The 57,237-nt window shown below is 75.8% G+C and carries 53 protein-coding genes and 3 tRNA genes (1 of these 56 only partly in view); 41 read left to right on the top strand and 15 right to left on the bottom strand.

From position 1 onward, the window contains the following. The 5 genes from ACK586_RS07255 to ilvC form a co-directional block, all read left to right on the top strand. Window positions 1-118, top strand: the end of a protein-coding gene (locus ACK586_RS07255; RefSeq protein ID WP_409329787.1) for a putative bifunctional diguanylate cyclase/phosphodiesterase. Its footprint begins 2,522 nt before the window's first position; only the last 118 of its 2,640 coding nucleotides appear in the window; its start codon lies beyond the left edge, outside the window; it ends in the stop codon at window positions 116-118. Further along, a complete protein-coding gene (locus ACK586_RS07250) occupies window positions 115-2,874 on the top strand; it encodes a putative bifunctional diguanylate cyclase/phosphodiesterase (RefSeq protein ID WP_409329786.1) in 2,760 nt (919 codons plus the stop codon). Before ACK586_RS07255 ends, ACK586_RS07250 begins: the two co-directional genes overlap by 4 nt. A 213-nt stretch (window positions 2,875-3,087) precedes the next feature. Further along, on the top strand, window positions 3,088-4,959 hold the full coding sequence (locus ACK586_RS07245) for an acetolactate synthase large subunit (protein WP_409329785.1): 1,872 nt from the start codon (window positions 3,088-3,090) through the stop codon (window positions 4,957-4,959). Window positions 4,960-4,971: 12 nt separating this feature from the next. Next, window positions 4,972-5,499, top strand: a complete 528-nt coding sequence (ilvN, locus tag ACK586_RS07240) for an acetolactate synthase small subunit (protein WP_409329784.1) — start codon at window positions 4,972-4,974, stop codon at window positions 5,497-5,499. A 12-nt stretch (window positions 5,500-5,511) separates the two neighbouring features. Then, window positions 5,512-6,600 carry a ketol-acid reductoisomerase gene (ilvC, locus tag ACK586_RS07235; protein ID WP_425330372.1) on the top strand — a complete coding sequence of 363 codons (1,089 nt, stop codon included), beginning with the start codon at window positions 5,512-5,514 and terminating at the stop codon, window positions 6,598-6,600. Between the two features lie 64 nt (window positions 6,601-6,664). Here ilvC and ACK586_RS07230 read toward each other — a convergent pair whose 3' ends face one another. Then, window positions 6,665-7,210 carry a hypothetical protein gene (locus ACK586_RS07230; RefSeq protein ID WP_409329782.1) on the bottom strand — a complete coding sequence of 182 codons (546 nt, stop codon included), beginning with the start codon at window positions 7,208-7,210 and terminating at the stop codon, window positions 6,665-6,667. A 94-nt stretch (window positions 7,211-7,304) separates the two neighbouring features. Beyond that, the gene (locus tag ACK586_RS07225) at window positions 7,305-8,183 is read right to left on the bottom strand and encodes a hypothetical protein (protein WP_409329781.1); all 879 of its coding nucleotides are present in this window, start codon (window positions 8,181-8,183) and stop codon (window positions 7,305-7,307) included. Between the two features lie 113 nt (window positions 8,184-8,296). On the opposite strand from ACK586_RS07225, the gene serA reads away from it, so the two are divergent. From serA to ACK586_RS07205, 4 genes are all read left to right on the top strand, one after another. Then, a complete protein-coding gene (gene serA / locus ACK586_RS07220) occupies window positions 8,297-9,898 on the top strand; it encodes a phosphoglycerate dehydrogenase (protein ID WP_409329780.1) in 1,602 nt (533 codons plus the stop codon). A gap of 38 nt (window positions 9,899-9,936) precedes the next feature. Next, window positions 9,937-10,959, top strand: coding sequence for a 3-isopropylmalate dehydrogenase (locus ACK586_RS07215; RefSeq protein WP_409329779.1), 1,023 nt, complete (start codon window positions 9,937-9,939; stop codon window positions 10,957-10,959). A 275-nt stretch (window positions 10,960-11,234) separates the two neighbouring features. Further along, window positions 11,235-12,824, top strand: a complete 1,590-nt coding sequence (cimA, locus tag ACK586_RS07210) for a citramalate synthase (RefSeq protein ID WP_409329778.1) — start codon at window positions 11,235-11,237, stop codon at window positions 12,822-12,824. 135 nt (window positions 12,825-12,959) lie between these two features. After that, window positions 12,960-13,874: a DUF559 domain-containing protein gene (locus ACK586_RS07205; RefSeq protein ID WP_409329777.1), complete on the top strand. Its 915-nt coding sequence runs from the start codon at window positions 12,960-12,962 to the stop codon at window positions 13,872-13,874. 63 nt (window positions 13,875-13,937) lie between these two features. Here the strand turns inward: ACK586_RS07205 and ACK586_RS07200 are convergent, their stop codons facing one another. Then, entirely contained in the window at window positions 13,938-14,267 is a 330-nt protein-coding gene (locus ACK586_RS07200) for a putative quinol monooxygenase (protein ID WP_409329776.1), read from the bottom strand. After that, complete coding sequence (locus tag ACK586_RS07195; RefSeq protein ID WP_409329775.1) at window positions 14,264-14,647, bottom strand: VOC family protein; 384 nt, start codon at window positions 14,645-14,647, stop codon at window positions 14,264-14,266. The genes ACK586_RS07200 and ACK586_RS07195 overlap by 4 nt, the downstream gene beginning before the upstream one ends. A gap of 63 nt (window positions 14,648-14,710) precedes the next feature. Between ACK586_RS07195 and ACK586_RS07190 the strand changes: the two genes are divergently transcribed. The 8 genes from ACK586_RS07190 (at window position 14,711) to galK (ending at window position 21,180) form a co-directional block, all read left to right on the top strand. Beyond that, window positions 14,711-15,523: a fumarylacetoacetate hydrolase family protein gene (locus ACK586_RS07190; RefSeq protein WP_409329774.1), complete on the top strand. Its 813-nt coding sequence runs from the start codon at window positions 14,711-14,713 to the stop codon at window positions 15,521-15,523. A 5-nt stretch (window positions 15,524-15,528) separates the two neighbouring features. After that, window positions 15,529-16,992 (top strand): glutamate--tRNA ligase, encoded by a 1,464-nt coding sequence (gltX, locus tag ACK586_RS07185; protein ID WP_409329773.1) that lies wholly within the window; start codon window positions 15,529-15,531, stop codon window positions 16,990-16,992. A gap of 9 nt (window positions 16,993-17,001) precedes the next feature. Then, entirely contained in the window at window positions 17,002-18,330 is a 1,329-nt protein-coding gene (locus tag ACK586_RS07180) for a CPBP family intramembrane glutamic endopeptidase (protein WP_409329772.1), read from the top strand. A gap of 69 nt (window positions 18,331-18,399) precedes the next feature. Beyond that, window positions 18,400-18,471 (top strand) — tRNA-Gln (locus ACK586_RS07175). A 45-nt stretch (window positions 18,472-18,516) separates the two neighbouring features. After that, window positions 18,517-18,589: transfer RNA gene (locus tag ACK586_RS07170), tRNA-Glu, on the top strand. A 106-nt stretch (window positions 18,590-18,695) separates the two neighbouring features. Continuing rightward, window positions 18,696-18,768, top strand: a tRNA-Glu gene (locus ACK586_RS07165). Window positions 18,769-18,916: 148 nt separating this feature from the next. After that, a complete protein-coding gene (galT, locus tag ACK586_RS07160; protein ID WP_409329771.1) occupies window positions 18,917-20,014 on the top strand; it encodes a galactose-1-phosphate uridylyltransferase in 1,098 nt (365 codons plus the stop codon). Beyond that, the gene (gene galK, locus ACK586_RS07155) at window positions 20,011-21,180 is read left to right on the top strand and encodes a galactokinase (protein ID WP_409329770.1); all 1,170 of its coding nucleotides are present in this window, start codon (window positions 20,011-20,013) and stop codon (window positions 21,178-21,180) included. Before galT ends, galK begins: the two co-directional genes overlap by 4 nt. Window positions 21,181-21,328: 148 nt before the next feature. Here the strand turns inward: galK and ACK586_RS07150 are convergent, their stop codons facing one another. Further along, window positions 21,329-22,462, bottom strand: coding sequence for a sulfite oxidase (locus tag ACK586_RS07150; RefSeq protein WP_409329769.1), 1,134 nt, complete (start codon window positions 22,460-22,462; stop codon window positions 21,329-21,331). 59 nt (window positions 22,463-22,521) lie between these two features. Continuing rightward, window positions 22,522-23,223 (bottom strand): IclR family transcriptional regulator, encoded by a 702-nt coding sequence (locus tag ACK586_RS07145; protein ID WP_409329768.1) that lies wholly within the window; start codon window positions 23,221-23,223, stop codon window positions 22,522-22,524. Window positions 23,224-23,288: 65 nt separating this feature from the next. Between ACK586_RS07145 and leuC the strand changes: the two genes are divergently transcribed. After that, window positions 23,289-24,701 (top strand): 3-isopropylmalate dehydratase large subunit, encoded by a 1,413-nt coding sequence (gene leuC, locus ACK586_RS07140; protein ID WP_409329767.1) that lies wholly within the window; start codon window positions 23,289-23,291, stop codon window positions 24,699-24,701. Between the two features lie 17 nt (window positions 24,702-24,718). Then, window positions 24,719-25,333, top strand: coding sequence for a 3-isopropylmalate dehydratase small subunit (gene leuD, locus ACK586_RS07135; protein ID WP_409329766.1), 615 nt, complete (start codon window positions 24,719-24,721; stop codon window positions 25,331-25,333). Between the two features lie 22 nt (window positions 25,334-25,355). Here leuD and ACK586_RS07130 read toward each other — a convergent pair whose 3' ends face one another. Genes ACK586_RS07130 through cofC form a run of 3 tightly spaced genes read right to left on the bottom strand, consistent with a single transcriptional unit; the run spans window position 25,356 to window position 29,181 of the window. Further along, entirely contained in the window at window positions 25,356-26,381 is a 1,026-nt protein-coding gene (locus ACK586_RS07130) for an NUDIX hydrolase (RefSeq protein WP_409329765.1), read from the bottom strand. A 7-nt stretch (window positions 26,382-26,388) separates the two neighbouring features. After that, window positions 26,389-28,473 carry an RNA degradosome polyphosphate kinase gene (locus ACK586_RS07125; protein WP_409329764.1) on the bottom strand — a complete coding sequence of 695 codons (2,085 nt, stop codon included), beginning with the start codon at window positions 28,471-28,473 and terminating at the stop codon, window positions 26,389-26,391. A gap of 57 nt (window positions 28,474-28,530) precedes the next feature. Then, window positions 28,531-29,181, bottom strand: coding sequence for a 2-phospho-L-lactate guanylyltransferase (cofC, locus tag ACK586_RS07120; RefSeq protein ID WP_409329763.1), 651 nt, complete (start codon window positions 29,179-29,181; stop codon window positions 28,531-28,533). A 140-nt stretch (window positions 29,182-29,321) separates the two neighbouring features. On the opposite strand from cofC, the gene ACK586_RS07115 reads away from it, so the two are divergent. From ACK586_RS07115 to ACK586_RS07100, 4 genes are all read left to right on the top strand, one after another. Further along, a complete protein-coding gene (locus ACK586_RS07115; protein WP_409329762.1) occupies window positions 29,322-30,131 on the top strand; it encodes a lysophospholipid acyltransferase family protein in 810 nt (269 codons plus the stop codon). After that, complete coding sequence (locus ACK586_RS07110; protein ID WP_409329761.1) at window positions 30,128-31,138, top strand: NAD(P)H-dependent glycerol-3-phosphate dehydrogenase; 1,011 nt, start codon at window positions 30,128-30,130, stop codon at window positions 31,136-31,138. Before ACK586_RS07115 ends, ACK586_RS07110 begins: the two co-directional genes overlap by 4 nt. Window positions 31,139-31,208: 70 nt before the next feature. Next, on the top strand, window positions 31,209-32,423 hold the full coding sequence (locus ACK586_RS07105) for a cystathionine gamma-lyase (RefSeq protein WP_409329760.1): 1,215 nt from the start codon (window positions 31,209-31,211) through the stop codon (window positions 32,421-32,423). A 38-nt stretch (window positions 32,424-32,461) separates the two neighbouring features. After that, a complete protein-coding gene (locus ACK586_RS07100) occupies window positions 32,462-34,075 on the top strand; it encodes a TIGR03767 family metallophosphoesterase (RefSeq protein ID WP_409329759.1) in 1,614 nt (537 codons plus the stop codon). 7 nt (window positions 34,076-34,082) lie between these two features. Here the strand turns inward: ACK586_RS07100 and ACK586_RS07095 are convergent, their stop codons facing one another. Beyond that, window positions 34,083-34,889: a CDP-alcohol phosphatidyltransferase family protein gene (locus ACK586_RS07095; protein ID WP_409329758.1), complete on the bottom strand. Its 807-nt coding sequence runs from the start codon at window positions 34,887-34,889 to the stop codon at window positions 34,083-34,085. A gap of 76 nt (window positions 34,890-34,965) precedes the next feature. Here ACK586_RS07095 and ACK586_RS07090 point away from each other — a divergent pair, with 76 nt between their 5' ends. After that, on the top strand, window positions 34,966-36,126 hold the full coding sequence (locus tag ACK586_RS07090) for a D-alanine--D-alanine ligase family protein (protein WP_409329757.1): 1,161 nt from the start codon (window positions 34,966-34,968) through the stop codon (window positions 36,124-36,126). Beyond that, window positions 36,123-36,812, top strand: a complete 690-nt coding sequence (locus ACK586_RS07085; RefSeq protein WP_409329756.1) for a hypothetical protein — start codon at window positions 36,123-36,125, stop codon at window positions 36,810-36,812. Before ACK586_RS07090 ends, ACK586_RS07085 begins: the two co-directional genes overlap by 4 nt. Before the next feature lie 3 nt (window positions 36,813-36,815). Here ACK586_RS07085 and ACK586_RS07080 read toward each other — a convergent pair whose 3' ends face one another. Both ACK586_RS07080 and ACK586_RS07075 read right to left on the bottom strand, forming a co-directional pair. Then, the gene (locus tag ACK586_RS07080; protein ID WP_409329755.1) at window positions 36,816-37,343 is read right to left on the bottom strand and encodes a DUF3515 domain-containing protein; all 528 of its coding nucleotides are present in this window, start codon (window positions 37,341-37,343) and stop codon (window positions 36,816-36,818) included. 151 nt (window positions 37,344-37,494) lie between these two features. Beyond that, the gene (locus ACK586_RS07075; protein WP_409329754.1) at window positions 37,495-37,728 is read right to left on the bottom strand and encodes an Lrp/AsnC ligand binding domain-containing protein; all 234 of its coding nucleotides are present in this window, start codon (window positions 37,726-37,728) and stop codon (window positions 37,495-37,497) included. A 92-nt stretch (window positions 37,729-37,820) separates the two neighbouring features. Here ACK586_RS07075 and ACK586_RS07070 point away from each other — a divergent pair, with 92 nt between their 5' ends. The 3 genes from ACK586_RS07070 to ACK586_RS07060 are packed head-to-tail and all read left to right on the top strand — an operon-like array spanning window position 37,821 to window position 40,055. Next, a complete protein-coding gene (locus ACK586_RS07070; RefSeq protein WP_409329753.1) occupies window positions 37,821-38,861 on the top strand; it encodes a thiamine-phosphate kinase in 1,041 nt (346 codons plus the stop codon). Further along, complete coding sequence (locus ACK586_RS07065; protein WP_409329752.1) at window positions 38,845-39,438, top strand: GNAT family N-acetyltransferase; 594 nt, start codon at window positions 38,845-38,847, stop codon at window positions 39,436-39,438. Before ACK586_RS07070 ends, ACK586_RS07065 begins: the two co-directional genes overlap by 17 nt. Beyond that, entirely contained in the window at window positions 39,426-40,055 is a 630-nt protein-coding gene (locus ACK586_RS07060) for a cytidylate kinase-like family protein (protein WP_409329751.1), read from the top strand. Before ACK586_RS07065 ends, ACK586_RS07060 begins: the two co-directional genes overlap by 13 nt. 96 nt (window positions 40,056-40,151) lie before the next feature. On the opposite strand, the gene rpmB is transcribed toward ACK586_RS07060, so the two are convergent. Beyond that, window positions 40,152-40,334 carry a 50S ribosomal protein L28 gene (rpmB, locus tag ACK586_RS07055; RefSeq protein WP_425283681.1) on the bottom strand — a complete coding sequence of 61 codons (183 nt, stop codon included), beginning with the start codon at window positions 40,332-40,334 and terminating at the stop codon, window positions 40,152-40,154. A 149-nt stretch (window positions 40,335-40,483) separates the two neighbouring features. Between rpmB and ACK586_RS07050 the strand changes: the two genes are divergently transcribed. The 12 genes from ACK586_RS07050 (at window position 40,484) to smc (ending at window position 53,140) form a co-directional block, all read left to right on the top strand. After that, window positions 40,484-42,106, top strand: a complete 1,623-nt coding sequence (locus ACK586_RS07050) for a DAK2 domain-containing protein (RefSeq protein ID WP_409329750.1) — start codon at window positions 40,484-40,486, stop codon at window positions 42,104-42,106. Further along, window positions 42,107-44,296: an ATP-dependent DNA helicase RecG gene (recG, locus tag ACK586_RS07045; protein ID WP_409329749.1), complete on the top strand. Its 2,190-nt coding sequence runs from the start codon at window positions 42,107-42,109 to the stop codon at window positions 44,294-44,296. A gap of 87 nt (window positions 44,297-44,383) precedes the next feature. Beyond that, a complete protein-coding gene (gene rsmD, locus ACK586_RS07040) occupies window positions 44,384-44,938 on the top strand; it encodes a 16S rRNA (guanine(966)-N(2))-methyltransferase RsmD (RefSeq protein ID WP_409329748.1) in 555 nt (184 codons plus the stop codon). Further along, window positions 44,935-45,417, top strand: coding sequence for a pantetheine-phosphate adenylyltransferase (coaD, locus tag ACK586_RS07035; protein ID WP_409329747.1), 483 nt, complete (start codon window positions 44,935-44,937; stop codon window positions 45,415-45,417). The genes rsmD and coaD overlap by 4 nt, the downstream gene beginning before the upstream one ends. After that, window positions 45,414-46,100 carry a hypothetical protein gene (locus ACK586_RS07030; protein ID WP_409329746.1) on the top strand — a complete coding sequence of 229 codons (687 nt, stop codon included), beginning with the start codon at window positions 45,414-45,416 and terminating at the stop codon, window positions 46,098-46,100. Before coaD ends, ACK586_RS07030 begins: the two co-directional genes overlap by 4 nt. Before the next feature lie 163 nt (window positions 46,101-46,263). After that, window positions 46,264-46,884, top strand: a complete 621-nt coding sequence (locus ACK586_RS07025; protein WP_409329745.1) for a YceD family protein — start codon at window positions 46,264-46,266, stop codon at window positions 46,882-46,884. A 1-nt stretch (window position 46,885) separates the two neighbouring features. Beyond that, on the top strand, window positions 46,886-47,065 hold the full coding sequence (gene rpmF, locus ACK586_RS07020; protein WP_222174117.1) for a 50S ribosomal protein L32: 180 nt from the start codon (window positions 46,886-46,888) through the stop codon (window positions 47,063-47,065). A 7-nt stretch (window positions 47,066-47,072) separates the two neighbouring features. Further along, on the top strand, window positions 47,073-47,888 hold the full coding sequence (rnc, locus tag ACK586_RS07015) for a ribonuclease III (protein ID WP_409329744.1): 816 nt from the start codon (window positions 47,073-47,075) through the stop codon (window positions 47,886-47,888). 6 nt (window positions 47,889-47,894) lie between these two features. After that, window positions 47,895-48,797: a bifunctional DNA-formamidopyrimidine glycosylase/DNA-(apurinic or apyrimidinic site) lyase gene (gene mutM, locus ACK586_RS07010; RefSeq protein WP_409329743.1), complete on the top strand. Its 903-nt coding sequence runs from the start codon at window positions 47,895-47,897 to the stop codon at window positions 48,795-48,797. Beyond that, window positions 48,794-49,069 carry an acylphosphatase gene (locus ACK586_RS07005; RefSeq protein ID WP_409329742.1) on the top strand — a complete coding sequence of 92 codons (276 nt, stop codon included), beginning with the start codon at window positions 48,794-48,796 and terminating at the stop codon, window positions 49,067-49,069. Before mutM ends, ACK586_RS07005 begins: the two co-directional genes overlap by 4 nt. A 148-nt stretch (window positions 49,070-49,217) precedes the next feature. Beyond that, window positions 49,218-49,418: a hypothetical protein gene (locus tag ACK586_RS07000; protein WP_409329741.1), complete on the top strand. Its 201-nt coding sequence runs from the start codon at window positions 49,218-49,220 to the stop codon at window positions 49,416-49,418. A 155-nt stretch (window positions 49,419-49,573) separates the two neighbouring features. Beyond that, window positions 49,574-53,140, top strand: a complete 3,567-nt coding sequence (smc, locus tag ACK586_RS06995; RefSeq protein ID WP_409329740.1) for a chromosome segregation protein SMC — start codon at window positions 49,574-49,576, stop codon at window positions 53,138-53,140. Window positions 53,141-53,199: 59 nt separating this feature from the next. On the opposite strand, the gene ACK586_RS06990 is transcribed toward smc, so the two are convergent. Together ACK586_RS06990 and ACK586_RS06985 are read right to left on the bottom strand one after the other, a co-directional pair. Further along, on the bottom strand, window positions 53,200-54,027 hold the full coding sequence (locus ACK586_RS06990) for an endonuclease/exonuclease/phosphatase family protein (protein ID WP_409329739.1): 828 nt from the start codon (window positions 54,025-54,027) through the stop codon (window positions 53,200-53,202). Beyond that, window positions 54,024-55,721 carry an alkaline phosphatase D family protein gene (locus ACK586_RS06985; protein WP_409329738.1) on the bottom strand — a complete coding sequence of 566 codons (1,698 nt, stop codon included), beginning with the start codon at window positions 55,719-55,721 and terminating at the stop codon, window positions 54,024-54,026. The genes ACK586_RS06990 and ACK586_RS06985 overlap by 4 nt, the downstream gene beginning before the upstream one ends. A gap of 206 nt (window positions 55,722-55,927) precedes the next feature. Between ACK586_RS06985 and ftsY the strand changes: the two genes are divergently transcribed. Beyond that, window positions 55,928-57,145 (top strand): signal recognition particle-docking protein FtsY, encoded by a 1,218-nt coding sequence (gene ftsY / locus ACK586_RS06980; protein WP_409329737.1) that lies wholly within the window; start codon window positions 55,928-55,930, stop codon window positions 57,143-57,145. The last annotated feature ends 92 nt before the right edge of the window (window positions 57,146-57,237 follow it).

Here is a 57,237-nt window from a genome sequence, read left to right as displayed (position 1 = left end):
CGGCTGCGGGTTCGCCCAGGGCTTCCTGCTCAGCCGCCCGCTGCGGCTGACACAGCTCACCGCGCTCCTCGAGTCCGGCGCGGGCACGCTCTGGCCGGGACTGGTCGGCACGCGATGACTCTCTCCCGTCCGCACCCCAGCCCGCGCGCCGCCGCCTTCGGCGTCCTGCTGCTCCTGCTCGGCGCCGTGTGCACCGCAGCCGAGCTCACGGGGTCCTCGCTGGACTCCTGGGTGGTCCCGGCCTGCCTGGCGACCGGATCGCTGGCCGCCGTCGCCCTGGTGACCCGCCTCACCACCGGGCTCCGTGGCCGCTCGGGCCGGCCCTGGCGCGCGCTCGTCGTGGCCGGCGCCCTGCTCGCGAGTGGCCAGCTGGTCGCCGGGTTCCGGGGGGTCACGGCGGACCGGTCCACCGGGGGCATCGAGGACCTGGCGATGCTCTCGGCCGCCCCCGTCGCGCTCGCCGGCGCCCTCTGGCTGATGCCGACGCGGGCCGGACGGCGGATCGGCTCCCGCGCGCTGCTGGACGGGTCGATCCTCACGGCGTCCCTCGCGCTGCTCGGCCACATCGCCCTCGGCGGTGTCCTCCCCGCGGGCGGTGCGGCCGCGGACGAGCTGCTCGCCACCGCCTACCCGCTGGTCGCCGTCGCGCTCTGCGGCATCGGCCTGCTCCCCGTGACCGCCGTCGCCGAGAGCCGCCGGCGCGCGGCGACCTGGATGCTGGTGACCTTCTTGGGCATGGCGGTCGTCGCCGTCAGCGGGGCGGTGGGGCGGGCCACCGGCGCCCCCCTGCCGCTGCTGCTCGCCGACCTCGTCTGGCTCGGCACGCTGGCCACGGCGGCACGGGGCGCGGCGACCGACCCCGGTGAGCCGGCCGGGCCGCCCGAGCACCACACCCTCCCTCTGCGGGGCGGGCTGACCGCGCTGGCCTCGGCCGGTGTCCTGCTCGCCGTGCTCACCGGCGCCGCCGCGCTGGGCCGCTCCGTCTCCACGGCCGAGGCCGTCGGCGGACTGGTCGTGGTCGGCCTCATGTCGGTGCGCACCCTCCTCTGGGCGCTGGACGCCCACCGGCTGACCCGGCGGCTGCAGAACGCCGAGCGGCGCTTCCGGTCCCTGGTGCACAGCGGCGACGCCGTCACCCTGGTCCTGGACGCGGCCGGACGGGTCACCTGGGCCTCCGGCGCCGTGGCCGCCCAGCTCGGCTGGCGCGCCGACGAGCTGGCCGGCCGCGGGCTCGCCGCACTCCTGCACGTCGCCTCCCGGGCGGTGCTCGCCCGGCTGGTCGCGGCCGTCCGCTCCGGATCGGCGGTCGAGCTGCCGGTGACCTTCCGGCTGGGCGCCCGCTCCGGGGCGTGGCACGACGTCGAGGTCCTGGGCGCCGCGCCGGACCGGGAGGCGGGCAGCCTGGTGCTGCACCTGCGCGACGTCACCGAGCGCAGCACCACCCAGCGCGAGCTCGAGCGGCTCGCCTACACCGACTTCCTGACCGGCCTGCCCAACCGGGCCCGGCTCATGGCCGCCCTGGACGACGCCATCTCGCGCGCCCCGGCCGGCGCGCGCTCGTGCCTGCTGCTGCTGGACCTCGACGGCTTCAAGTCGGTCAACGACGTGGCCGGGCACGACGCCGGCGACGCGCTGCTGCGCGAGGTCGCCGCACACCTGTCCGGTGCGGCCCGGGAGCGCGACCTCGTGGCCCGCCTGGGCGGTGACGAGTTCGCCCTGGTGGTCGACTCCGGGCCTGAGGAGGCCCTCGCACTGGCCGAGCGCCTCGTCCGGGGCCTGGACCGCACCCACCGGTTCCCCGCCGGCGCGAGCGGGCCCGGCGGGGCGCCCGCCGTCGGACCGCCGCTGCACGTCTCGGCCAGCATCGGCGTCGCCGAGATCGGCCGGCACGGGGACGCCTCGGCGACCATGCGCGAGGCGGACCTGGCGCTGCGCACCGCGAAGGCCGACGGCAAGAACGGCGTCCGGGCCTGCGGTCAGGCGCTGGTGGAGGAGACCGGCCGGCGCAGCCGGCTGGCCCGTGACCTGCCGCAGGCCCTGGAGCGCGGTGAGCTGCGGGTCGTGTACCAGCCCGTGGCGAGCCTCGACGAGCGCCGCGTCCTCGGGCTGGAGGCCCTGGCGCGCTGGGACCACCCCGAACTCGGGGCGGTCTCGCCGGAGGAGTTCGTCGCCCTCGCCGAGGAGGACGGGCTCATCGTGCCGCTGCAGCGCTGGGTCATCCGCACGGCCACGGCCGAGCACGCCCGCCTGATCGCCGGCGGTCGAGACCTGCGCCTGGGCGTGAACATCTCCGCGCTGCACGTGCAGGCGCGCTGCCTGGTGGAGGACGTGACGACGGCGCTGGAGGCCGCCGGCCTGCCGGCCGACCGGCTGATCCTGGAGCTCACCGAGTCGGTGTTCACCGACGACGCGGACCTGCTGCGCAGCACGCTGGCCGAGCTGTCCGACCTGGGCTGCATCGTCTCGCTGGACGACTTCGGCCGCGGCGCCTCCTCGCTCACCCAGCTGGCCCGCCTGCCCGTCGACGTCCTCAAGATGGACCGCGGCTTCGTGACCGGCCTCGAGTCCGACCCGCGCCGCGCCGCCCTCGTCGCCGGCGTCGTCGACCTCGGACGCACCCTGGGCATGGACGTCGTCGCCGAGGGCGTCGAGACGCCGGCGCAGCTGGCCGTGCTCCGCTCGCTGGGCTGCCGCCTCCTGCAGGGCTGGCTGATCGGCCGCCCGGTCCCGGCCGCCGAGCTCGCCGCCGCCGTCGACGGCTTCGACGCCGGGGTCCTGGACGTCCCGGCCGGCCTGCCCGGGAACGCGCCCGGCGGTGCGACCGTGTCCCACGCCACGCACGACACCGTCCACCTGGCGGGACGGCTCGGTTGACGGGGAGGGCGGCGGAGGCGCACAGTTGTCCCGTGCCCTCCGCCTGCCCGCAGCTCGTAGTCGCCTAGCGCGCCGGTCGTCCGACCGACGCGCTCACCCCTCCGTGCCCGCGGCACGAGGGGTTTTTTTGCGCCCCGAGCAGGTGGCGCGCCCGTTCCCGGCCACCCACCGACCCACCCGCCGCACCCAGGCCCCCGCCAGGAGATCGCCGTCATGAGCAGCACCACCCCGAGCGAGCAACCGACCCGCGACGCCGCCGCAGCGCTGGCCGGCGTGGAGACCGGCGCGCGCTCGGTCGCCGAGGCGGCCCACGCCCCCCTCCAGGGCATCACCGGCGCGCAGAGCCTGGTCCGCTCGCTCGAGGCCGTCGGTGTCGAGGTCGCGTTCGGCATCCCCGGCGGGGCGATCCTGCCGCTGTACGACCCGTTGTTCGACTCGCGCATCCGCCACGTGCTGGTCCGCCACGAGCAGGGCGCCGGCCACGCCGCGACCGGGTACGCGCAGGCCACCGGCCGGGTCGGGGTGTGCATGGCGACCTCCGGCCCCGGCGCGACCAACCTGGTGACGCCGCTGGCCGACGCGTACATGGACTCGGTCCCGGTCGTGGCCATCACCGGGCAGGTGCCCAGCGGCGCCATCGGCACCGACGCCTTCCAGGAGGCCGACATCCGCGGCATCACGATGCCGGTCACCAAGCACAACTTCCTCGTCACCTCGGCCGACGAGATCCCGCAGCGGATCGCCGAGGCCTTCCACCTGGCCTCGACCGGGCGGCCGGGCCCCGTGCTGGTCGACGTCCCCAAGGACGTCCTCCAGGCGACCACCGACTTCTCCTGGCCGCCGCGGCTGGACCTGCCCGGCTACAAGCCGACCACCCGGCCGCACGGCAAGCAGGTCCGAGAGGCGGCCGGGATGATCTCCGCGGCCCGCCGGCCGGTGCTCTACGTCGGCGGCGGCGTCATCAAGGCCGACGCCACCGTGGAGCTCGCCGAGCTCGCCCACCTGTGCGGCGCGCCGGTGGTCACCACCCTGATGGCCCGCGGCGCCTTCCCGGACAGCGACCCCCAGCACCTGGGCATGCCCGGCATGCACGGCACCGTCGCCGCCGTCACGGCGCTGCAGAAGGCCGACCTCATCGTCGCCCTCGGGGCGCGCTTCGACGACCGGGTCACCGGCAACCTCGCGTCCTTCGCGCCCGAGGCGAAGATCGTCCACGCCGACATCGACCCGGCCGAGATCGGCAAGAACCGCAAGGCCGACGTGCCGATCGTCGGGGACGCCAAGGAGACGATCACCGAACTGGTCGCCGCCGTCCGCGCCGAGCACGAGGCCGGCCGCACGCCCGACCTGACCGCCTGGTGGGCGCAGCTCGACGACTGGCGCAGCCGCTACCCGCTGGGCTACGACTGGCCCGAGGACGGCTCGCTGTCCCCGCAGTACGTCATCGAGCGCCTCGGCGCCATCGCCGGCCCCGACGCCATCTACACCTCCGGCGTCGGCCAGCACCAGATGTGGGCCGCGCAGTTCATCCGGTACGAGAAGCCCGGCACCTGGCTCAACAGCGGCGGCCTCGGGACGATGGGCTACGCCGTCCCGGCCGCGATGGGCGCCAAGTACGGCCGCCCGGAGACGACGGTGTGGGCCATCGACGGAGACGGCTGCTTCCAGATGACCAACCAGGAGCTGGCCACCTGCGCCATCGAGGGCATCCCGGTCAAGGTCGCCGTCATCAACAACGGCAACCTCGGCATGGTCCGCCAGTGGCAGACGCTGTTCTACGAGGGCCGCTACTCCAACACCAAGCTGCACCCGGTCGACGACAAGGGTGAGCGCAAGCCGATCCGCATCCCCGACTTCGTCGCGCTCGCCGAGGCCCTGGGCTGCGTGGGGCTGCGCTGCGAGTCCAAGGACGACGTCGACGCCGTGATCGAGAAGGCCATGGCGATCACCGACGCCCCCGTCGTCATCGACTTCGTCGTCGGCGCCGACGCCCAGGTGTGGCCGATGGTCGCGGCGGGAGCCAGCAACGACGACATCCTCGCCGCGCGCGACCTGCGCCCGGTCTTCGGCGACGACCAGGTCTAGGAGACGACAGCCATGACCCGCCACACCCTGTCGGTCCTCGTCGAGAACAAGTCCGGCGTCCTCGCCCGCGTCTCGGCGCTGTTCAGCCGCCGGGGCTTCAACATCGAGTCGCTCGCCGTCGGGCCCACCGAGAACCCGGACCTGTCCCGCATGACGATCGTCGTCGACGCCGAGTCCGCGCCGCTCGAGCAGATCACCAAGCAGCTCAACAAGCTGATCGAGGTGATCAAGATCGTGGAGCTCGAGGGTGACTCCGCCGTCCAGCGCGAGCTGCTGCTGGTCAAGGTCCGCGCACCCATGGCCGACCGCACCCAGGTGCTGCAGACCGCCGACCTCTTCCGGGCCCGCGTCATCGACGTGAACACCGACACCGTGACCCTCGAGGCGACCGGGACGCCGGACAAGCTGCAGGCGCTGCTCGCCGTCCTGGCCCCGCTCGGGATCAAGGAGATGGCCCAGTCGGGCACCGTCGCCCTGGGCCGGGGTCCGCGGTCGATGTCCGGCGCCGGTACCTTGCGCCCGGTCGACCGCACCGCCTAGACGGGGGACCCCCTGCACGGGGGCCAGCACGACTCGTCCACGCAGAGAACCCACCGAAGGAGTACGTACCGCATGGCCGCCGAGATCTTCTACGACGACGACGCCGACCTGTCGATCATCCAGGGGCGCACCGTCGCCGTCCTCGGGTACGGCAGCCAGGGGCACGCGCACGCCCTGTCGCTGCGCGACTCGGGCGTCGACGTCCGCGTCGGGCTGCCCGAGGGCAGCAAGAGCCGGGCCAAGGCCGAGGCCGAGGGCCTGCGGGTCGTGACCCCCTCCGAGGCCGCCGCCGAGGCCGACCTGATCATGATCCTCGCGCCCGACCACGTGCAGCGTCACCTGTACACCGAGTCGGTCGAGCCGAACCTGCAGGACGGCGACGCGCTCTTCTTCGGCCACGGCTTCAACATCCGGTTCGGCTACATCAAGCCCCCGGCCGGTGTCGACGTCGCGATGGTCGCCCCGAAGGGTCCCGGGCACCTGGTGCGCCGCGAGTTCTCCGACGGCAAGGGCGTGCCCTGCCTGGTCGCCGTCGAGCAGGACGCCAGCGGCAGCGCGCTGCAGCTCGCCCTGTCCTACGCCAAGGGCATCGGCGGGACCCGCGCCGGCGTCATCCGGACGACCTTCGCCGAGGAGACCGAGACCGACCTGTTCGGCGAGCAGGCCGTGCTCTGCGGTGGCGCCAGCGCGCTGATCACCGCCGGGTTCGAGACCCTCACCGAGGCCGGCTACCAGCCCGAGGTCGCCTACTTCGAGTGCCTGCACGAGCTGAAGCTGATCGTCGACCTCATGTACGAGGGCGGCATCGCCAAGCAGCGCTGGTCGGTCTCCGACACCGCCGAGTACGGCGACTACACCTCCGGCCCGAAGGTCATCGACGCCCGCGTCAAGCAGTCGATGGGCGAGGTCCTCGCGGCGATCAAGGACGGCTCCTGGGCCGCGGCGTTCATCGCCGACCAGGACGCCGGGGCGCCGGACTTCACGCGCCGCCGGGCCGAGGCCGAGGCGCACCCGATCGAGGAGACCGGGCGCAAGCTGCGCGGCCTCATGAGCTGGGTGTCCGCCTCCGACGACTACACCGGCACCGCCGCCCGCAACTGACGCCGCCGGACGGCTCGAGGCCCCCGCTGCCCGACCGAGCAGCGGGGGCCTCGAGCCGTGTGCGTCAGTAGGCCTGGCCGCGGGCCGCGTAGTACTGCTTGACCTGCGGCTGCAGCAGGAGCGCGACGACGATGCCCGGGATCACGAACCCGAGGACGCTGGACGCCGCGTTCCCGCCGTCCTGCGCCAACGACACGATCAGGGACAGCACGTTGATGCCGATCGTCACGTAGGTCAGCATCAGCAGCAGCTTCGGGGAGCCACCCTGCAGCACCTTGATGCCCGACCACAGCAGCGCTGCCGAGACGGCCAGCGAGAGCAGCACGACCAGCCCCACCACCGCGGCACCCAGGCCGAACGCCGCCAGCATGACGATCAGGCCGAACAGGGCCCCGAGCGCCCCCCAGACGATGGCCACGATGGCGGCCGCGGTCGCCTGACCCGGGCGCTGTGCGGGAGCGCCGTGCCCGCCGTACCCCTGCGGGCCGGACCCGTAGCCGGGCTGCGGAGCGCCGTAGCCCGGCTGCGGAGCGCCGTAGCCGGGCTGCGGGGAGCCGTACCCGGGCTGTCCCTGCGGGTCGCCGTACGGCGGTGGGGTCGGGGTGGTCATGCTGCTTCTCCTCCTGGAGGTCGGTGGCCCCGGCGGCTCGGGGTCGGCGGCGCAGCCTAGGGGCGGGAGCCCACCGGTGGGGCCTCCCGCCGCGTCACCGGGAGCGTCGGGCACGCTGCGCGGCGAACCACGCCCCGGCCTGCCGGTTCGACAGCAGCACCACGATGAGGATCGAGACCACCAGGCCGATCAGACCCAGCACCGCCCCGCCCGCGCCCTCGTCCTGGGCGGAGCCGAGGCCGGCGAAGAACACCAGCCCGGTGAAGGCGATCGCGATGGATCCGGCCACGATCAGCATCACCCGGCTCCGGCCGGTCAGGGCCCACACCGAGCCCCAGATGGTGACGACCGCCCAGGCCAGCGCGAGCGCGCCGAAGGCGAAGAAGACGCCGGCCGCTGCGCCGAGGAAGTCGCCGAGCCCCGGCAGCACGTCCTCGGCCTCGTCCCGGTTCCCGGTCGCGACCGCCGCGACCGCGAAGAAGCTGATCGTCACCAGGACGCCCAGCGCGCCCCAGATGAACCCCAGGACGGCGGCGGTCACCACGCCACCCGGGCGGGACACCTCGCCGCCGTACCCGCCGTACGGACCGTAGGGCGAAGCGGCGTACTGCTGCCCGTACGCGGCCGTCCCGTACTGCTGCTGCTCGTACGGGGAGACAGCGGACCCCTGCCCGTACGACGGCTGGCCGTAGCTCTGCTGGTCGGACCCCTGCTGGCCGTAGCCCTGCTGGCCGTAGCTCTGCTGCCCGTAGCCCTGCTGGCCGTAGCCCTGCTGGCCGTAGCTCTGCTGGCCGTAGCCCTGCTGGTCGGACCCCTGCTGGCCGTAGGCGGGCTGGCCGTAGGCGGGCCGGCCGTAGCCCTGCTGCTCGGACCCCTGCTGGCCGTAGCCCTGCTGGCCGTACCCCTGCTCACCGGGGGACGTCTCCCCGGGGCGCTGGCCCTCGCCACGCCCGTCCTCGCCCTGGCTGCTCACTCGGTCCTCCCATCGGCGCCGGCCGTGCCGACGGTCTGCGGCCACCCTCACCCGCGGCGGGCTCCCGGGCAAGGACCCGCGCGGGATGTCCGCTGGTCCTAGGCTCGGGCGCTGTGACCGCTGCTGACGGCGCCGCGCCCGTCGTCCTCATCGCCGAGGTGCTGGCCCCCGGCGTGCTGGAGGTCCTGGGGCCCGACGTCGAGATCCGCACGGTCGACGGCGCCGACCGGGCGGCCCTCCTGCCGGCGCTCGCCGACGCCGACGCGGTGCTGGTCCGCAGTGCCACGCGGATCGACCGCGAGGCGCTGGCCGCCGCCCCGCGGCTGCGGGTGGTGGCCCGCGCCGGGATCGGGCTGGACAATGTGGACGTCGCCGCGGCCACCGAGCGCGGCGTCCTGGTGGTCAACGCGCCCACCTCGAACGTCGCGAGCGCCGCCGAGCACGCCGTCGCCCTGCTGCTCGCCGCCGCCCGGCAGATCCCGGCGGCCGACGCCTCCCTGCGCGCAGGCTCCTGGGAACGCTCCCGGTTCATGGGCGTCGAGGTCTCCGGCAAGACCGTCGGCGTGGTGGGCCTGGGCCGGATCGGCGTCCTGGTGGCCCAGCGGCTCGCCGCGTTCGGGACGACGCTGATCGCCCACGACCCCTACATCCAGCCCGGCCGGGCCGCGCAGCTCGGCGTCCGGCTGGTGTCGCTGGAGGAACTGCTCCGCGAGTCCGACTTCATCACCGTCCACCTGCCGAGGACCCCCGAGACCGTCGGGCTGATCGGCGCCGCGGAGCTCGCCGTTGCCAAGCGCGGCGTGATCCTCGTCAACGCGGCCCGCGGCGGGCTGGTCGACGAGGAGGCACTGGCCGATGCCCTGCGCTCGGGGCAGGTCCGGGCGGCCGGTCTCGACGTGTTCGACTCCGAGCCGGCCACCGACAGCCCGCTGTTCCGGCTGGCCAACACCGTCGTCACCCCGCACCTGGGTGCCTCGACCACGGAGGCCCAGGACAAGGCGGGGACGGCGGTCGCGCACTCGGTCCGCCTGGCGCTGCAGGGCGAGTTCGTGCCCGATGCGGTCAACGTGCAGGCCGGTGGCGTCGTGGCCGAGGACGTCCGGCCCGGCCTGCCCCTGGCCGAGCGGCTGGGCACGGTCTTCGGCGCCGTCGCCGGGGGTCTGGCCCAGTCGGTGACGGTGGACGTGCGCGGCCGGCTCGCCGAGTTCGACGTCTCGGTCCTGCAGCTCGCCGTCCTCAAGGGCGTCTTCACCGACGTCGTCGAGGACCAGGTCACCTACGTCAACGCGCCGCTGCTGGCCCGGCAGCGCGGCCTGGAGGTGTCGCTCACCCGCGACCTGGAGAGCCCCGACTACCGCAACCTGGTCCGCGTCCGGGGCGCGATGGCCGACGGCGCCGAGGTCACCGTCTCCGGGACGCTGTTCGGCAAGAGCCAGGTCCCCAAGCTGACCGAGATCGACGGCTTCGCCATCGACCTCGACCTGGCCGGCCACCTGCTCTTCTTCGTCTACACCGACCGGCCCGGCGTGGTCGGCACCGTCGGTGCGGCGCTCGGCCGTGCCGGCGTGAACATCGCCGGCGCCCAGGTCAGCCGCACCACTCGCGGCGGTGAAGCGCTCATGGTGGTCACCGTGGACAGCCCGGTGCCGGCGGACCTGCTCGCCGACATCGCCCGCGCGATCGGGGCCCGGGAGGCCCGCGCCGCCGACCTGTGACGCAGGGCCGCGAGGGCATCCGGCTAGGGTCCACCCCCATGCGCCTGGCAGTGATCGCGGGAGACGGCATCGGACCGGAGGTCGTGGCCGAGGGGTTGAAGGTGCTCGGGGAGGTCGTCCCCGACGTCGAGACGACCCCCTACGACCTCGGGGCCGCGCGCTGGCAGCGCACCGGCGAGCTGCTGCCCGACACCGTGCTCGACGAGCTGCGCCAGCACGACGCGATCCTGCTCGGCGCGATCGGCGACCCCGGCGTCCCGCCGGGCATCCTCGAGCGCGGGCTGCTCCTGCGGCTGCGCTTCGAGCTCGACCACCACGTCAACCTGCGCCCCGCGCGGCTGTTCGACGGCGTCCGCAGCCCGCTGGCCGCGCCCGGCGAGATCGACATGCTGTGCGTCCGCGAGGGCACCGAGGGTCCCTACGTGGGCAACGGCGGCGTGCTGCGCCGCGACACCCCGCACGAGGTGGCCACCGAGGTCAGCCTCAACACCGCCTTCGGCGTCGAGCGCGTCGTCCGGTACGCCTTCGAGCGCGCCGTGGCCCGCCCGCGCAAGCACCTGACCCTGATCCACAAGACCAACGTGCTCACCCACGCCGGGTCGCTGTGGTCGCGGACGGTCGAGGAGGTCTCGGCCGAGTTCCCCGAGGTCGCCGTCGCCTACCAGCACGTGGACGCGGCGACGATGTTCTTCGTCACCGATCCCGGCCGCTTCGACGTCATCGTCACCGACAACCTCTTCGGCGACATCGTCACCGACCTGGCCGCCGCCGTCACCGGCGGCATCGGCCTGGCGGCCAGCGGCAACCTCGACGCCTCGGGCACCAACCCGAGCATGTTCGAGCCGGTGCACGGCTCGGCGCCCGACATCGCGGGGACCGGCGTCGCCGACCCGACCGCGACCGTGCTCTCGGTGGGGCTCCTGCTCGAGCACCTGGGCCGCGGCGACCAGGCCCGGAAGGTCAACGCGGCGGTCGCCTTCGACCTGTCCACCCGCGACCCGCAGGCCCCCATCCGCACCCAGGAGGTCGGCGACCGCCTCGCGGCGCTCGCCTCCGGCTGACGCCGGGGCGCCACGGGACCGGGACGGCCGTCGAGGCGGCGAGTCCCCGCGGTCGCGGGGACGCCGTCCCGCGTGCCGCCTCCACCGCCCGGCGGCCCGGACCGGCCCGCACCGGTGGTGTGCTTTACTCCCCGGTGATGTCCCGCACCGCCGTCGCGATCCTCGACATCGCGATTATCGACTAGCGCGCAGTCCCACCCCGACTGCGCGCAGACCTCCCCTACCCGGGAGGTCTTTTTCGTGTCCGGGCCGAATCCAGTTCCGCAGGAGCCCCCATGCCCACCGCTGCCGACTTCCACGTCTTCGACACCACGCTGCGCGACGGTGCCCAGCGGGAGGGCGTGAGCTACTCCGTCGCCGACAAGCTGGCCGTGGCGCGGCTGCTCGACGAGATCGGCGTCGGCTACATCGAGGGTGGCTGGCCCGGCGCGCTGCCCAAGGACACGGAGTTCTTCGCCCGCGCCCGCTCCGAGCTGCAGCTGCAGCACGCGGTGCTGGTCGCGTTCGGCAGCACCCGCCGCGCCGGCGTCCGCGTCGAGGACGACCCGCAGGTGGCCGCGCTGCTGGAGGCGCAGACCCCGGTGGTGTGCCTGGTGGCCAAGTCCGACGTCCGGCACGTCCGCGAGGCGCTGCGCACCACGCTCGAGGAGAACCTCGCGATGGTCGCCGACACCGTCGCCCACCTCGTCGCCCACGGCCGGCGGGTGTTCGTCGACTGCGAGCACTTCTTCGACGGGTACGCCGCCGATCCTGGCTACGGGGTGCAGGTCCTGCAGACGGCGTTCGCGGCCGGCGCGGAGGTCGGGGTCCTGTGCGACACCAACGGCGGCATGCTGCCGATGACCGTCGGCCGGGTGGTGGCCGACGTCCGCGCCCGCACCGCCGGCAGGCTCGGCATCCACTGCCAGAACGACACCGGCTGCGCGGTCGCCAACACCCTCGCCGCGGTCGAGGCCGGCGTCACCCACGTGCAGGGCACCGCCAACGGCTACGGGGAACGGGCCGGCAACGCCGACACCTTCCAGCTGATCGCCAACCTGGTCACCAAGATGGGCCTGCCGGTCGTCCCGGCCCCGTGCCTGCCGGAGCTGCAGCGGGTCAGCCACGCGATCGCCGAGCTCGCCAACATCGCCCCCGACGACCACCAGCCCTTCGTCGGGGCCTCGGCGTTCGCGCACAAGGCCGGCCTGCACGCCAGCGCGATCAAGGTCAGCCCCGAGCTGTACAACCACCTGGACCCGGCCGTCGTCGGCAACGACATGCGGATCCTGGTGACCGAGATGGCCGGCCGGGCCTCGGTGGAGCTCAAGGGCCGCGAGCTCGGCGTCGACCTCGCCGGGCAGGCCGACGCCATCGGCCGCGTCGTGGACCAGGTCAAGGTCCTGGAGGCCGACGGCTGGTCGTTCGAGGCCGCCGACGCCAGCTTCGAGCTGCTGCTGCGCTCCCAGCTGCCCGACGCCGCCCCGCCGCTGTTCGAGCTGGAGAGCTACCGGGCGACCGTCGAGCACTGGGGCAACGGCCTGGTGGTCGGCGAGGCCACGGTCAAGGTGCACGTCCCCAACGAGGACGGGACGACGCAGCGGATCATCTCCACCGCCGAGGGCAACGGCCCGGTCAACGCGCTCGACGTCGCCCTGCGCCAGGCGCTGGTCGGCCGGTACCCGGAGCTGGCCGGGGTGGAGCTGGCGGACTACAAGGTCCGCATCCTCGGCTGGAGGGGCGGTACCAGCGCCCGCACCCGGGTGCTCATCGACACCACCGACGGCGCGGGGGAGTGGACCACGGTCGGCGTGCACGACAACGTCGTCGAGGCCAGCTGGCACGCCCTGGTCGACGCGCTGACCTACGCAGTTCGTCACCGCTGACCGGAGTACCCGACACCGTGCGCGCAGGTGCGGTTCGACCGCTGATCCCTGCACCCGCGCGCACGACGTCGGGTCGTGTCCACAGATCGTGGCGATGCCTCCCCGAAGTGGACCGGTACCACGAAGGTCCGTCGGGTGGACGTGGACGCCGTCGTCGGACCGGCCGGGTGGGCGACCCGGGCGCAGCTGCTCGAGCGGATCAGCGCCCGGACGCTGTCGAGCTGGGTGACGGGCGGCAGGCTGGTGCGACTGCAGCCGGGGGTCCTGGCCACGCCCGCGGCGGCAGGCCGGTGGCGGGTCCGGGTGGCCGCGGCGCTGTCCGGGCGGGGCGGTGCCGCGAGCCACGGCACGGCGCTCGCGCTCTGGGGGCTCCTCCCACCGCCCGCCGGGCCGGTGCACGTCACGGTCGAGGACTGCCGCAGCGCCCGCGGGTCGGCCGGTGTGGTGCTGCACCGCAACTCCCTGGCGTACGCGGATCGACACCGGGTCGAGGGACTGCCGGTGACCTCGGTCGAGCGCGCGGTGGTGGACGCCTGGGGTGCACCGGGGCCGCCGCCGCGCAGCGACGTGCGCGCGGCGGCCATCACCGCCGTCCGGAACCGGATGTGCCGGCCGGCGGACCTGGCGTTCGAGCTGGGGCGCAGCACCCGGCTGCGAGGCCGGGCGGAGCTGGCGACCGTGGTCGGCCTGCTCGCCGACGGGTGCCGCAGCGAGCTGGAGATCTGGGGCGTCCTCGAGGTCCTGCGCACCCCCGGCATGCCGCCGTTCGTGCAGCAGCGCCCTATCCGGGTCGGCGGCGAGACGTTCGTCCTCGACGTCGCCTACGAGGACGCGATGCTCGCCGTCGAACTCGACGGCGCCGCCTGGCACGGATCGCGCAGGCAGCGCGAGGACGACATCCGCCGCGACTCCCTCGTAGCGACCACGGGCTGGCAGACCCTCCGCTACGGCTTCCGCCGGCTCACGGCCGAGCCGACGGCGTGCCGGCGCGACGTCCTCGCGGTGTACCGAGCCCGGCGCCGGCTCCTGGGCCTCGACAGCGGGCGCTGAGGTGCAGCGCGGTCCCCTCTGGCTGCACCTCCGCGCACGATGTCCAGGGCCGGCCCGGAGGAATCAGCCGCGGGGCTGGATCTCACCCATCGGGCCGAACCCGCTGACGTCGGGCGCGTCGATGTAGATGATCTGCGGCTGGGCGCTGACCAGGTCCGGGGCGACGTCGACGAACCGCTTGAAGTGGTCGGTGCCCACGTGCGACCCGCCCGCGTCGGCGTCCCGGAAGCCCTCGATGCAGACGAAGGTGTCCGGGTCCTCCAGACTGCGCGACCACTCGAAGAAGACGCTGCCCTCCTCGGCGTTCACGGCCGTCGCGTAGTCGCGGGCCAGCGACGTCCACTCCTCGATGCGCTCGGGGCGGACGGGGAACTTCACGACGATGACGATCACGGTCTCTCCTCCAGTCGTGTGCGGAGCAGGCAGAAGGCGTTGCCCTCCGGGTCGGCGAGCACGTGCCAGCTCTCCTCCCCGGTCTGCCCGACGTCGGTGGGCGTGGCGCCCAGTGCCAGGAGCCGCTGCAGCTCCTCTTCCTGGTCGCGGTCGGTCGGGTTCACGTCCAGGTGCAGGCGCGGCCTGGCCGCCACCGGATCGGCCACCGGCGCGAACACCAGCGTGGGCGCCGGCCCGCCGAAGCCGGCCTCGGGGCCGATCTCCACCGCGCCGTCGTCGTCCCGCGACAGGACGCGGTAGCCGAGCACCCGCGCCCACCAGGCCGCGAGGGCCTCGGGGTCGCGCGAGTCGACGACGATCTCGGACAGGCGGCAGGCCATGCACCCGACCGTAGGGGTCCGCCGCCGGCGCGGCCCGGCGGAGAGGGTCAGTAGCCTCGACGTGTGCGCATCGTCCGTTTCGCCTCGCCCTCGGGCATGTCCTTCGGCGTCCTCGACGGGGACGGCCAGGTCGCCCAGATCGAGGGTCACCCGTTCGGCTCCATCTCCTTCACCGGGCAGCGGTTCCCGCAGGCCGACATCCGGCTGCTCTCGCCGATCCTGCCGAGCAAGGTGGTCTGCGTCGGCAAGAACTACGCCGCGCACGTGGCGGAGATGAGGACCGGCGACGCGCCGAAGGAGCCCTTGCTGTTCCTCAAGCCCTCGACCTCGGTGATCGGCCCGGGCGACGCCATCCGCATCCCGCCGGGCAGCGCCAACGTCCACCACGAGGCCGAGCTCGCCGTCGTGATCGGCGCGCGCGGTGCCCGCAACGTGAGCCCGGAGCAGGTGCCGGCCAGCATCTTCGGCTACACGATCGGCAACGACGTGACCGAGCGGGACATGCAGCGCAGCGACGGCCAGTGGACCCGGGCCAAGGGCTTCGACTCGTTCTGCCCGCTGGGCCCGTGGATCGAGACCGACCTGCCCGGCATCGGCAAGGACCCCGCCGACCTCGAGGTCACGTGCACCGTCGACGGCGAGCTGCGCCAGCAGGGCCGCACCAGCCAGCTGCTGTTCGATGTGCCGACGCTGGTCTCCTACATCTCCCGCGTGATGACGCTGCTGCCCGGCGACGTCGTCCTCACCGGGACCCCCTCGGGGGTGGGTCCGATCGCCCCGGGCCAGCGCGTCGAGGTGTCCATCGAGGGGCTGGGCACGCTGGCCAGCACCGTGTCCGGGGCCGACACCGTCTCCACCGCCGGCGGCGCCCGGTGACGGGCGTGCGCACCCGTTTCTGCCCGTCGCCGACGGGCACGGTGCACGTCGGCCTGCTGCGGACCGCGCTGTTCAACTGGGCGCACGCCCGGCACACCGGTGGCACGTTCGTGTTCCGCATCGAGGACACCGACGCCGCCCGGGACTCCGAGGAGTCCTACCGCCACCTGCTGGACTGCCTGCGCTGGCTGGGGCTGGACTGGGACGAGGGCCCGGAGGTCGGCGGGCCGCACGGGCCCTACCGGCAGTCGGAGCGGTCCGACGTCTACCGCGAGGTCGCGGCGGAGCTGCTGGCCGCAGGGCACGCCTACGAGTCCTTCTCCACCAACGAGGAGGTCGACGCCCGCCGCCTGGCCGCGGGCCAGGACCCCAAGCTCGGCTACGACAACGCCGACCGGTTCCTCACCGACGCCCAGAAGCAGGCCTTCCGCGACGAGGGCCGCTCGCCGGTGCTGCGGCTGCGGATGCCCGACGAGGACCTCACCTGGACCGACCTGGTCCGCGGCGAGGTGCGCTTCGCCGCCGGGTCCGTGCCGGACTTCGTGCTCGTCCGCGGCAACGGGGCGCCGCTGTACCCGTTCGTCAACCCGGTCGACGACGCCCTCATGCAGATCACCGACGTGCTGCGCGGCGAGGACCTGCTGCCCTCCACCCCCCGCCAGATAGCCCTGTACCGGGCGCTCACCGACATCGGCGTCGCGCAGGGCACCCCCCGGTTCGGGCACCTGCCCTACGTCACCGGTGAGGGGAGCAGGAAGCTCTCCAAGCGCGATCCGCAGTCCAACGTCGACGTCTACCGCGAACGCGGTTTCCTGCCCGAGGGGTTCGCCAACTACCTCGCGCTGCTGGGCTGGGCGATCGCCGACGACCGCGACGTCTTCTCCACCGCGGAGATGGTCGAGGCCTTCGACGTCACCCGGGTCAGTGCCAACCCGGCTCGGTTCGACCTCAAGAAGGCCGAGGCGATCAACGCCACCCACCTGCGCGCGCTGCCGGCCGAGGAGTTCCTCGACCGGGTCCGGCCGTTCCTCGCCGCGGCGGGGCTGGTCGCCGATCCGCCCACCGCCGAGCAGGACCGGGTGCTGCGGGCGATCGCGCCCCTGGCCCAGGAGCGCATGGTCGTGCTCTCCGACGCGGTCGGGCTGCTCGCGTTCCTCTTCACCGACGACGTCGAGATCGACCCGGCCGCGGCCGCCAAGCAGCTGGCCGGCGCCGACGCCGCCGAGGTGCTCGACGCGGCCACCTCGGCGCTCGCCGACCTCGGCGACTGGTCGACCGCGGCCATCGAGGGCGCGCTGAAGGCCGCGCTGGTCGACGGGCTGGGGCGCAAGCCACGCCAGGCGTTCGGGCCGGTCCGGGTCGCCGTCAGCGGCCGGACGGTCTCCCCGCCGCTGTACGAGTCGATCGAGCTGCTGGGGCGCGACCGCACGCTCGCCCGGCTGGCCACGGCCCGGGCCGCCACGGGCTGAGGTGGCGGCATGACGTGGGCCGGTGGGCCGGTGGACGGCGAGGCGGACGACGGCGCGCCCTACACCGGGCCGCCTCCCACGGCGCCCTACGGGGCGCCGCCGCGGGTGCCCGGTGCCCTGCCCGGCCTGCACCCGCCGCTGCCGCACGGCGCCGCCGGGCCGGTCCCCTGGCCGCTGGGGCCCGTGCCCATGCCCCCCGGGCCGCACACCCACCTCCCCGGGCCCCCACCCGGCGGGCCACCGCCCGGAGGCGCCCCGCCGGCCTGGGGGCCGCAGGGCGGGGGGCCGCCGGCCTGGGGGCCGCAGGGCGGGGGGCCGCCGGCCTGGCAGCCCGGCGGCGGGCCGCCTCCCTGGGGGCATCCCGGGTGGGGGCCGCCACCCTGGGCGCTGCCCCCGCCGCTCCCGCACGACGTGCCGACGTCGTTCCTGCAGATGATGCGCACACGGACCTGGCGCTGGTGGCGCCCGCTGCTCGGGCTGCTCCTCTTCGCCGTGGTCTACGCCGTCGTCGCCGTCGCGGTCGTCCTCGTCGGGGCGGTCGGCCTGGTCACCCGCAGCACCGTCGACCTGGAGTTCGCCGACCTCGCCGACCCGTGGGTGCTGCTGGTCACCAACGTCAGCCTGGCCGTGGCGATCCCCGTGGTGTGGCTGGCGTGGGTGGCCGCCCACTCGATGCGGATCGGCTCGTCGTCCTCGGTGCTCGGCCGGCTGCGCTGGGACCTGGTGCGCCGCTACGTGCCGCTGGCGCTGGCGACGCTCGGGGTGGGCATCGGCGTGCAGGTCGCGCTCGGTCTGGCGCTGGACGACGGCCTCGCGGTCGCCGGGCCCACCCGCTCGTTCGCCGGGCTGCTGCTCGTCGTCGTCCTGACCACGCCACTGCAGTCGGCGGCGGAGGAGTACGTCTTCCGCGGGTACCTCAGCCAGGCGATCGCGGCGTGGGTCGGGCGGGAACGGGCCGGCGCGCTGGTGGCCGCCGTGATCACCGCGACGCTGTTCTCCGTGGCGCACGTGCCCGGGGACTTCCTGCTGTTCCTCGACCGGTTCGCCTTCGGACTCGCCGCCTCGGCAGTGGTCTGGCTGACCGGGGGCCTGGAGGCGGCGATCGTGCTGCACGCCGTCAACAACGTGCTGGTGTTCGTCCTCGCCGGAGCCCTGGGCGAGGGGGTGGAGACCGATGCCACGGTGACCGGCTGGGCCGGCCTGCTGATCGTGGTCCTCGACGTCCTGGCGATGGCCGCGTTCGTGCTGCTGGTGCGCCGGTCGGCGGCGAGGCGGCCACCCGGGACCCGCACCGCGGCGCAGGACCTCCGGCCGTGGGCGGCCGCCGCGCCTCGCTGAGGGGGGTGCGCCGGCCCCCTCGGGGCGTCGGGTATGGTTGTCCCCGCGCCGCGAGGCGTGCACGACCCTTGGGGTATGGGGTAATTGGCAGCCCGACGGTTTCTGGTTCCGTTAGTCTAGGTTCGAGTCCTGGTACCCCAGCGAGAGCGGTCCGCTCCGGCGGAGACGCTCTCGGCACCACCGCACGGCCCCGTCGTCTAGCGGCCCAGGACGCCGCCCTCTCACGGCGGTAGCGAGGGTTCGAATCCCTTCGGGGCTACGCACGCGAGAGCCCCCGGTCACCGACCGGGGGCTCTCGCCGTTTCCCGGGGGAGGGGGACCCGGCTGCCGGTGCCGCTGCGGGGCGTGGCAGCATGGGTGTGCACGGCCCCGTCGTCTAGCGGCCCAGGACGCCGCCCTCTCACGGCGGTAGCGAGGGTTCGAATCCCTTCGGGGCTACGCGCGCGAGAGCCCCCGGTCACCGGCCGGGGGCTCTCGCCGTTGCGGGTCCGCGCCGGCCGGACCTGCACGGGCGACCGCCGGACCGCCGGACTAGCGTCGTCCCACGGCGCCGCCCCGCCGGGGCAGCAGGAGGGCGGGTACCGCCGTGATCCGGACGAGTCGTCGGCTGGCCGACGGCCGGGAGATCGTCTACTACGACGTCGACGGCTCCCCGGCCGGTCACGACGCCGAGGACACCCGCGACCTGCCCCCGGTGAGCACCCACTCGCAGCTGCGCTGGGACGCGCTGCTCGGGGAATGGGTCGTCTTCGCCTCCCACCGGCAGTCGCGCACGTTCCTGCCGCCGGCCGACGAGTGCCCGCTGTGCCCGACCCGGCCCGGCCGCCCGCCGACCGAGGTGCCGGAGGCCGACTACCAGGTCGTCGTCTTCGAGAACCGCTTCCCCTCCCTGGCCACCGCCGTGCACGCCGACGTGCCGCCGACCGCCCCCGGCGCGCCCCATGCCGACCGGCGACCCGGGTTCGGCCGCTGCGAGGTCGTCGTCTTCACCAGCGACCACGACCGTGCGCCGGCCGACCTCGACCCCGAGCGCCTGCGGCTGCTGGTCGACGTGTGGGCCGACCGGACCGAGGCCCTGTCGGTCGTCGACGGCATCGAGTACGTCTTCCCGTTCGAGAACCACGGCGAGGAGATCGGGGTGACCCTGGGCCACCCGCACGGGCAGGTCTACGGCTACCCGTACCTCCCGGCGCGGGTGCAGCGGCTGCTGGCCTCGGTCGAGCGGCACCGCGCGGCGACCGGAGGCGACCTGTTCGCCGACGTCGTCGCCGCCGAGCGCGGCGGTCCCCGCGTGGTGGCGACCGACGAGCACTGGACGGCGTTCGTGCCCGCCGCCGCCCGCTGGCCGTACGAGCTGCAGCTGTTCCCGCACCGCCGGGTGCCCGACCTGCCCGCGCTGACCGGCGAGGAGCGCGACTCCCTCGCCCGGCTGCTGCGCGACGCGCTCGGCCGCTTCGCGCACCGCTTCGACGAGCCGATGAACTACATCGCCGCGTGGAACCAGGCCCCCGTGCGGCGCGGACGCGAGGACTGGTGGCTGCACCTGCAGCTGTTCAGCTTCCGCCGCGCTCCCGGCAAGCTGAAGTACCTGGCCGGGTCGGAGTCCGGCATGGGGGCGTTCATCAGCGACACCGACCCCGAGGACGTCGCCGCGCAGCTGCGGGACGTGACGGTGCCCCGGTGACCGCCGACGCCGAGCTCGCCGCGGCAGCCCGGGCCGCCTTCGCCACCGCGTTCGACGCCGCACCCGAGGGGGTCTGGGCGGCTCCGGGGCGGGTCAACGTCATCGGCGAGCACACCGACTACAACGAGGGCTTCGTGCTGCCGGTGGCGCTGGCGCAGACCACCCGCGCAGCGGTCGCCCGCCGCGCCGACGGCCGGGTCGCGCTCGTGTCCGCGCAGCACCCGGACCGGCGGGTGGAGCTGGAGCTGGCCGACCTCGCGCCGGGGAACCCGGGCGGCTGGGCGGGCTACCCTGCCGGCGTGGTGCACGCGCTCCGCGACCGGGTCCCCGGCGGGCTCAGCGTGCTGGTGGACGGCGACGTGCCCGCGGGCATGGGGCTGTCGTCGTCGGCGGCGCTGTCGTGCTCGGTGGCACTGGCCCTGCGCGACCTGGCCGCCCCGGAGCTGGCCGTCGCCGACCTGGTCGACGTCGCCCGGTCGGCGGAGAACGACTTCGTCGGCGCGCCCACCGGCATCCTCGACCAGTCGGCCTCGCTGCTGTGCACCGCCGGGCACGCGCTGTTCCTCGACACCCGCGACCGCAGCACCGAGCAGGTTCCGCTCGACCTCGAGGCGGCCGGGCTGGTCCTGCTCGTCGTCGACACGGGGACGACGCACTCGCACGCCGGCGGCGGCTACGGCGACCGCCGGCGGGAGTGCGAACGAGCCGCCGAGCGACTCGGCGTCACCGCGCTGCGCGACGTCCCCGGCGTCGCGGCCCTGGCGCCGCTGGCCGACGGCACCGACGACGGCGCCGTCCTGCTGCGCCGCGCCCGCCACGTGGTCACCGAGGACGCCCGCGTGCTCGAGGTCGTCGACCTGCTGCGCGGCGCCGGCGACCCGCACGCGGTCGGCCCGGTGCTCACCGCCGGGCACGCCTCGCTGCGCGAGGACTTCCAGATCTCCACGCCGGAGCTCGACGCGTGCGTCGAGGCGGCCGTCGGTGCCGGCGCCGCCGGGGCCCGCATGGTCGGCGGCGGCTTCGGCGGCAGCGCGATCGTGCTGGTCGAGGCGGGGTCCGTCGACCGGGTGACCGAGGTGATCACCCGGCGGTTCCGGGACGAGGGGTTCCGCGCGCCCCGGACCTCCCTCGCCGTGCCGTCCCCGGGGGCCCGCCGGCTGAGCTGAACCCGTCCTCGGGAGACGACGGAGGGTCCGGGCCCCGGCTCTGCACCGGGGACGACGCGGTGCGGTCGGACGTCGGCATCGCGTCCGGCCCGGGTCCGTGCCCGACCGCTCCGGCGCGGCCCCGGGCCACGACGCGGCACCCGCGCGCTCAGCCCTCGAGGACGGTCACCGGCACCCGCTGGACCAGGTTGTTGGCCAGACCCTGGCGGTTCCACTCCTGCTCGAGCGGCTGGGCGCCGGCCTCGTCGGTGGCGCGCACGACCAGTTCGTGCCGGCCGGGGGCCGCCGTCCACGGGGAGGACCAGGCCCGCCAGGCGTAGGGGTGCGCCGGGTCGGCCGGCGCGAGGTCGGCGTCGGCCCAGGTGTGCCCGCCGTCGGTGCTGACCTCGACGGCGGTCACCGGCGCGCGGCCCGACCAGGCGCGGCCGGTGAGGACGACGGTGCCGGGTCGGACGAACCGCTCGCGGGTCATGAAGTCGGGGAAACCGGGCGGGGCGACCAGCGCGCGAGGCCGGATCCGCGTCACCGGCTCGCCGGGGTCGCCGCGATCGGCCTGCAGCCGGTAGGCGGTCGCGTTCTGGAAGCCCTCGAACGGGTGCTCCAGCACCTCGATGCGGGTCACCCACTTCACGTGCGCCATGCCGTACCAGCCCGGGACGACCAGCCGCAGCGGTGCCCCGTGCTGCGGCGGCAGGTCGGCACCGTCCATCTGCCAGGCCAGCAGCACGTCGGGCCGCAGCGCCTCGGCGAGGGGCAGCGCCCGCGCGTAGTCCTGCTCGACGCCGCGCTCCACCCCGTGGTCGGCCCCGGTGACGACCACGTCGACGGCGCGCGGCGAGCCCCCCGCCTCGGCGAGGAGCCCGGCCAGGGGGGTGCCGGTCCAGGCGGCCGTGCCGACCGCCTCGAGCAGCCACGGCTGGCTCACCGGCCGCGGGTCCAACCGGGCGCGGCCGTTGCCGGCGCACTCCAGCGTCACCCGCGAGGTCACCGACGGCCGTGCCCGCAGCGCGGTCAGGTCGGCGGTGAGCGGCCGGTCGACGGCCCCGGTGACCGCCAGCCGCCAGTCCCGCGGGTCGATCGCGGGGATGTCGTAGTGGGTGAGCACGTAGTGCAGGCCCGGCGGCGTCACGTCGGAACGCAGCGCCTCCAACGGCAGGCCGTGGTTCCGGGTGGCCAGCGCCAGCTCGTCCAGCCCGATGCCCTCGCCCGGTCCGGCGATGCGGGCGTGGCCGAGGTCGGGCAGCCCGGCGGTGCGCTGCGTGGTGCGCGCTGCGGTCGTCATGGCCGGTGTGTACGCCCGTCACCGGGCGGCGGGAAGGGCAGTTGGTCGGCCCCTTGCGCTCAGCGGGCGGCGCGGCCGATCGCCCCGGCGGCCTCGAGCACCGCGCTGACCACCTCGGGGGACGGACGGCGGCCCAGCCGCTCGACCGGGCCGCTGATCGACACCGCTCCCAGGACGCCGCCCGTGGCATCGCGCACCGGGGCCGACAGCGAGGCCACCCCGGGCTCCCGCTCGGCGATGCTGTGCGCCCAGCCGCGGCGGCGCACGTCGAGCAGCGTCCGCGCGGTGAAGCTCGCCGAGGGCAGCAGCGGCGTCACCTCCTCGGCGGGCGCGAAGGCGAGCAGAGCGTGCGCCGCCGAGCCCGCCGTCATCGGCAGCCGGGCGCCGACCGGCACGGTGTCGCGCAGGCCGTGGGTCCGCTCGGCGGCCGCGATGCAGACGCGCACGCCACCCTCGCGCACGTAGAACTGCGCGCTCTCCCCGCTCCCGTCGCGCAGCGCAGCCAGGTGCCGGCCGGCGATCTCCGCGAGGTCGGCGCCGGTGCGCCCGAGCTCGGCCAGGCCCGGACCGGGCACCCAGGCCCCGGCCTCGGTGCGCCGGACCAGCCGGTGCCCCTCCAGGGCCACGGCCAGCCGGTGCGCGGTCGCCCGTGGCAGGCCGGTGCGCGCGACGAGCTCGGCGAGGGTGGCCGGCTCGTCGGCCACCGTGCGGAGGATCGCCACTGCTTTGTCCAAGACGGCTACGGGGTTAGGCTGTCCCACACAGCAATACTGGCATCTCACTGGATGGGAAGCCAACCTCACCCGCTCCCCGGAGGGACCGCGCAGTGCCCAAGACCCTGGCCGAGAAGGTCTACGACGCCCACGTCGTGCGCAGCACCGAGGGCGAGCCCGACCTGCTCTACATCGACCTGCACCTCGTGCACGAGGTCACCAGCCCGCAGGCCTTCGACGGGCTGCGGGCCGCCGGGCGCCGGGTGCGCCGTCCCGACCTCACGATGGCGACCGAGGACCACAACGTCCCCACCCTGGACATCCTCGCCCCCATCGCCGACCCGGTGAGCCGCGCCCAGGTGGAGGCGCTGCGCCGCAACGCCGCGGAGTTCGGCATCCGACTCGCACCGATGGGCGACCGGGACCAGGGCATCGTGCACGTCATCGGCCCGCAGCTGGGGCTCACCCAGCCCGGCACGACCATCGTCTGCGGCGACAGCCACACCTCGACCCACGGCGCCTTCGGCGCGCTGGCCTTCGGCATCGGCACCAGCGAGGTCGAGCACGTGCTGGCCACCCAGACCCTGCCGCAGTACCGGCCGAAGCAGATGGCGGTCACCGTCGACGGCGAGCTGCCCCCGGGCGTCTCCGCGAAGGACGTCATCCTCGCCGTGATCGCGCAGATCGGCACCGGCGGCGGCCAGGGCCACGTCATCGAGTACCGCGGCAGCGCCATCGAGAAGATGTCGATGGAGGCGCGGATGACCATCTGCAACATGTCGATCGAGGCCGGCGCCAAGGCGGGGCTGATCGCACCGGACCGGACCACCTTCGAGTTCCTGCAGGGCAGGCCGCACGCGCCGCAGGGTGCCGACTGGGACGCCGCCGTCGAGTACTGGTCGACGCTGCGCACCGACGAGGGCGCCGTCTTCGACCGCGAGGTGCACATCGACGCGGCGTCGCTCACCCCGTTCGTCACCTGGGGCACCAACCCCGGCCAGGGGCTGCCGATCGCCGGGCGGGTGCCCGACCCGGCCGACGTCGCCGACGAGAACGAGCGTCGTGACGTCGAGGGCGCGCTGGCCTACATGGGGCTGACCCCCGGCACGCCGCTGCGCGAGATCGCCGTCGACACCGTCTTCCTCGGGTCGTGCACCAACGGCCGGATCGAGGACCTGCGCGTGGCCGCCGAGCTGCTGCGCGGCAAGCGGATCGACCCCGCCACCCGGATGCTCGTCGTCCCCGGTTCGGTCGCCGTCAAGGCGCAGGCCGAGGCCGAGGGCCTGGACGAGGTGTTCGTGGCGGCCGGCGCCGAGTGGCGCGGCGCGGGGTGCTCGATGTGCCTGGGCATGAACCCCGACCAGCTGGCGCCGGGGGAGCGGTCGGCCTCCACGAGCAACCGCAACTTCCAGGGCCGGCAGGGCAAGGGCGGGCGCACCCACCTGGTCTCGCCGGCCGTCGCGGCGGCCACGGCGCTGACCGGGCACCTCGCCGCGCCCGCCGACCTCGCGTCCGCCGACGCCTGACCCCCGGAGTTCCCGACATGGACGCCTTCACCACCCACACCGGCACCGTCGCACCGCTGCGCCGCAGCAACGTCGACACCGACCAGATCATCCCGGCGGTCTACCTCAAGCGGATCACCCGCACCGGCTTCGAGGACGGCCTGTTCGAGGCCTGGCGGACCAACGAGCCCGACTTCGTGCTCAACCAGCCGCAGTACCAGGGCGCCTCGGTGCTCGTGGCCGGACCGGACTTCGGCACCGGTTCCTCCCGCGAGCACGCCGTCTGGGCGCTGATGGACGGCGGCTTCCGCGCGGTCATCAGCTCGCGGTTCGCCGACATCTTCCGCAACAACTCGACCAAGGCCGGACTGCTCACCGTGCTCCTGCCCCAGCAGGACGTGGAGGCGCTGTGGGCGGCCGCCGAGGCCGACCCCGCGACCGAGGTCACCGTCGACCTGCAGGCCAAGGAGGTCCGGTACCGGGCGGGCGGGGGAGAGCAGCGCACCGTGCCGTTCGAGATCGACGACTACACCCGCTGGCGGCTGCTGGAGGGCCTGGACGACGTCGGCCTCACCGAGCGGCACCTGGCCGACATCGAGGCCTTCGAGGCCGCCCGTCCGGCCTGGAAGCCGGCCGCCCTGCCGGCACGCTGACGGCCGGAGGACCCCCGGCCCCTCACCCGCTCCCGTGCGGCGGACCGCCGCCGGCGTGCGAGTGGTGGGGGGCGGGGTGCCCCTCGGCCGGTGACCCGACGTGGACGCCGGGGCCGTCCGCGTCCGGGTCGGGGGCGAAGTCGCGGTAGTAGTCGGCCAGCAGCGCCCCGGGCCGGCCCCCCAGCACCCAGGTGCTGCCCTTGGACGCCGGCGGCCACAGCGCCCCGGCCAGGCCCGCCCAGCGGACCCCGAGCGCCATGAGCAGCGAGGGGATGGCGCCGCCCTGGCTGCACACCACGGTGACACCGGGGGCCGGGCGCGGCTCGAGGAACCGCTCGACCGCGGCGAGCGCAGCCTGCGGGTCGGCCTGGAACTCCTCCTCGCCGACCTCCGGCAGGGGCTGCACCGGCAGGCCCAGCGCCTCGGCGAGCGGCTCGACCGTCTCGCGGCACCGGGTGCGCTCGGCCGAGAGCACCGCCGTCGGGGCGAACAGCGGCAGGACCCCGGCCAGCCGCCGGGCCTGGCGCCGGCCCTTGCCGTCGAGGGGGCGCAGGTCGTCGTCGCCGTCCCACTCCGAGCGGGAACCGGCCCGCGCGTGCCGCACCAGCAGCAGCGTGGGCGAGCGGGGGACGTCGGTGCGCGCCAGGTCGGCCAGCACGGCGCGGTCGTGGCCGTGGGTCACGAGTGCGACCGCGTCGTCGACCGGGAGCCAGCGCAGCTCGTCGGTCTCGTCGCCGGGCTCGAACTCGCCGCCCACGGCCTCCATCAGCCAGTAGTCGACCTGCTTGGTGCCGCCCTCGACCGCGTAGCGGGTGCGCAGGCTGCGGCGGCCGACGACGACGGCCAGCCCGGTCTCCTCGTTCACCTCGCGGACGGCGGTCTCTACGAGCGCCTCGCCCTCGTCGTGCTTGCCCTTGGGCAGCGACCAGTCGTCGTAGCGGGGCCGGTGCACCACGGCGGTCTCGATCCGGCCGTCGCCGGTCCGCCGCCAGACGGCTCCGCCCGCCGCCGCGACGACCCGCTCGGTTGCCGTGTCCGTCGTCCCCACCGGCGCGTCAGCCCACCTGCTCGACGACGGCGGCGACCAGCCCGGCCTGGTGGTCGCGGCCCTCGCGGCGGGTCCAGCGGCCGTCCGGGCCGAGCTGCCAGCAGCCCACGTCGGAGGCCATGGCGGAGTCGAACATCGCCTCCAGCTGCCGCTGGGCGCCGTCCTCGCACACCCGCAGCAGCACCTCCACCCGGCGGTCGAGGTTGCGGTGCATGAGGTCGGCGCTGCCGATCCACCACTCGCCCTCGCCGGCGTTGCGGAAGTGGAAGACGCGGGAGTGCTCGAGGAACCGACCGACGATCGAGTGCACCCGGATGTTCTCCGACAGGCCGGGGAGGCCCGGGCGCAGCGCGCAGATGCCGCGGATGAACAGCTCGACCGGCACGCCCGCGCAGGAGGCGTCGTAGAGCGCGTCGATCACCTTCTCGTCGACCAGCGAGTTCACCTTGATGCGGATGCCCGCCGGGCGGCCCTCCGTGACGTTCCGGGTCTCGCGGCGGATCTTCTCCACCAGCCCCGAGCGCACGCTGTGCGGCGCCACCATGAGCTGGCGGTAGGTCGTCTGCCGCGAGTAGCCGGTGAGGGTGTTGAACAGGTCGGTGAGGTCCGCGCCCACCCGGGGGTCGGCGGTGAGGATGCCGAGGTCCTCGTAGAGCCGCGCGGTCTTCGGGTTGTAGTTCCCGGTGCCGATGTGGCAGTACCGGCGGATGACGCCGCCCTCGCGCCGCACCACCAGCGCGGTCTTGCAGTGCGTCTTCAGCCCCACCAGCCCGTAGACGACGTGGCAGCCGGCGCGCTCCAGCTCGCGGGCCCAGCTGATGTTGGCCTCCTCGTCGAAGCGCGCCTTGATCTCGACGAGGACGACGACCTGCTTGCCGGCCTGCGCCGCCTCGATCAGCGCGTTGACGATCGGGGAGTCACCCGACGTCCGGTACAGCGTCTGCTTGATGGCCAGCACGTCCGGGTCTGCGGCCGCCTGCTCGATGAACCGCTGCACGCTCGTGGCGAACGAGTGGTAGGGGTGGTGCACCAGCACGTCGCCCTCGCGGAGGGTCGCGAAGACGCTCTTGGGGGTCTCGCCCTCGCTCAACCGCGGGTGGGTGGCCGGGACGAACGGCTCGTCCTTGAGCTCGGGCCGGTCCAGGTCGTACAGGGCCATCAGGGCGGCCAGGTCCAGCAGGCCCGGGACGGTGACGACGTCCTGCGGGCTGACCTCGAGCTCGGAGACCAGGACGTCGAGGATCCGCGGGTCCATCGTCTCGTGGACCTCCAGGCGCACCGCCGGGCCGAAGCGGCGGCGCGCCAGCTCCCGCTCGAGGGCCTGCAGGAGGTCCTCGTCGCGGTCCTCCTCCACCTCGAGGTCGGCGTTGCGGGTGACGCGGAACACGTGGTGGTCGAGCACGTCCAGGCCCGGGAAGAGCTGGGGCAGGTGCGCGGCGATGAGGTCCTCCAGCGGGAGGAACGTGGCCTGCGAGTCGGCCGCGCCCACCTGGACGAACCGGGGCACGTTGTTGGGCACCTTGAGCCGGGCGAACCGGGGGGCGCCGGTGTCGGGGTCGCGCACGGAGACGGCGAGGTTGAGCGACAGCCCGCTGATGTAGGGGAACGGGTGCGCCGGGTCGACCGCGAGCGGGGTCAGCACGGGGAAGACCTGGTCGCGGAAGTACTCGCGCAGCCGCAACGCGTCGCTGTCGGCCAGCTCGTCCCAGTGCACGATGCGGATGCCGGCCTCCTCCAGCAGGGGCCGCACGTCGCCGGCGAAGCACTCCGCGTGCCGGTGCACCAGCTCCTGGGTCCGCTCGGTGACCCGGGCCAGCTGCTCGCGGATGGTCAGCCCGTCCGGAGAGCGGACCGTCAGGCCGGTGCTCTGCCGGCGCTTGAGGCCGGCGATCCGGACCATGAAGAACTCGTCCAGGTTGCTGGCGAAGATCGCGAGGAACTTCACCCGCTCCAGCAGCGGCGCTCCGTCGTCCTCGGCGAGCTCGAGCACCCGCGCGTTGAAGTCCAGCCACGACAGCTCCCGGTTGAGGAAGCGGTCGGGGGGCAGCTCGGCGCGGGTGGGCGCAGGGCTCTCGGTCGTCGTCTCGGCCACGCGCTCATCGTGCCGCAGGAAGGTGAACGACGAGTGACCGCGCCGCCCCCGCGCAGGTCAGCGCGGGGGTGCGGGCAGGGGCAGGCGGGGCAGCAGGGCCGTGGTGTGGCGTCCGGCACCCAGCCGCACCGCCTCGGCCAGGTCCTCGGGGGTGTCCACGTCGCGGCGCAGGCCCGGCCAGTCGCCGGCCAGCGGCACGGCGCCGCCGGCGGCGTGCGCCGCGGCCGACCCGGGCCCGAACTGCGGGCCGAGGTCCCCGGCGACGGTGGTCAGCAGGGTGGTGCCGGTTCCCGCGGCGTCGGCGACCAGGCCCCGCGCGGCGGAGCCGGCCGCCCGCAGCGCCGCGGTGAGCTCGCCGGGCCGCAGCGCGGGCAGGTCCGACGACAGCGCCGCGACGGCGGAGGTTCGGGCGGCCCGCGCGCCGTGCGCGAGGGCCGGGTTGAGGCCGCGGTCGGGCTCGTCGGGCACGGTGCGCGCACCGAGGGCGGTGACCAGGGCGGCTGCGCTCGGGTCGTCGGTCACCACGACGACGTCGACGACGGCCACGTCGGCGGGGCCGTCCGCGGCGGCCAGCGCGGCGCCGACGGTGTCGGCCAGCAGCGCGAGGACCAGGTCGCGGTGCAGGTCGCCCGCGCCCGCCGTGAGGGGGGCCAGCCGGGTCTTGGCCACCGTCAGCCGCTTGGCCGGGACGACGACGGACCACTCCACGGCCACAATGTCAGCACACCAGCCGCCCCGCCGGCGGCGGGCAGGGGGTGACTCGGGGTGGACGGGGGCGACCCCGTGGGACGGCGGCGCGGGGCCAGGGGCGATCATGGCCGGGATCACAGCGAGGGAGAGGGGTGCCGGTGACCCAGGAGACGTCCCGGGATGCGGCGGGTGGACGGGCGCTGCGGCCGTCGAAGTGGCGGACCCGGGGCCACCTCCCGTTCGCCCTCTGGCTGGCGGTCGTGCTGGTCTACCCGACGGCGTCGCTGCTCTACAAGCTGCGCTACCGGCACGGGGACCGGCTGCCGGCGACGGGGCCGGTGCTCCTGGTCGTCAACCACGTCTCGGTGCTGGACCCGCTGGCCTGCGCCCGGCTGGCCTGGGACCACGGCCGCGTGCCGCACTTCCTCATCAAGGACGCGGTCTTCCGGGGCGTCATCGGCACCCTGCTGCGGCAGGCCGGTCAGATCCCGGTCGCCCGCGGTTCGGTGAACGCCGCGCGGTCGCTGGACCTGGCACGGACCGACCTCGAGGAGGGCAACCTGGTGGTGATCTACCCGGAGGGCTCGGTCACGCGCGACCCGGACTGGTGGCCCATGCAGTCGCGCACCGGCGTCGCCCGGCTGGCGCTCACCTCCGACGCCCCGGTCGTGCCGGTCGCCCAGTGGGGGCCGCAGCGGGTGCACGACTACCACACGAAGAAGCTGCACCTGCGCCCCCGGCGTCCCGCCGACTACCTGGTCGGCGAGCCGGTCGACCTGACGGCGGTACGTGCCGAGGTGCGGGCCGGCCGGCCCCTGACGCCGGACCTGCTGCGCGAGACCACCGACCTGATCATGGGCCGGGTGCGCGACCAGCTCGCGGAGCTGCGCGGCGAGCCCGCGCCGCTGGGCTTCGCCCCGCGGCCGCAGCGCCGGCTGCCCGGCGACCTGCCGGGGACCGCGGCGTGAGCGGGGCCGGTGCGACCCGGGCCGCCGTGCTCGGCGCCGGGTCCTGGGGGACGACGTTCGCCAAGGTGCTGGCCGACGCCGGGTGCGCGGTGACGCTGCACGCCCGGCGGTCCGAGCTCGTCGCGGCCATCACCGCCGACGGCGAGAACGCCGACTACCTGCCGGGCGTCCGGCTGCCGGCCTCGCTGCGGGCCACCACCGACGCAGCCGAGGCGCTCGAGGGCGCCGACGTCGTGGTGCTCGCCGTGCCCTCGCAGTCGCTGCGCGACAACCTCACCGCCTGGGCGCCGCTGCTCCCGCCCGGTGCGAGCCTGCTGTCGCTGATGAAGGGCATCGAGCTGGGCAGCACCAAGCGGATGAGCGAGGTCATCTGCGAGGTCACCGGCGCCGGGCCGGAGCGCGTCGCGGTGCTGTCGGGGCCCAACCTCGCCCGGGAGATCGCCGAGGAGCAGCCCGCGGCCACGGTGATCGCCTGTCCGGACCACGAGCGGGCGGCGGCGATCCAGGCCGCCTGCCACACGCCGTACTTCCGGCCGTACACCAACACCGATCTGATCGGCTGCGAGCTCGGCGGGGCGGTGAAGAACGTCATCGCGCTGGCCTGCGGCGTCGCCGAGGGCATGGGGTTCGGCGACAACACCCGCGCGTCCCTGATCACCCGCGGGCTGGCCGAGACCGCCCGCCTGGGGGCCGCGCTGGGGGCGGAGCTGACCACCTTCGCGGGGCTGGCCGGTCTGGGCGACCTCGTGGCCACCTGCAGCTCACCGCTGTCCCGCAACCGCACCTTCGGGGAGAAGCTGGGCCGGGGGATGTCGCTGGAGGAGGTGCAGCGCAGCACCCGCCAGACCGCCGAGGGCGTGAAGAGCTGCCGGCCGGTGCTGGACCTGGGCCGTGCGCACGGGGTCGACATGCCGATCACCGAGGCGGTCGTCCGGGTGTGCCACGAGGGCGTGACCGCGGCGCAGATGGTGAAGGAGATCATGAGTCGAGAGGCCAAGCCGGAATGACCCGGCGCGCCCGGCCGAGCGGGGCCGGGACCGGAGGCCGGCGGCCGCGCACGGACGGGGCGGAACCGGCGTGACGGGGGACCCGGTGCCCGCCGGCTGGGGCGACGGCACCCGGTCGGTCAGGGCGGGGGAGGACCCGGCGGTACCCGGCGCGCCGCTGCGTCCCTCCCCGGTCTTCGCCGCCCCGTTCCACCTCGGTGACCGGCCGCCGCGGGCCAGCGGCGCCGACGCCTACGCCCGCACCGAGCACCCGACGCTGCGGGTGCTGGAGGGCGCCCTCGGCGAGCTCGACGGCGGCCGCTGCCTGTCCTTCGCGACCGGGATGGCCGCCATCAGCGCCGCCGTCCTCGCGGTGACCGCGGCGGGGGACCGCGTCGTGCTGCCCTCCGACGGCTACTACGCCACCCGCGTGCTCGGCGGCGAGGAGCTGACCCGGTTCGGGCTCGAGGTCGCCTACGTGCCGACCCCCGAGGTCGAGGCGTACGCGGCGCGGGGCGGCCTGCGCGGGGCGCGGCTGGTGCTGCTGGAGACGCCGAGCAACCCGCAGCTGGACGTGTGCGACATCGCCGCCGTCGCCTCGGCCGCCCGCGACGCCGGTGCGCTCGTCGCCGTCGACAACACCACGGCCACCCCGCTGGGCCAGCGGCCGCTGGCACTCGGCGCGCACATGACGGTCGGCTCGGACACCAAGGCGCTCACCGGGCACAGCGACCTGCTGCTGGGGCACGTCAGCACGACCGACGACGCCCTCTACGACCGGCTCAAGGGCTGGCGCGACCGCACCGGTGGCACGCCGGGACCGTTCGAGGCGTGGCTGGGTCACCGCTCCATGGCGACGCTGGACCTGCGGCTGGCCCGACAGGCGGCGACCGCCCGGGCCGTCGCCGAGCTGCTGGCCGCGCACCCCGGCGTGACCGGCGTCCGCTGGCCGTGGCTGGCCGGGGACCCGTCCCGGGCGCTCGCCGCGCGGCAGATGCTGCGCCCGCACGGCGTGGTCTCGGCGGTGCTGCCCGACGAGGCGGCGGTGGCCCGGCTGCTGGTGACCGCCCGGTTGTGGGCGGCCGCGACCAGCTTCGGCGGCCTGCACAGCACGGTCGACCGCCGCGCGCAGTGGGGCGGGGACGCCGTCCCGCCCGGCTTCGTGCGGTTCTCCTGCGGGATCGAGGACACCGTCGACGTGGTGGCCGACCTGGCGGCCGCGCTGGACGCCGCGCTGGACCCGGCGCACGGGGGTATCGCGCTGGACCCGGCGCACGGGGGCAACGCCGTCGGAGGTGCCCGCTGAGCCGCACCACGCTGGACCGGGTCCTGGGCGCCGGTGAGGTGCTGCGGATCGGCCGGGACAGCCCCTACCACGCGCTGGCCTGGCAGCCCGGCGAGCCGCACCGGGTGCGCCGGGAGCTGGTCGGCGGGTCATGGGAGGCGCCGCGCACCGGCGTCGAGTCGATCGCGTGCCTCGCGCACGTGACGGACATGCAGCTGGCCGACGTCTGCTCCCCGGCCCGCTTCGAGTTCTTCAACCGGTTCGCCGCCGACCCGCGCATGGCGGCGCTGGTGCCGATGCAGCGGCCGCAGGAGGCGCTCACCGCGCACGCGATCGACGCGCTGGTGCGCACCCTCAACGCCGTCCCCGGCGGGCCGCGCACCGGCCATCCGCTGCAGGTGGTCGTGACCACCGGGGACGCCATCGACAACGCCCAGTGGAACGAGCTGTCGCTGTACCTGGACCTGCTCGCCGGGGGCGTCGTGTACCCCGGCGCGGGCCTGACCGCCTACGACGGCGTGCAGGCGGCGGGCTGGCCGCACGACCTGTTCTGGCGACCCGACGTCGAGGGCGAGCCCGACCTCTTCCGTGACCGGCACGGCTTCCCCCACCGGCCCGGCCTCCTGGAGGCGGCCTTCGCCGGGTTCGCCGCCGAGGGGCTGCGGCTGCCCTGGCTGGGCTGCCACGGCAACCACGAGGCGCTCATCCAGGGCGTCGGTGTGCCCACCCCCGCCCTGCAGGAGTACCTGCTGGCCGACCAGAAGCCGGTCGAGATCGCGCCGGACCTCCCGCTGGAGGACGCCGTCCGGCTGTTCACGCACTCCTCGGAGGTCTTCACCACCGCGCCGTCGCGGCGGGTCGTCCCGCTGGCGGACCGGCGGATCGTGGACCGCCGGTCCTTCGTCGCCGCGCACCTGGCGGACCCCGGCACGCCCGAGGGGCACGGTTTCACCCCGGAGAACTACCGGGACGGGACGGCGTACTACGCCTGGGACGGGCTGCCGGGGATCCGCGTCATCTGCCTGGACACCACCCGCGTCACCGGAGGCAGCGCCGGCTCGGTCGACGCCGTCCAGGCCCGGTGGCTGACCGACCGGCTGCGGGAGGTCTCCTCCTCCCACCTCGAGGCCGATGGCACCCGTGTTCCCACCGGCAACGCCGACCGGCTGGTGGTGCTGCTGTCCCACCACGGCTCCACGACGCTGACCCGGTCGGAGGCCTTCCGCGCCGTCCCCGCCGGCGAGGCGGGCGTGCTGGGCGGCCCCGACCTGGTCGACCTGCTGCACCGCCACCCGAACGTCGTCCTGTGGCTCAACGGGCACACCCACGTCAGCGAGGTGCGCCCCTGGCTGTCGCCCGCCGAGCCCGGCCGCGGGTTCTGGGAGGTGACCACCTGCGCCGTCGTCGACTGGCCCGGTCAGGCCCGGCTGGTGGAGTTCCTCGACAACGGTGACGGCACGCTGTCGCTGGTCTGCACGATGCTCGACCACGACAGCCCGGCCCGGCCGCCGGAGGCGCTGGACCCGGCCGCCCGCGATCCCCGGGCGCTGGCCTCGCTGCACCGGGAGTTGTCGGCCAACGTGCCGTGGGCCGGGCTGCGCTCCGGCCTGGCCGGCGGGCCGCAGGACCGCAACGTCGAGCTCGTCGTGCGCGACCCCCGCCGGCACGACTGACCCCACGTCAGGCGGGGGTGCGCTCCTCCCGGCGGCGGCTCGCCGCCCGCGCGGTCATCCACAGGCTCACGCCCCAGTAGTAGACGACGTAGGCCAGCGACGCCGCGACCACCAGCGGGTGGGGGTCGGGGTACTGCACCAGCAGGACCGCGTACGTGACCGCCCAGACCGCCGACAGCGCCAGGCTCAGCGTCCGCAGCACGCCGCTGCGCGAGGGGTAGAGGAAGCGGATCGGCACGAACACCAGCACCGAGAGGACGATCAGGACGACCGCGACGACCGGCTCGCTCGCGTCGAGCACGATGACGTAGAAGGCGACGACGTTCCAGTAGCTCGGGAAGCCGAGGAACGTGTGGTCGTCGGTCTTCGCGTCGACGCGGCAGAACTGGTAGCTCGACGCCAGCAGCGGCAGCGCCGCCAGCAGCCACCCGGGTGGGCCCTCGGGCAGGTGGCCGGTGGTCCACAGCAGGACGACCGGTGCGAAGACGTAGGTCAGGTAGTCGACGATGTTGTCCAGCAGCGCCCCGTCGAACCAGGGCATCGTCTGCTTGACCCGGGCCCGGCGGGCCAGCATGCCGTCGGTGCCGTCGATGAACAGCGCCGCCAGCCCCAGCCACAGCGCAGCCTCGACCTCGCCCTCGATCGCCGCGATCACGATGGCGAAGCCGACGACCGTGCCGAGGGCGGTGTAGGCGTGCACGGCGGCGCCGGCCAGCCGCAGCCCGGGGGAGACCGGCGGACCGGCACCGTCCCCGCCCGCGGGACCGGCGGCTGCCGCGGCAGCGGGCTGCTCGGACGAGGGCGAGGTGGACATCGGCGACGAGGTTCCCACACCGGGACGGACCCGGCCGTCCGAGCCGTGGCGGGCCGCTCGACTAGGGTCCGTGCCGATGAGCGGACAGGCACGGAAGCTGCGCGTCGCGGTGGTGTTCGGCGGTCGCAGCGCCGAGCACTCGATCTCCTGCGTGTCGGCCGGGAGCGTCATCGCGGCCCTGGACCCCGACCGCTACGAGGTCGTCCCGGTGGGCATCGCGCGCGACGGCCGGTGGGTGCTGCCCGACCCCGGTCAGCGGATGGCGATCGCCGGTGGCGAGCTGCCCGAGGTGACCGGCGGGACGGCGGTGTCGCTGGTCGGCGACCCGGCCGGCCGCGGGCTGGCCGTGCTGGACGTGACGGCCGCGGTCGGGCCGCCGCTGACCGAGGTCGACGTCGTCTTTCCGGTGCTGCACGGCGCCTACGGTGAGGACGGCACGATCCAGGGGCTGCTGGAGATGAGCGGCCTGCCCTACGTCGGGTCCGGCGTCTTCGCCAGCGCCGCCTCGATGGACAAGGAGTTCACCAAGAAGCTGCTGGCCGCCGCCGGGCTGCCGCAGGGCGACCACGTCGTCCTCCGGGACGCCTCCGGGGCGCTGTGCCCGGACCCGGCGGTGCTGGACGAGGCCGCCCGGGCGCGGCTGGGCCTGCCGGTGTTCGTCAAGCCCTCCCGCGCCGGATCGAGCATCGGCATCAGCAAGGTCACCGACTGGGCGCAGTTCCCCGAGGCCGTGGCGACCGCCGCGGCGGTCGACCGCAAGGTGGTGGTCGAGGCCGCCGTCCCGGGCCGGGAGATCGAGTGCGGGGTGCTCGCCGGGCGTCCCGGCGGCCTGCCGGAGGCCAGCCTGCCGGCCGAGATCCGGCTCCGGCCGGGCACCGACTGGTACGACTTCGACGCCAAGTACCTCGAGGACGCCGTCGAGTTCGACGTGCCCGCCGACCTGACCCCGGAGCAGACCCGGCTGGTGCAGGCGACGGCCACCCGCGCCTACCTGGCGATGGACTGCCGCGGGCTGGCGCGGGTCGACTTCTTCCTCGGGGACGGTCCCGACGGGCGGGAGCGGCTGGTGATCAACGAGGTGAACACCATGCCCGGGTTCACCCCGATCTCGATGTTCCCGCGGATGTGGGCGGCCAGCGGCGTGGCCTATCCGGAGCTGGTCGACCGGCTGGTGGCCGCCGCGCTGGCCGAGCCCGCGGGGCCGTCCGCGGGCGGTGGTCCCCGGACCGGTCGGTGAGCCGGCGGCGGTCCGTGCGGCCGGCCGCCCCGCTGCTCGCCGCCGTGCTCGCCGCCGCTGCCGCGTGCGGCTCCGGGGCCGCGGACGACGAGGGCGAGGGCGAGGCCGCCTCCTCCGCGGCGGACGTGGCCGCGCCGGCCACCCCCGGCACCGCGGCCGAGCTGGCCTCCCTCGTGGTCCCGGAGGTGCCCTCGGGCCTGGCCCGGGTCCCCGACGCCGACGTCGACCCGCCGGCGGGGCAGAAGTCGATCGACGACGTCGCGGGCTACGCCGACGACCCCGCCTACGAGCGCCAGGTGCTGGAGGACTTCGGCTACCTGCACGGCTGGGAGCGGTTCTGGGGAACGCCCGGCGGGCGCGCCACGACCGTCTTCGTCGACCAGTTCGCCGACGCCTCGGGCGCAGCCGCCTACGCCGAGGACCTCGCCGGCGACGGCGCGGTGTACTACGCCGGCGCGCTCGAGCACGACCCGGCCGAGCTGCCCGACGGCTGCCGGCTGCTCACCGTGCTCCGGCCCGACCCGGCGACCCGGGTCCCGGGCCCGGCGGCCTTCGCCTGGTGCGCCCACGGCGTGTTCAGCGTGGCGGTCAGCGCCGTCACCGAGCCGGCCGGCGGGTCGCTCGAGGAGGCCACCGAGGAGGTCGCCGCGGTGGTGGCCGAGCAGCTGGACCGGCTGCCCGCGTGAGCCTCAGCCGCCGGGCCGCGGCTCCTGGTACGGCAGGGTGGCGGTGATCAGCGGGCCGAGCGCGATCGCCGGCGCGCTGCTGACGTCGGCCGGGACGGCGAGCTCGACGTACACGGTGCGGTCGACGACCGTCCAGACGTACCGGTCGGGGTCGGAGTCGTCGACGAACCAGGACACGCCGTTCAGCTCGAACAGCTGGGGTCCGCCGACCACGAACCCGGCCGGGCGCTCGACGCCGCAGCGCAGGACCACCGGCGGCTCGCCCCAGGCGTAGGCGTAGGGGGTGTCCGACCGCACCCGCCGCGACGGCTGGCCGGCGAGCTCGACCGGCAGGTCGGTCATGAACGCCGGGCAGGCGGCGTCGGCCTCGGCCGTGACCGGCGGCACCGGCACCTCCAGCACCGGCAGGTCGCCCCGCGCGGTGGCGGCCGGGCCGTCGACGCGGGCGGGGGAGTCGTCGCCGTCGTCCCCGCCGCCGCGGTTGGCCAGCACGAGCAGCACCACGAGCAGCGGGACGACGAGCACGGTCACCGCGAGCGCCGCGCGCCGCAGCGGATCGGCCGGCGGCGTCCCCCCAGGCGGCGTCCCCCCAGGTGGTGTCTCCCCGGGTGGCGTCTCCCCGGGTGGCGGCGCGTCCCCGGGCGCCGGGCCGGCCGCGGGGCGGTCGTCCTCGCTCAGCGGCTCAGATGTTGACGACGGGGCAGGTCAGCGTCCGGGTGATGCCGTCCACCGACTGCACCCGCGCGACGACCAGGCGGCCGAGCTCGTCGACGGTCTCGGCCTCGGCGCGCACGATGACGTCGTAGGGGCCCGTCACGTCCTCGGCCTTGGTGACCCCCGCGATCTCGGCGATCGTCGTGGCGACCTGCGCGGCCTTGCCGACCTCGGTCTGGATCAGGATGTAGGCGTGGACCACGGGATGACCTTCCTCGGGCAGCGCTGCCGCCGGCGTGCACCCACCGGCCGGCGGGTCGGACCGCAACCTACCCCAGTGACGAGGGGCACCCGGTGACGCGGCCCCCCGCCCCCGGAGGCGAGACGGTCGCCTCCCTGGGGGAGTTCGCGCTGATCGACCGGGTGGTGGCCCGCGCCGGGGTCGCGCGGGCCACCGAGGTGGGTCCCGGCGACGACGCGGCAGTGGTGCGCGCCCCCGACGGCCGGGTCGTGGCCACCACCGACGTGCTCGTCGAGGGGCGGCACTTCCGCCGGGACTGGTCCACCGGCACCGACGTCGGGCACAAGGCCGCGGCAGCCAACCTGGCCGACGTCGCCGCCATGGGCGCCGTCCCCACCGCGCTGCTCGTCGGGCTGGCCTGCCCGCCCGACACCCCCACCGCCTGGCTGGAGCAGGTGGCCGACGGGCTCGCCGGCGAGTGCGGCCCGCTGGGCGCGGCGGTCGTGGGGGGCGACACGGTCGCCTCGGCCCCCGACAGCCGCAGCGTCGTCCTGTCGGTCACCGCGCTGGGCGACCTCGCCGGTCGGCGGCCGGTGCTGCGCTCGGGGGCCCGCGGCGGCGACGTCCTCGCGGTGGCGGGGCGGCTGGGCTGGTCGGCGTGCGGGCTGGCCGTGCTGCGGCGGGGCTTCAGCAGTCCGCTGGCGGCGGTGCGGGCGCACCGGCGGCCCGAGCCGCCCTACGCGGCCGGGCCGGCGGCCGCCGACGCCGGTGCGACCGCCATGTGCGACGTCAGCGACGGGCTGCTGGCCGACGCCGCGCACATCGCGGAGGCCAGCGGAGTGGTGGTCGACATCGACCGGGCGGCGCTCGCCGCGGTCGCCCTGGACCCGCCCGGTCCGCTGCTCCAGGTCGGGGCCGCGCTCGGGGTGGACCCGCTGGCGTGGGTGCTCACCGGCGGGGAGGACCACGCGCTGCTCGCCACCTTCCCGGCGGATGCGACCCTGCCTCCCGGCTGGGCGGTCATCGGGGGTGTGGTCGGCGGGGGTGCTGTCGGCGCCGGGGACGGCCCGCAGGTGCGGGTGGACGGCCGGCCCGCCGCCGTCGTCGCCGAGGAGCTGGGAGCGGGAGGAACGGGACATGTCCACTTCGGCTGAGTCCACGGCCGGCGGGCGCGTGCTGCCCGACGGCCGGGGCGTGCGGTTGCGTGCCGCCGGCTACGACTCGCCGGTCGCGCGCGAGCTCGTCGCCGCGGTGCAGCGGGAGTACGTGACCCGCTACGGCGGGCCCGACGAGGCCGTCGTCGACCCCGCGGAGTTCGCGCCGCCGGCAGGGCTGTTCCTCGTCGCGGAGGCCGACGGCGAGCCGCTGGGCTGCGCCGCCTGGCGGGTGCACGCCCCCGGTGTCGTGGAGGTCAAGCGGGTGTACGTCGCCGCCACCGCGCGGCGGCTGGGCCTGGCCTCGCTGCTGATGGACGCCCTCGAGGCCAGCGCCGCCGCGGCCGGGCACCGGGCGGTCGTGCTCAACACCGGGGACCGCCAGCCCGAGGCGATCGACCTCTACCGCAGGCGCGGGTACACCCCGGTCGCCGGCTACGGCGTCTACGCGGACTCGCCCGGCGCGGTGTTCCTGGGCAAGCTCCTCGGCGACGGGCCCCCGGGCGGCGGGCTGCTGCGCGACGGGCTCCTCGGCGGGCGGCCGGCCGGCCCGGAGGTGCAGCCGTGGGCGTCGTGACCATCTCGGCCCCCTACGGCGCGGGCGGGCACGAGGTGGCGCCGGCCGTGGCGGAGCGGCTCGGGCTGCCCTTCCACGACCGGGCCATCCCCTTCCAGGTGGCCGGGCGGCTCGGCGTGCCCGTGGCCGAGGCCGAGGAGAACGACGAGCGGGTCGCCCGCGGCCTGTGGCGGCTGATCGCGTCGCTGGGCACGGTGCCCGACCCGGTCGGCGGGGTGCTGCCGGTCACCGGCGTCCCGGACGAGGGTGCCTTCCGGCTGCAGACCGAGCGGGTGCTCACCGAGATCGCCGACGGTGGCGGGGGAGTGGTGCTCGGCCGCGCCGGTGCGATGGTGCTGCGGGACCGGGCCGACGCCCTGCACGTGCGCCTCGACGGTCCCGCGGACCGCCGGCTGGCCGCCGTGGTGGCCCGCAGCCGGCGGCCCCGGGAGGAGCTGCGCCGCGAGCTCGAGGCCAACGACCGGGCGCGGGAGGCCTACGTGCGGCACTTCTACCGGTGCGACCCGGCGGCCGCGAAGCACTACCACCTGGTCGTCGACGGGACGGCGCTGCCGCTGGACTCCGTCGTGGACCTCGTCGTGCTGGCGGCGCGGGCACGCGGCATCGGCCGGCACTGAGGGCGCGAGCGCGGCATCCGGGCCGGCTGCGGCCGGCACGACGACGGGCCCCGGAGGAGGTCCTCCGGGGCCCGTCGGGACGTGCGCAGGTCCGCGCTAGGCGCGGACGACCTTGCCGGCGCGGATGCACGAGGTGCACGCGTTGATCCGGCGACGGTTCCCGGGAGCCACGAGGGCTCGCACGGACTGGATGTTCGGGTTCCAACGGCGCGGCGTGCGGCGGTGCGAGTGCGACACCGACATACCGAAACCGGGCCCCTTGCCACAGACATCGCACACGGCAGCCACGGCGGATCACTCCCAGATCTTCGACTTCAGGGCGGCGCTCGGAACGGCGACCGCGTACAGACCGTCGGCCAGTCTAACCGCTCGCCGCCGTGGACGTCGCGCGGCCCGGGGACGTCGGTGCGCGCGGGTACTCTCCCGCCGTGTTGCCGGTGCTGGACGACGCCGCGGCCGGTCGCTGGTGCCGGGCCGCGGTGGTCGCGCTGTCCGCGGCCCGCGACCGGCTCGACGAGCTCAACGTCTTCCCCGTGCCCGACGGCGACACCGGCACGAACCTGCTCCTCACCGCCGAGGCCGCGCTGGCCGCCCTCGAGCAGGCACCGGAGGGCGAGCCGGCCTGGACGGTGCTGGCCCGCGGCGCGGTGCTGGGCGCCCGCGGGAACTCCGGCACGATCCTCGCCCAGGTGCTGCGCGGGCTCGCCGACCGGCTCGCCGGCGCGCCCCCGGCCGACGGCCCCGCCTTCGCGCACGCCCTGCGGTGCGCGGCGGAGACCGCCTACGCCGCGGTCGCCGAACCGGAGGAGGGCACCTTCCTCACCGTGGCCCGCGCCGGTGGCGAGGCCGCGACCGCGGCGGTCGGGCAGGGGCGCGACGACCTGGCCGAGGTGGTGCGCGCCGCGGCCGACGGCGCCCGGGTCGCCCTGGAGGCGACCCCCGGGCAGCTGGCGGTGCTGCGCGACGCGGGCGTGGTCGACGCCGGCGGCGCGGGCCTGTGCCTGGTCCTCGACGCCCTGGTCGCCACCGTCACCGGGGAGGAGCCGGCCCGCCCGCCGCTGGTCCGCGCCGCCGGGGCCGGGGGAGCCCACCGGCACCACCACCACCCGGGCGACCGCGACGTCCCGCACCAGCCGCCGGCCGGCCCGGGCAGCGAGGTGCAGTACCTGCTGGCCGACGCCGACGAGGCCGCGGTCGCCCGGCTGCAGGCGCGGCTGGCCGCCCTCGGCGACAGCCTCGTGGTCGTGGGTGTCGACACCCCCACCGGCCGGGAGTGGAACGTGCACGTGCACTGCCTCGACGTCGGGGCGGCGATCGAGGCCGGCATCGAGGCCGGGCGGCCCCACCGGATCTCGGTGACCCCGCTGGCCCCCGTCCCGCCGGCGGCGCCCGTGCAGGGCACCCGCGGGGTCGTCGCGCTCGTGCCCAGCGACGGCCTGGCCGAGCTGTTCGCCGGCGAGGGCGTCTTCGTGGTCACCTGCGGGCCGGAGGGCGTGACCGAGGACGACGTGCTCGACGAGGTGCTCGGCTCCACGGCCGCCGCCGTCGTCGTCCTCCCCAACGACGCTGCGCTGGCCCCGGTGGCCGGCCGTGCCGCCGTCCGCGCCCGGGCCCTGGGCCGCGAGGTCGCCGTCCTGCCGACCCGGTCCCCGGTCCAGGGGCTGGCCGCGATCGCCGTCGCCGATCCCTCCCGGCACTTCGGCGACGACGTCGTGACCATGGCCGAGGCCGCGGCCGCGACCCGGTGGGCGGAGATCACCGTCGCCGACCAGGAGGCGCTGACCACCGCGGGGCTCTGCCGGCCCGGCGACACGCTGGGATCGGCGGAGGGCGACGTCGTGGTCATCGGGCAGGACCGCGCCGCCGTCGCCTGCGAGCTGCTGGACCGGCTGCTGTCGGCCGGCGGGGAGCTGGCCACCCTCGTGGTCGGCCCCGACGCCGCGCTGGGCGACGCCGCCTGCCGGCACCTGGCCACGGCGCACCCGACGGTGGAGGTCGTGCGGTACGACGGCGGGGCGGCGGGCGTGCCGCTGCTGGTGGGGGTGGAGTGAGTGGCGGTCGACCTGACGACCGACCTGTCCAAGGTGCTCGGCCCGAAGACGTCGAAGGCCATGGCCGCCTCGCTGGGCCTGCACACGGTGCGCGACCTGCTGCGGCACTACCCGCGCCGGTACGCCCGGCGCGGCGAGATGACCCGCCTCGACGACCTGCAGGTGGGTGACCGGGTCACCGTGCTGGCGCAGGTCCGCAAGGTCACCACCCGGCCGATGCGCCAGCGCCGGGGCATGCTCACCGAGGTCACCGTCGGCGACGGCGCGGGCACCATGCAGCTGGTCTTCTTCAACCACCGGCACGGGCACCTGCGCGAGGGCGCCTGGGGCCTGTTCGCCGGCACGGTGGGCGAGTACCGCAGCAGCAAGCAGTTCGCCCACCCGGACTTCCACCTGATCACCGGCGACGACGACGAGGAGTGGGCCCGGGCGCTCATCCCGATCTACCCGGCGAGCAAGGAGGTCAGCAGCTGGGTCATCCAGCGCTCGGTGAAGCTGCTGCTCGACTCCGGCGGCGGCTTCGGGTTCGTGGAGGACCCGCTGCCCGAGGAGGTCCGCGCCCGGCACGGCCTCCCCACGCTCCCCGCCGCGCTGCTGGACATCCACCGCCCCACGAGCGCCGACGACGTCGAGCGGGCCGAGCAGCGGCTGAAGTGGGACGAGGCGCTCACCCTCCAGCTGACGCTCGCCGCCCGCCGGCGCGCCGCGGCGCTCGAGCCCGGCACGGCCCGGCCGCGGCGGCCCGGCGGCCTGCTCGACGCCGTCGACGCCGCGCTGCCGTTCGCGCTCACCGAGGGGCAGCGGGAGGTCGGCGAGGAGCTGGCCGCCGAGCTGGACCGCGACACCCCGATGCACCGGCTCCTGCAGGGCGAGGTCGGCTCCGGCAAGACCGTGGTCGCGCTGCGCGCCATGGCCCAGGTCGTCGACGCCGGTGGGCAGGCCGCGCTGCTGGCGCCCACCGAGGTCCTCGCCGCCCAGCACGCCCGGGGGATCGCCGCGCTGCTGGGTCCGCTGGGCCGGGCCGGCGAGCTCGACGGGGACCCGGCCGGAACCCGCGTCGTCCTGCTCACCGGTTCCCAGCGGGCCGCCGCCCGCCGGGAGGCGCGGGCCGCGGTGGCCGACGGCAGCGCCGGCATCGTGATCGGTACCCATGCGCTGCTGCAGGAGGGCGTCGACTTCGCCGACCTGGGGCTGGTCGTCGTCGACGAGCAGCACCGCTTCGGCGTCGAGCAGCGCGACGCGCTGCGCGCCAAGGGCAACCGCCCCCCGCACGTGCTGGTCATGACGGCCACGCCGATCCCGCGGACCGTCGCCATGACCGTCTACGGCGACCTCGAGACCTCCACGCTGCGCCAGCTGCCCAGCGGCCGGGGCGGGGTCAGCAGCTCGGTGGTGCCGGTGAAGGAGAAGCCGACGTGGCTCGAGCGCGCGTGGGAGCGGCTGCGCGAGGAGGTCGCCGCCGGCCGGCAGGCCTACGTCGTGTGCCCGCGGATCGGTGAGGTCGAGGGCGAGAAGGGCGAGGAGGACGAGCCCGGCGACGACGACGGCGCGCCGGCCGACGACGGCGGCGAGCGGCGGGCGCCGCTGGCGGTGCTCGACGTCGCCGAGTGGCTGGGCACCGGACCGCTGGCCGGCCTGCGGCTCGACGTCCTCCACGGGCGGCTGGCCCCCGAGGAGAAGGACGCCCGCATGCGGGCCTTCGCCGCGGGCGAGACGCAGGTGCTCGTGGCCACGACGGTCGTCGAGGTCGGTGTCGACGTGCCCAACGCCACCGTGATGGTGGTCATGGACGCCGACCGCTTCGGCGTCAGCCAGCTGCACCAGCTGCGCGGCCGCGTGGCCCGGGGGAAGCACGCGGGGCTGTGCCTGCTGGTGTCCGACGCCCCGACGTCCTCGCCGACCGGCCAGCGGCTGGCCGCGGTGGCGGGCACCTCCGACGGCTTCGAGCTCGCCCGGCTGGACCTGGAGACCCGCCGCGAGGGCGACGTCCTCGGGGCCGCGCAGTCCGGCCGGCGCTCGGGCATCCGGCTGCTGTCGCTGCTGGAGGACGAGGAGCTCATCGCCCGGGCGCGCACGGAGGCGACGGCGCTGCTGGCCACCGAGCGCGGGCTCGCCGACCACCCCGGCCTGGCGATGGAGGTGGCCGCCCTGGCCACCGACGAGCGCGCCACGTTCCTCGAAAAAGCGTGATGGCCCTGGAGAAGGCATGAGGACGGACCCCCTCGCCCCCCACCGCCCGCGAGCTCGCGGTGGGCCCCTGCCAGGGGGTCGGGCGGCGTGACCCGGATCGTCGCCGGCGCGGCCGGGGGGCGGCGCCTGGCCGTGCCGCCGTCGGGCGTGCGGCCGACCGGTGACAAGGCCCGGCAGGCGCTGTTCAACAGCCTCACCGCGCTGCTCGACCTCGACGGCGCCGCCGTCCTCGACCTGTACGCGGGCTCGGGGGCGCTCGGCCTGGAGGCGCTGTCGCGCGGCGCCGCGCAGGTGGTGCTCGTCGAGTCCGGGCCGCGGGTGCTGCCGGTGCTGCGGGCCAACGTGGCCGCCCTCGGGCTGCCCGGCGCGCGGGTGGTCGCCGGCTCGGTGCCGGCGGTGGTGACCGGCCCGCCCCCGGCCCGCTTCGACCTGGTCCTGGCCGACCCGCCCTACGCGACGCCCGCCGCGGAGGTGCTCGGCGTCCTCCGGGCGCTGGCCGGAGGTGGCTGGCTCGCCGAGGAAGCCGTCGTCGTCGTCGAGCGTTCCAGCCGCGAGCAGCCGTGGGAGTGGCCGACACCCCTGGCCGGGATCCGCGATCGCCGCTACGGGGAGGCCCTGCTCCGGTACGGTCGGCTGTCGTGAGGCGTGCCGTCTGCCCCGGATCGTTCGACCCGGTCACCAACGGCCACGTCGACGTCATCGCCCGGGCCGCCGGCCTCTACGACGAACTGGTCGTGGCCGTGCTGGTCAACCCGGGCAAGGCGGGCCTGTTCTCCGTCGACGAGCGCATGGAGCTCCTCCGCGACGCCTGCGCCGACCTGCCCAACGTCGTCGTCGACAGCTTCCACGGCCTGCTGGTCGACTACTGCCGCGAGCACGACGTGCCGGTGATCGTCAAGGGCCTGCGCGCGGTCGGCGACTTCGAGTACGAGCTGCAGATGGCGCAGATGAACCGCGAGCTGGCCGGCATCGAGACGCTGTTCGTGCCGACCGCCCCGCAGGTGGGGCACCTGTCGTCCAGCCTCGTCAAGCAGATCGCGACCTTCGGCGGGGACGTGTCGCGGCTGGTGCCCAAGGCCGTGCTCGACCGGCTGCTGGCCAAGCGGGAGCAGAGCGCATGACAGAGGTCGTGTACCGGCTCTACGACGTCGTCGACGAGCTCGGCCAGGTCATCGAGAACGCGCGCAGCGTGCCGATGTCGGGCTCGTGCATGGTGCCGCGCGACCACATGCTCGACCTGCTCGACGAGCTGCGGGAGAACCTGCCCGAGGAGGTCCAGCAGGCCGGGCGGATCGTCGAGCAGCGGACCGAGATCCTCCAGCAGGCGCAGGCCGAGGCCGAGCGGCTGACCGGCCGGACCCGGGGGGAGAGCGAGCAGCTGGTCTCGGGCGCCCGGCGGCAGCGCGAGGAGATCCTCGGGGTGGCGCGCCGGCAGCGCGACGAGCTGCTCGGCCAGGCGCAGGCCGAGGCCGAGGAGCTGCTGGCCGAGGCGGAGGCGGAGGCCGCCCGGATGGTCGAGGAGGCCCGCCTGCACCACGAGGCCGTGCTGGCCGACGCGCAGGCCCAGCAGGCCGAGCTGCTGGCCGCGGCCGCCGCCGAGCACGAGCGGCTGGTCACCGAGACCGAGGTCTACCGCGGCGCCGTGGCCCGCGCCGACGAGCTCGGCGCCCGGACCGCCGCCGACGTCGCCCGGGTGCGGGCCGAGGTCGACGAGTACGTCGACAGCCGGCTGGCCGACTTCGGCACCACCCTGGAGCGCATGATGCGCTCGGTCGAGAAGGCCCGGCTGACCCTCCGCGAGTAGCCCGGGCCCCTCGCGGGTGGTCAGGCACTCGCCGGGCCCGTGCGAGGGGACCGCCGAGGGGCGGACGGCGTCCGCGCGCGATCGGGTAGTCTTGGCAGCTGCTCCGGACGGCGGCAGCTGCCCCGCCGGACCCCCCCTTTCCTCCCGACCCGCGAGTACCGACATGCCTGCCGCACCGCTGCCCCGCCCCGGCGCCGCGTCCCCGGACGCCCGGCGTCCCGCTGCCGACCCCTGGCGCGTGGACCTGCGCGAGCTGGGCCGTCGGGCCGGGTCGATGACGGAGCTGGACCGCACGGTGCCGGCGCCCGAGGGGTTCCGCGTCGAGCTGATCGGCGTCCCCGTCGGCGCGCCGGTGCACCTGCGCCTGCGGCTCGAGGCGGTCATGGAGGGCGTGCTGGTGTCCGGGGACGTCGAGGCGCCGCTGGTCGGCCAGTGCGCCCGCTGCCTCGACGACGTCGAGGACGCCCTGACCCTGCCGGTGCAGGAGCTGTTCGCCTACGAGGGCAGCACCACCGAGGCCACGAGCGAGGAGGACGAGGTGCGCCTCGTCGAGGGCGAGCGCATCGACCTCGAGCCGATGGTGCGCGACGCCGTCGTCCTCGCCCTGCCGCTGTCACCGCTGTGCACCGAGGACTGCTCGGGGCTGTGCGCCGACTGCGGCGAGCGCCTCGACGACCTCCCCGCCGACCACGCGCACGAGCTGGTCGACCCCCGCTGGGCCGGGCTCGCCGGCAAGCTGACCCCGCCGGGTGCTCCTGGCGGTACCAACCCGAAGGAGAACTGACGTGGCCGTCCCGAAGCGGAAGATGTCCCGCAGCAACACCCGCGCGCGCCGCTCGCAGTGGAAGGCGACCGCCCCCACCCTGTCGCCGTGCCCGAACCGGGCCTGCGGCGAGCTGAAGCCCCCGCACCAGGCCTGCCCGACCTGCGGGCAGTACGAGGGCCGCCAGGTCCTCTCGGTCTGACCTCACCGTGGGGAGCCCCGCCGCGGCCGCACCGGCCACCGGCACCGGCACGAGCCCGTCGCCGGCCGGGGCGGCCCACGCCGACGCCGCGGCCGCCTGGCTGCTCGACGCCCTGGGCGTCGAGCTGCCCGGCGGCCTGCTGGCACTGGCCCTGACCCACCGCTCCTACGCCTACGAGAACGGCGGCCTGCCGACCAACGAGCGGCTGGAGTTCCTCGGCGACTCCGTGCTCGGGCTGGTCGTCACCGACGAGCTGTACCGCAGCCAGCCCGACCTGCCCGAGGGGCAGCTGGCCAAGCTGCGCGCCTCGGTGGTGAACATGACGTCGCTGGCCGGCGTCGCGCGTCGGCTGGGCGACGGCGGGATCGGCCCGCACCTGCTGCTGGGCCGGGGCGAGGAGACCACCGGCGGCCGGGACAAGGACTCGATCCTGGCCGATGCGATGGAGGCGCTGATCGGCGCGATCCACCTCGGACTCGGGCTCGACGTCGCCGCGGCGATCGTGCACCGGTTGTTCGACCCGCTGCTGGCGGAGTCGGCCACCCGGGGTGCCGGCCTGGACTGGAAGACCAGCCTGCAGGAGCTCGGTGCCGCGCGCGGGCTGGGCGCCCCGACCTACGTCGTCGAGGACACCGGCCCCGACCACGCCAAGTCCTTCACCGCCGCGGTGCTGCTGTCCGGCACGGAGTACGGGCGCGGCGGCGGGCGCACGAAGAAGGCCGCCGAGCAGGAGGCCGCCGAGGCCGCCTGGCGGGCGCTGTCCGCCGACGTCCCGGCCGGACCCCCCGTGCCCGGTGCCGTGTCGGGCTCCGCCGGGGGCTGAGCGCGCGTGCCCGAGCTGCCCGAGGTCGAGGTGGTCCGGCGTGGCCTGGAGCGGTGGGTCGCCGGGCGCACCGTCGCCGCCGTCGAGGTGCACCACCCGCGGGCGGTCCGCCGCCACCTCGAGGGCACCGAGCACTTCGTGGCCGCGCTGACCGGCCGCACCCTCACCGCCGCGCACCGGCGCGGGAAGTACCTCTGGCTGCCGGTGGCCGAGCCCGACGGGACGCCGTCGGGGCGGGCGCTCGTCGCGCACCTGGGGATGAGCGGCCAGCTGCTGGTGGAGAAGCGCACCCAGCCCGACGAGGTGCACCTGCGCGCCCGGTTCACGTTCACCGACGGCGGCCGCGAGCTCCGGTTCGTCGACCAGCGGACGTTCGGCGGGCTGGCGGTGGAGGAGTGCGCCGGGGGTGGGGCGGGCGGAGCCACCGGCGAGGAGCTGCCCGCGCGGCTGGCGCACATCGCCATCGACCCGCTGGACCCCTCCTTCGACGAGGCGCGGTTCAGCGCGGCGCTGCGCCGCCGGCGCACCGAGGTCAAGCGGGCGCTGCTGGACCAGACGCTCGTCGGCGGCGTCGGCAACATCTACGCCGACGAGTCGCTGTGGCGCGCGATGCTGCACGGCGCCCGGCCGACCGACGCGCTCACCCGGCCGCAGGTGGCGGCGCTGCTGCAGGGCGTGCGGGACGTGCTGCAGGAGGCGCTCGCGCAGGGTGGCACCTCCTTCGACTCCCTGTACGTCGACGTCAACGGCCAGAGCGGCTACTTCTCCCGCTTCCTGGCGGTCTACGGCCAGGCGGACCGGCCCTGCCCGCGGTGCGGGACGCCGATCCGGCGGGAGTCGTTCATGAACCGGTCCAGCTACAGCTGCCCCCGGTGCCAGCCACGCCCGCGGGCCCGGAGGACGGCGTGACCGGCCGCGTCCGCGTCGTCGCGCGGGTGTCGGGGCTGGTCCAGGGCGTGGGCTACCGGTGGTTCGTCCGCGGCCTGGCCCGGGACGCCGGACTGGCGGGCTCGGCGACCAACCTGCCCGACGGCTCGGTCGAGGTCGTGCTCGAGGGCCCCGGGGACGCCGTGCACGGTGCCGTCGCCGCGCTGGAGGGCCCGTCGGCGCCGGGAACGGTGCACGCGGTGGACGCCCGGGAGGAGCCCGCGCAGGACGTGCAGGGTTTCACGACGGCGTGACGAAGACGACATCTTCCGGACACGGGAGCTCGGCAGCGTGCCGTTGACCTGCGTGTCCCTCCCTGTCACCCTTGTGGTATCCAGCCCGCGCCGACCGCGATCCGGGGCGCCGGGCACACCTCTCGCTGTCAGGAAGGCCGCCACAACCATGGCCAAGGCCCTGTTCGGTCACGTCGTCAGCCCGGCGCAGCTCGTCGTCGAGGAGAACGCCGCCCTGCGGGCGCGGGTACGCCGCCTGGAGGCCGAGCTCGGGGAGCTGCGCGCGCAGCGCGACGCCGCCCGCGACGCCGTCATCGCCTCCGAGCTGCTGAGCATGGCCGGCGACAACACCGAGCCGGCGCTGGCCTGAGCGACGCCGCCGGCGACCGCCGGCCCGGTAGCGGGCCGGCTCCTGGTCATCCGGACGTCCCGCGCCCTGTCGCGGACCGCCTTACCGGCATCATCCGGCCCACCCGCCCCGGACGGCGGCGCGGCCGGTCCCTCCTCGGCTAGCCTCCTGGTCCCGTGCACCTGTCGAGCCTGACGCTCAAGGGCTTCAAGTCCTTCGCGTCCGCGACGACCCTGCGCCTGGAGCCGGGGATCACCGCCGTCGTCGGCCCCAACGGGTCGGGCAAGTCGAACGTCGTCGACGCCATCGCCTGGGTCCTCGGCGAGCAGGGCGCCAAGAGCCTGCGCGGCGGCAAGATGGAGGACGTCATCTTCGCCGGCACGGCCGGTCGCCCGCCGCTGGGCCGGGCCGAGGTGACGCTGACGATCGACAACGCCGACGGCGCCCTGCCGATCGACTACACCGAGGTCTCGATCACCCGCCGGATGTACCGCTCGGGCGAGAGCGAGTACGAGATCAACGGCGACAAGGTCCGGTTGCTGGACGTGCAGGAGCTGCTCAGCGACTCCGGCATCGGGCGCGAGCAGCACGTCATCGTCGGCCAGGGGCAGCTCGACGCCGTGCTCTCCGGCCGTCCCGAGGACCGCCGCGCCTTCGTCGAGGAGGCCGCCGGCGTCCTGAAGCACCGCCGGCGCAAGGAGAAGGCCCTCCGCAAGCTCGACGCCATGCAGGTCAACCTCGACCGCCTGGCCGACCTGACCGCCGAGCTGCGGCGCCAGCTCAAGCCGCTGGGCCGGCAGGCCGAGGTCGCCCGCCGGGCCGCCGGCGTCCAGGCCGACCTGCGCGACGCGCGGCTGCGGCTGCTCGCCGACGACCTGGTCCGGCTGCGGGAGGCCCTCGACAAGGACGTCGCCGACGAGACCGCCGCCCGGGCGCGGCGCGCTGCCGTGGAGTCCGAGCTCGCCGGCGTCGCCGCGCGGGAGGCGGCGCTGGAGGCGGACCTGGCGGCGGACGCGCCGCTGCTGGGCGGTGCGCAGGACACCTGGTACCGGCTGTCGGCGCTGACCGAGCGGTTCCGCGCGATCTCGGCGCTGGCGCGCGAGCGGCACCGCCACCTGTCCGCGCCGGTCGCCGCGGCGACCGGGGGCCGCGACCCCGACCAGCTGGAGGCCGAGGCCGACCGGATCGCCGCCACGGAGTCCGAGCTCGCCGAGGGGCTGGCCGCCGAGCGGGGCCGGCTGGCCGCTGCCGTCGCCGCGCGGGCCGAGTCCGACGCCGCGCTCGCCGCCGCGGAGAAGGCGTGGGTCGCCGCCACCCGCGCGCTGGCCGACCGCCGGGAGGGCCTGGCCCGGTTGTCGGGACAGGTCGCCGCTTCCCGGTCGCGCGTCGCTGCCGGGCAGGCCGAGATCGACCGCCTCGCCGCGGCGGCCGGCGAGGCCGCTGCCCGCGCCGGGACGGCCGAGGACCGGCTGACCGCGCGCCGGGCCGCGCTCGCCGAGCAGGAGGACGACGACGTCGCCCTCGTGACCGCCCACGCCGACGCCGTGGCCGCACACGCCGCCGCAGCCCGCCGCGTCACCGAGCTGACCGCCGCCGAGCGGGCCGCCGAGCGCGACCGGGCCGGAGCGCAGGCCCGCCGCGACGCCCTGGCCTCCGGCCTGGCCCCGGCCGACGGGGCCGCCGCCGTCCTCGCCGCCGGCCTGCCCGGCGTGCTGGGGCCGCTGGCCGACCGGCTGACCGTCGCCTCCGGGGCCGAGACCGCGCTGGCCGCAGCCCTCGCCGGCCGGGCCGACGCGGTCGTCGTCACGGGCGTGGGAGAGGCCGCGGCGGCGCTGGCCCACCTCAGGGAGGGCGACGGTGGCCGGGTGTCGCTCCTGGTCACCGCCGGGCTCCCGCCGCTGCCGCGCGACGGCTGGCCCGAGCTGCCGGGGGGTGCGCGGTGGGCGCTGGACCTCGTGCAGGCGCCCGAGGGGCTCGGCCCGGCGCTGTCCCGGGCCCTGGACCGGGTCGCGGTCGTGCCGACCCTGGCCGAGGCGGCCACGCTGGTCGGCACGCACCCCCGGGTCCGGGCCGTGACCGCCGACGGCGACCTGGTCGGTGCGGACTGGGCCGCCGGGGGCCAGGCCGACGCCCCCACCGGGCTGGAGGTCCGGGCACGGGTGGACGAGGCCGGCCGCGCGCTCGCCGCGGCCGCCGAGCGCGCTGCCGAGCTGGCCGAGGAGCTGGCGGCCGCCCGGGAGACCGCCCGGGCGCGCTCGGCCGACGTGGAGACCGCCGCGGCCGCCCGCCAGGCCGCCGACCGCAGCCGCTCCGCCGTCGCCACCGAGCTGGCCGAGCTCGGCGCCGCCGCCCGCTCGGCGGCCGCCGAGGCCGAGCGCTCGACCGCGGCACGGGTCCGCGCCGAGCAGGCGCTGGAGCAGGCGGGGACGGCGCTGGCCGGCCTCGAGGAGCGGCTGGCCGCCGCCGAGGCCGTGCCGCTGGAGGACGAGCCCTCGTCGGCCGACCGCGACCGCCTGCGGCTGGAGGTCGCCGCCGCGGGGCGGGCCGAGACCGAGGCCCGGCTGGCCGTGCGCACCGCCGAGGAGCGCGCCCGGGCCCTGTCCGGCCGGGCCGACGCGCTGCGCCGGCAGGCCCGTCAGGAACGCGCCGCCCGCGAGCGCGCCGCCGCGGCCCGCGCCGCCCGGCAGCGTGGCGCCTCCGTCGCCGGCCGGGTCCGCGCCGACGCCGACGCCGCGCTCACCGCGCTGGCCGGCTCGCTGTCGCGTGCCGCCGCCGAGCGCGACGCGCTCGCCCGCCGGCGCAGCGCCGCCGAGGCCGAGCTGCTCGAGGTGCGCAGCCGCGTCCGGACGGCGACGGCGGAACTGGAGCGGCTCACCGACGAGGTGCACCGCGACGAGGTGGCCCGCGCCGAGCAGCGGTACCGGATCGAGGCGCTCGAGGCGCGGGCGGTCGAAGAGTTCGGGGTCGACCTGCCGGCGCTGGTCGCCGAGTACGGGCCGGCCGCTGCGGTGCCGCCGTCCCCGGCGCAGCTGGCCGCCGCGCAGCAGGCGGGGGAGCCCGAGCCGGAGCCGGTGCCCTACGACCGCGCCGCCCAGGAGCGGCGCGCCGCCCGGGCCGAGCGCGACCTCGCCACCCTCGGCAAGGTGAACCCGCTGGCGCTGGAGGAGTTCGCGGCGCTCGAGGAGCGGCACGCCTTCCTCGCCACGCAGCTGGAGGACCTCAAGGCCACCCGACGCGACCTGCTCACCGTCGTCCGCGAGGTCGACGACCGCATCCACGACGTCTTCTCCGCCGCCTTCGCCGACGTGCAGCGGGAGTTCGAGCAGGTCTTCGCCGTCCTGTTCCCCGGCGGGCAGGGGCGCCTGACGCTGACCGATCCCGGCGACATGCTGACCACCGGCGTGGAGATCGAGGCCCGGCCACCGGGCAAGAAGGTCAAGCGGCTGTCGCTGCTGTCCGGCGGTGAGCGGTCGCTGACGGCCGTCGCCCTGCTCGTGGCGATCTTCCGGGCCCGGCCCTCGCCGTTCTACGTGCTCGACGAGGTCGAGGCCGCGCTCGACGACGTCAACCTCGGCCGCCTGCTCACCCTCGTCGAGCAGCTGCGCGCGACGTCCCAGCTGATCGTCATCACGCACCAGAAGCGGACCATGGAGATCGCCGACGCCCTCTACGGGGTGAGCATGCGCGGTGACGGCATCACCGGTGTCATCAGCCAGCGCCTCCGCGAAACAGAACCTGCGTAGGGGCCCCCTCGCAGGGGCCCGCCGCGAGCCTGCGAGTGGTGGGGGGCGAGGGGGTCCTTTCAGACGCCCGAGGGGACGAGCAGGTCGACCACGAGGGGCAGGTGGTCCGACGCGCCCTCGGCGTCGAGCACCCGGGCCGAGACCACCTCGACCCCCGGTGTCACCCACACCTGGTCGATCCGCCGGCGCGGCGAGCCGGCGGGGTGCGTCCGGCCCTGGCCGCTGTGCCAGAACCGCCAGCCCGCCCGGTCCTCCTTCTGCGCGGCCCGCTCCCACGCGTCGGTGAAGCGCCCGAGCAGCGGCTCGAGCTCCGGGGCGCCGGGCGCGGCGTTGAAGTCCCCGACCAGGACACCGGTCGCCATGGAGTCGGTGTGCAGAGCGGCCAGCGCCGCCACCTGCTCGGCCCGCTCGGCGGCCGAGGTGGTGGTCAGGTGGGTGGCGGTCACCCACAGGGTGCCGCCGTCGAGCTCCAGCATCGTCTGCAGCGCGCTGCGGGGCTCGCCGCTGCCGGGCAGCCGGTGGACGTCGCTGACGAGCACCGGCAGCCGCGACAGCAGCGCGTTGCCGTACTGGCGACGCTCTCCGCCGTCGCGTCCCGGCTCGTCGATCGCCGGGCCCCAGGCCAGCTGCATGTCCAGCGCGCGGGAGAGCAGCAGCGCCTGGTCGACGCCCTCGCTGCGCGGACCGAAGTGCCGGTCGACCTCCTGCAGGCAGACCAGGTCGGCCTCGGCGGCGGCGAGCACGGTCGCGAGGCGCGCGAGGTCGTGCCGCTCGTCGGTGCCCACGCCGTGGTGGGTGTTGAAGGTGACGAGGCGGACGGGGATCGGCGGCTGGTCCGGGCCGGGGGCGGGCCGGGGAGCCGGGGAGCTGTGCGCGGCGTCGGTCACCGGCCCAGCCTGGCAGGAGGCGCCGGGACGGGATCGGTCAGCGGCAGGTCCAGCACCTCCTGCAACTCCTCCGTCGACCGGGTGCGCTCGTCGGCGACCAGGAGCCGGAAGCGGGCCTCGCGGCCGTCGAGCACCAGCTCACCGACCTGGTTGCCGAAGAAGGGCCCGGCGGCCTTGGTCCAGTCCAGCGGGGACGGCTCGACCCGGGTGAGCCTGGCCACCCCGGTCGTCAGCCGGCGGGCCCAGCGGCTCCACCCGATCCGGAATCCGACCCGGATCGGGTGCGGGGCCTGGTTGTGCAGCGGCGACACGGTCAACTGGTGGACCCGGGACGTCAGCCCCGAGGGCTCGGTGAGCTCCGCCGCGTAGGCGTGGTGCACGTCGCCGGACAGGACCAGCACCGTGGCCGGCGCCCGGCCGGCCTCGCCGCGAGCCAGGGAGACGACGGCCGCGCCGAGCCGCTCGAAGGAGGAGCCGAACGCCGCCCAGTGCTCCAGGTCGGCGGCCTGGCGCAGCTTCTCGGCCAGCCGGCCGCGCAGCGTGCCCTCGTGCCGCACGTTGAGCGTCTCGTTCCAGCGCTCGACCTCGTGGATGGCGTGGGGGAGCAGCCAGGGCAGCGACGTCCCCAGGACGACGTGCTCGACGCCCTCGTCCACCGCGGTCCGCATGGCCGCCTCCACCCAGGCGAACTCGTCGTCGTCCAGCATCCGGCGGGCCTGCTCGTCCAGGACCCGGCCGGCGCGGCTGTCGACCATCACCATCCGCACGTCGCCCCAGTGCCGCACGTAGCTCCAGCGGATCGACCGCGGGTCGCCGTCGGCGGCCACCGCCATCTCCCGGAGCATCGGCTCGGCGTCGTCGCTCTCGTCGGTCCGCTGCTGCATCGCCTGCCAGACGGCGTTGCCGGCGAGCTCCTGCGGGCTCAGGTTGCCCAGGTGCTGGTAGATCCAGTAGCTCACCAGCCCACCGGCGATGCGGTCGGCCCACCAGCCGGTGGCGGTGACCCGGCGGCGCCAGGCGGCCGAGGTGTTCCAGTCGTCGATCATCTCGTGGTCGTCGAAGACCATCGAGGAGGGGATCGTCGACAGCAGCCAGCGCACCTGCGGGTCGCTCCAGGACTCGGCGTAGAGCCGGGTGTACTCCTCGAAGTCGAGCACCTGTCCGTCCTCGCGCACCGGCCGCCCGCGGCGCAGCGACAGCCACTCGCGGGTCGGCGCGGTGAGCTCGTCGGCGTAGACCTGGTCGCCGAGCAGCACGAGGGCGTCGGGCCACTCGTCCTCGTGCCGGCCGGCGATGCGGGAGGCGTAGACGTCGAGGGCGTCGGGCGGGATCCCGTCGGACGGCGCGACCGTGCTGGGGGTGGCGTACCGGCAGGAGCCGAACGCGATGGTGAAGGGCCCGGGCCGGCCGGGGGTGCGGATCCGGCTCGGCGGGAGGGGCGAGGCCCGGTCGGGCCACACCCGGGCGCCGTCCAGGTGCACCTCGTAGGGCGTGCTGCTGCCCGGCTCGAGCCCCTCGACGACGACGAGTGCGTAGTGGTGGCCGCCGACGCAGAAGGTGCGCGCGCGGCGGCCGAGGACCTCCACCTCGCAGGCGCGGTCGGTCTCCACCCACACCGTCGCCGACACGGGGTCGACGTGCCGCAGCAGCGGGCCGATCAGCAGGGCCGGGGTGCTCCCAGCGGTCAGCGGCATGCCCGCGAGCCTCCCACCTGGACGCGGGGTCGTGCCCGGTGCGGGCTGTGACATCGCGGCCGGGTGCCGCTGTGACATGGCGGCCGGGTGCCGCTGTGGCATGGCGGCCGGGTGCCGCTGGGGCATCGCGGCCGGGTGCCGCCGTGGCATCGCGGCCGGGTCCTGCCGTGGCACTCCGGCCGGGGGTGGCCTGGGAGACTGACGGCATGGAGTTCGTGCTGATCGCGGTCGCGATCCTCGTCGTCGCCCTCCTCGTCGGCGCCGGCCTGCTGGTGGGCCGGGGACGGCGCACCACCCGGCTCGACGACGACGCGGTGGCGGGCACGACGCTGACCCGTCCCCGCCCCCCGCAGGCCCCGCCGCCGGCGCCGCTGAGCCCGGACTCGGGCGCCACCGCGAGCGGCCTGGGGACCACGCCCGCGGAGGAGACCCGGCCGGCCGAGCCGGTCGAGCTGCCGCCGGCCGAGCCCGAGCCGGGGCTGCTGTTCGAGACGCCCCCGCCGTCGGCCGGCCGGCTGGTCCGGCTGCGCGCCCGGCTGGCCCGCTCGCAGTCCTCGCTGGGCCGCGGCCTGCTCACCGTCCTCGCCCGCGAGAAGCTGACCGAGGACGACTGGGAGGAGATCGAGGAGACCCTGCTGGCCGCCGACGTCGGCGTCGCGGCGACCACCCAGATCGTCGACCGGCTGCGCACCCAGTCGATGGTGCTGGCCACCGCGTCGGGCGCCGACCTGCGCGCGCTGCTGGTGCGCGAGCTGACCGCCGTCCTCGGCCCCGACCTCGACCGGTCCCTGGGCGTGGAGCGGCGGGAGGGCCGGCCCGGCGTCGTCCTGGTGGTCGGCGTGAACGGCGCGGGGAAGACCACCACGGTCGGCAAGATCGCCCGCGTGCTCGTCGGCGACGGCCGCAGCGTCGTCCTCGGCGCGGCCGACACCTTCCGCGCCGCGGCCGCCGACCAGCTCGAGACCTGGGGCGAGCGGGTCGGCGTGCTGACCGTGCGCGGCAAGGAGGGCGCCGACCCCGCGTCCGTCGCGTTCGAGGCGGCGCGCACCGGCGTCGAGGCGGAGGTCGACACCGTGGTGGTCGACACCGCCGGCCGGCTGCACACCAAGTCGGGCCTGATGGACGAGCTGGGCAAGATCAAGCGGGTGGTGGAGAAGCAGTCCCCGGTCACCGAGGTGCTGCTGGTCCTCGACGCGACGACCGGGCAGAACGGCGTCGTGCAGGCACGGCTGTTCACCCAGGCGGTCGAGGTCACGGGCGTCGTCCTCACCAAGCTCGACGGCACGGCCAAGGGCGGCATCGTCGTCTCGGTGCAGCGCGAGCTCGGCATCCCGGTGAAGCTGGTCGGCCTCGGGGAGGGCGCCGACGACCTGGCGCCGTTCGAGCCCGAAGCCTTCGCCGAGGCCCTCGTCGGCGGCGACTAGCCCCACGCGGGGGGGGGGGGGGGGGGGGGGGGGGGGGGGGGGGGGGGGGGGGGGGGGGGGGGGGGGGGGGGGGGGGGGGGGGGGGGGGGGGG

The organism is Trujillonella humicola, assembly GCF_046233715.1.
Taxonomy (GTDB): Bacteria; Actinomycetota; Actinomycetes; order Mycobacteriales; family Geodermatophilaceae; genus Trujillonella; species Trujillonella humicola.
This window is presented reverse-complemented; position numbering and strand designations above follow the sequence as displayed.

What these genes read in the sequence shown, in the direction of transcription:
- ACK586_RS07000 (WP_409329741.1), top strand. Translation starts at nt 49,218, where the DNA reads ATGGCCAAGGCCCTGTTCGGTCACGTCGTCAGCCCGGCGCAGCTCGTC.
- ACK586_RS07030 (WP_409329746.1), top strand. Translation starts at nt 45,414, where the DNA reads ATGACAGAGGTCGTGTACCGGCTCTACGACGTCGTCGACGAGCTCGGC.
- ACK586_RS07025 (WP_409329745.1), top strand. Translation starts at nt 46,264, where the DNA reads ATGCCTGCCGCACCGCTGCCCCGCCCCGGCGCCGCGTCCCCGGACGCC.
- leuD (WP_409329766.1), top strand. Translation starts at nt 24,719, where the DNA reads ATGGACGCCTTCACCACCCACACCGGCACCGTCGCACCGCTGCGCCGC.
- ilvN (WP_409329784.1), top strand. Translation starts at nt 4,972, where the DNA reads ATGACCCGCCACACCCTGTCGGTCCTCGTCGAGAACAAGTCCGGCGTC.
- ACK586_RS07230 (WP_409329782.1), bottom strand. Translation starts at nt 7,210, where the DNA reads ATGACCACCCCGACCCCACCGCCGTACGGCGACCCGCAGGGACAGCCC.
- cimA (WP_409329778.1), top strand. Translation starts at nt 11,235, where the DNA reads ATGCCCACCGCTGCCGACTTCCACGTCTTCGACACCACGCTGCGCGAC.
- ACK586_RS07065 (WP_409329752.1), top strand. Translation starts at nt 38,845, where the DNA reads ATGTCCACTTCGGCTGAGTCCACGGCCGGCGGGCGCGTGCTGCCCGAC.
- ACK586_RS07215 (WP_409329779.1), top strand. Translation starts at nt 9,937, where the DNA reads ATGCGCCTGGCAGTGATCGCGGGAGACGGCATCGGACCGGAGGTCGTG.
- ftsY (WP_409329737.1), top strand. Translation starts at nt 55,928, where the DNA reads ATGGAGTTCGTGCTGATCGCGGTCGCGATCCTCGTCGTCGCCCTCCTC.
- ACK586_RS07195 (WP_409329775.1), bottom strand. Translation starts at nt 14,647, where the DNA reads ATGGCCTGCCGCCTGTCCGAGATCGTCGTCGACTCGCGCGACCCCGAG.
- ACK586_RS07090 (WP_409329757.1), top strand. Translation starts at nt 34,966, where the DNA reads ATGAGCGGACAGGCACGGAAGCTGCGCGTCGCGGTGGTGTTCGGCGGT.
- ACK586_RS07245 (WP_409329785.1), top strand. Translation starts at nt 3,088, where the DNA reads ATGAGCAGCACCACCCCGAGCGAGCAACCGACCCGCGACGCCGCCGCA.
- ACK586_RS07250 (WP_409329786.1), top strand. Translation starts at nt 115, where the DNA reads ATGACTCTCTCCCGTCCGCACCCCAGCCCGCGCGCCGCCGCCTTCGGC.
- ACK586_RS07180 (WP_409329772.1), top strand. Translation starts at nt 17,002, where the DNA reads ATGACGTGGGCCGGTGGGCCGGTGGACGGCGAGGCGGACGACGGCGCG.
- ACK586_RS07095 (WP_409329758.1), bottom strand. Translation starts at nt 34,889, where the DNA reads ATGTCCACCTCGCCCTCGTCCGAGCAGCCCGCTGCCGCGGCAGCCGCC.
- ACK586_RS07150 (WP_409329769.1), bottom strand. Translation starts at nt 22,462, where the DNA reads ATGACGACCGCAGCGCGCACCACGCAGCGCACCGCCGGGCTGCCCGAC.
- ACK586_RS06985 (WP_409329738.1), bottom strand. Translation starts at nt 55,721, where the DNA reads ATGCCGCTGACCGCTGGGAGCACCCCGGCCCTGCTGATCGGCCCGCTG.